This window comes from Bdellovibrio sp. (genome assembly GCF_036384735.1).
GTDB lineage: Bacteria > Bdellovibrionota > Bdellovibrionia > Bdellovibrionales > Bdellovibrionaceae > Bdellovibrio.
Genome location: NZ_DASVLT010000035.1, coordinates 229,425 through 287,095, shown reverse-complemented (window position 1 = coordinate 287,095; position 57,671 = coordinate 229,425). Strand labels below are relative to the sequence as shown.

The window sequence follows — 57,671 nt, the reverse complement described above, 5'->3', positions numbered from 1 at the left end:
TACAAATCAAATTGCGCCTTCTGTTCCTCAGGAATAAGTTCACGAACTTTGGCGACTAAAGCGAGACGTTTATTTTCTACTGCCTGTGATCTTAGTTTTTTTATGAAGTCTTCTGTCGAGAGACCTTCGATCTGCACATACATTTTTATCACACGTGCCGCTCGAGAATCATCAGTTACTTTACGTACGATGTAGTCGATACCGTTATCACAGTAGTTCTTCTGTCCCTTAATAGCAGTCGTGATTTGCTGTAATGACATCGCGGCCTGCTCTTCATTGCCATCCGCAAATAATTTTATCACAGGGTCTAAAATATAAGGAGTTGCCAGGTCGCATTCAGAAGTAAGAACCTCTCCCGACGAGCGATTATGGTTCAGGAAAAATAATGTCATTTCTCTATTCGTTGCCTCAGGAAGACCCAGAGCATACATTGTACTAAAAACTGATGTTTGTTCAGCACTCGTCAAGTTCCAAGAAACCTTGGCACTATCCAGTGCCTTTATTAGCTCCATCGCCTTGCTCGGATTTTCTTTGATATATTGAGAATACAAATAAGAGTTCAGAACTTTAACTGATACATTGGTCTTATCTAAAAGTCCGACGCTTCCGATAGTCTCCAATTTAAATTTTATCCATTCGAATCTAGAGGCAAGTCTTCCACTTTCAATGACTTCTCCAAAGGACTTATTATCAACCGCCTCAAGCGCAACCTCTTCTAGTTGTGATTGTAAGGAATCATGACCTACTTCAGGATTTTTCTTCAGATCTGTCATCAAAGCCTGAATGACTTGTTTAAAAAGCACTTTGTCTAAAGTTTTTCCCGCTACAACGAGAAGACTCTGATTTTTTAAGATGCTAACTGGATGTGTATTCTCTATCGATTGAATTAATGAAACATTTTGCGGTTTCGAAAGCTCTTGGACTGGCACATTCTCCAAAAGTTCCGCAAGAGTTTTGTCTTTTTCTTTTATGACATAATCGAGACCCAAATCATTATAGAAAGCATAGTTAAGAAGACCATTTACATCTTGCTTTTCAAGCTTCGCGCTTAGTACTGATTGAAGCTCATCTTCATTTGCAAATTTCTTAGCTTCGACCTGAGGGCTTTGCAGATTTGCATCATGGGATTTTTTAAAACTACAACCGCAAACCAAAACAATGGTTCCAGTAACTAGCACGAGGATTTTGTAGATTTGCACTTTCATAGGATCTCCCATTTAGCATTTAAATCTGCAGCCTCTATGCCGCTTTCCAACAGCTGCCTAAATCTAAAAAGTAAGTAATTTTAATGAATTAGACGCCGATTCAATATGAAACACCGCTCATCCCCTTCGCAATCGAACAAATCTCGGCATCATTCTCATTTTATTACGACAGGACTCTGTTGAACGCAGAGTTAGGTCGGCTTTTCCGGTCGAAATCGATTATTAATCCCTCTCTAACTCTTCGACAGGCCTCAGTGACGCGACATGGTTACAAAAAAGAAGCAGGCACCCTTTTGCGGTGAGTTATTGAATGTAATGAGAGGGGCGATGGGGTACATCCCTGAGTGGCCGGGTCCCATACAATAGCACCCTTGACGAAACCCGCTAGATCCGGAAGGAAGCAACGGTACTCGAGAGTCTATGTGATATGGGGTGCTCGGCCACTTTTTTTATTCTGAGGTGATCTTTGTCCTATCAGGTGATTGCACGCAAATGGCGTCCCCAATCTTTTACTGACGTCGTCGGACAGAATCATATTACCCAAACACTTTCCAATGCTCTTAAGAACGGCCGCCTTCCTCACGCACTTCTTTTCACAGGTCCCCGCGGAACAGGTAAAACATCTTCTGCACGTATCTTGGCGAAAGCTTTGCGCTGTCCAAATGCGGTAAACTTTGTTCCGTGCAACCAATGTGACTCGTGCCGTGAAATTGCAACTGGTTCGAGCGTTGACGTTATCGAAATCGATGGAGCATCAAACAACGGTGTCGACTCGATTCGTGAGCTTCGCGAAACAGTGGCCTTCATGCCGACGAGTGGAAAATACAAAATCTACATCATCGACGAAGTGCACATGCTTTCCACAAGTGCCTTCAATGCTTTGCTAAAAACTTTGGAAGAACCACCAGAACACGTGATCTTCATCATGGCGACGACAGAGGTTCACAAAATCCCACAAACGATTTTGTCTCGCTGCCAACGTTTTGATTTCAGAAGAATCTCGACTCGTCAGATTACTGAACGCTTGAAATTGATCTGCGATCAAGATGGCGTGACTGCTGACGAAGATGCTTTGTGGGTGATCGCTCGCCAAGGCGACGGATCTATGCGTGACTCGCAAAGTTTGCTAGATCAAGTGATCACTTTTGCGAACGGAGCTTTGACTCGTGCGAATGTTGTGGAGATCTTAGGTCTTACGGATCGCGCTTTGCTCTTTGATACTTTGTCTGCCCTGGTAGATCGTGACTCGCAAGCGATCTTGAAAGTGATCGAGAAAATTTCTCAAGCAGGTTTTGAGCCGCACTTATTCTCGCAAGATTTGTTGGAGATGATCCGCAATCTTTTGCTGGTGAAAGTTTCTGGCAACCAAGCGACTCAAATCTTAGAAATGCCTGATTCGGAACTGGCTGCGTTGAACGAAATGGCGCAACGTCTTTCTGAAGAAGACATCCACATGCTCTTCGACATGGCGCTAAAAGGTGGCTCTGATATTCCTCGCGCTCAGGATCCGCGCATTGTGCTGGAAGTTGTTTTACTTCGCATGGCCTCAGCTCCGAAATTGACTGACTTGAAAAGCTTCATGCAAGGTGGAAATACTAATCCAGTCAGCGCAGGTGGTGCCAGGCCCTACGTTCCGCCGGTAGCTCCCCCTGTAAAGGGACACCAGCGTCTTAAAGAATCTCAAAACGTTCCCGAAGTTCCGCAAGGCCTCGAGGCCATGAAGTCCGCGATGGAAAACAAACCCAAAGCGAGCGCATCAACTCAGGCGGCCAAACCTGCTCCAGCGGTTCCAGGAGCGGCTCCCGTAGAACCGGCAACTCCGAAACTGGCGACAGGCAACACTCCCACTGAAAAATGGATGAATTTTGTCGAATTGCTTCGTCAAGATGACGCCTTATTTGCAGCCAAGATCGAAAATCTTCTTTTTGCGAAGGAAGAGGGCAAATTAATCAGCCTTGGTGTCCCTCCAAAACTAGCCTTCCTCAAAGAACAGATGGCCGACACTCAGGTGCGTAAAAAGCTGCAAGGATTTATTGATTCATACTGGGGTGCTGGGTATTCTTTTGAAGTATTAATGAACCGCGATCAGGTCGGCGAGTCTGCCCAAGCATTGCAACAAAAGAAAGTGCAATTAGCTGAAGATGAAATTCGCACCCGCATCGCCGAAAATCCTATGGTGAAGACGGCCCAAGAAGTTTTCAAAGGTCAGATCAAATCCATAGTTGAATTGAAAAATCAGAAGCCATAGATCGGCTAGGAGTTCACATGAAAGGTCTTCCAGGGGGCATGGCCCAATTGATGAAGCAAGCAAACCAAATGCAAATGCGCATGAAAAAAGCGCAAGAAGAGCTTGCAACTAAAGAATACGAAGCAACATCTGGCGGCGGCGCTGTAAAAGTAAAAGTGAACGGCGACCACTTGATGCTTTCTTTGACTATCGACCCTGAAGTTCTAAAAGCTGGCGACGTAGAAATGCTTCAAGACATGATCTTGTCTGCAACTAACGAAGCAGTAAAAACAGCTCGTGATACATCTGCAAAAGAGATGGAAAAAATCACTGGCGGCATGAACATCCCAGGCCTTTTCTAAGCCGGAGTTTACTTGTTACACATCAGCGCGCTTGAAAAATTAGTCCACGAGTTGAGTCGTCTTCCCGGTATCGGGCCAAAGACTGCTCAACGCCTGGCCTATTTCATTCTCAAATCAGAAACAGAGTTTCCCGAGAAATTGAGTGAAGCTTTGCTACGCGTGCGCGCTGAGGTTCACGATTGTCCTCGTTGCTTTAATTTCACTGATTCCGATATTTGCCGTTACTGCGAAGATCCTCACCGCGCCGATGAATCTATCTGCGTTGTTGAAGAACCCGCAGATATCATGCGCATTGAATCTTCAGGTGCATTCCGTGGCCGTTACCATGTTTTGCACGGTGCGATTTCTCCATTGGAGGGCATTGGTCCTCAAGATTTGAAAATCAAAGAACTTCTTGAGCGCGTAGAAGATGGTCTTGAGGGCAATGGTCCTGTGATTAAAGAGATTATTCTCGCATTAGACGCTGATCTTGAAGGTGACACGACGATTTTGTACCTGGCAAAGCAACTTCAGGGCAAAGGATTGAAATTATCTCGCATTGCTCATGGAGTTCCTATTGGCAGCGACATCGATTTCATAGATGATAGAACCATGGGTCGCGCCCTTCAAAATCGCGTGGAGCTGTAATGTCCTTTATTAACTACAATGCCAAAGAGATTCACTGCAAAGTCGTGTATTACGGCCCATCATTGGGTGGTAAGACCACGAACATTCAGTGGGTTTATCAAAAAACCGAGGAGGATCAAAAATCCAAACTCGTGGCATTGAATACGGACATCGAGCGTACTTTATTCTTCGACTTCTTGCCTTTGAATGTGGGTGATATTCGTGGATTCAAAACTCGCTTCCACCTTTACACAGTTCCTGGCCAAGTTGTTTACGATGCCTCTAGAAAATTGATCCTTAAAGGCCTTGATGGCGTGATCTTCGTAGCAGACTCTCAAATTGAGCGTATGGATGAAAACTTGGAATCCCTTCGCAATTTAGAGAGAAACTTGGAACAGCAAGGCTACGACATCCGCGAAATCCCTCTTATTATGCAATACAATAAGCGCGATCTTCCAAATGTAGCTTCTCTTGCGGAGCTTAGAAGCGCTTTAAACCCTTATAACGCTCCTGAAATTGAAGGTTGTGCTTCTGAAGGCCGAGGCGTTTTTGAATCCTTGAAGACTGTTTCTAAGTCTATCATTAACGTCTTAAAAGGCGGGACGACCCTTTAACGAAGACCGGCAGAGAGGGAATTAACATTCCTTGCTCTTTCGGACAGTCCTCGCTCTTGTTTATTCTTCATATTTAAATAATTCTCGGTTCGCTGTGGAACTCAGATCAAGGAATGTTAATTCCCTCTCTGCCTCATTGCTATGGTGTTTGCTTTTGAGTGTTTAGGAAGTATTGGAAAAGTCTTGGATTCGGGTGTGTTATTTGGGGGTTTTTTCGTTACGACCTATGTGTGGCTGTGCTATAGGTGATCGCGAAATTTGGGTTTATACTTAGACTTTGATATCTGCCTAATTGGCTGAGGGTCTTATGAGTTATGATATTGCTGCTGATATTCAGCGTTTGAAAAAAGAAAAAAATGCCGTGGTGCTTGCGCACTATTATGAAGATGGCGATATCCAAGATGTGGCTGACTATGTTGGCGACAGTTTCTATTTGGCTAAAATGGGACAACAAGTGAAAGAGCAAGTCATCGTTCTTGCCGGCGTTGTGTTCATGGCTGAAAGTGTGAAGATCTTGAATCCTTCCAAAACAGTTTTGGTTCCAGACATGGAAGCAAGTTGTTCGCTTGTGAAGGGCGCGCCTTACGAAAAATACCTTGCCTGGAGACGCCAACATCCAGACGGCGTTGCTGTGACTTACATCAACTCTAGCACGGAAGTGAAATCGATCTCTGACGTGATCATCACTTCTTCCAATGCCCAACAGATTATTGAGTCGATTCCGAAAGATCGCAAAGTTCTTTTCGGTCCCGATCAGCACTTGGGCCGCTGGTTGTCTAAAAAATTAAATCGTCCTTTTGAGTTGTGGCAAGGTGCCTGCGAAGTGCATGTGCTGTTCAATGCAAAAAGATTGTATGAATTGATTCAAGAACATCCAGATGCGGTGGTGATTGCACATCCAGAGTGTGATGATTCTGTTTTGCAATACGCTTCTGTTATTGGTTCAACTTCTCGCTTACTTGAAGAGGTTGAAAAAAATCCTGCTAAGAAATTCATCGTGGCAACTGAGACTGGCATCTTCCATCAAATGCAGAAAAAACGTCCTGACGTAACGTTGATTCAAGCTCCGGTGATGGATGCGGGCTGCTCTTGCAATGATTGCCCTTACATGAAGATGAATTCTATGCAGAAGATCAAACATGCACTTGAGACTTTCAAACCAGAGATCACTTTGAACGAAGAGCTTCGTATCAAAGCCCAAACATCTTTGGATCGTATGATGTCGATCACAAGCGGCAAGCCTGTTGAATGGCCGAAAGCATTTACGCTGTAATTTTCTAAGAAAGGATTCTGACATGGCGATAACCAATGACGTGTTAGAATCCCTACGCCAGCTTCTAAAATCCCCAGATCTGCTAGTCTTTGCCGATCCCAATTGGGGGAGCCAAAATCCCCATCACCGCGAACTGATTCACGCAGCTCTTGCGAAAATTAAAACCGACGAATTGCAATCTTCGATTTCCCACGCCCCAGAAATGGGCTTGTTTGTAGTTTCGCAACATCATCTAGGTGTGGATGTAGAGCTAACAGAACGTGTGAAGCCCGAGGTTGTAGCACGCATTTGTTCGCCCGAAGAGTTCAACGCCGCCCCGAGCGTTTCTTCTTTATGGTGCGCCAAAGAGGCCGCTTATAAAGCGCTTAAATACTTTGATCAGCCGTCGGTGATTTCGAAGATTTCTGTAGGGGGATGGCAAAAAATTGATTCTCACACTGAGACATTCACTCTTACAAAGCCATCACTTCTCAATAATTCAACTGAAGGCCGTGGAGTTGTGATTCGCTTCGCCCATCATACTCTCGCGTTTTTTATTTTTTGCTCTTAACTTTGGTCCAGTCCTGCCGAAAAGTTTATTAAGCACGATGCATCCTCGAGGGAAATCCCCCAAAGAGTGAAAGCAGAGTCAAAAATTGTAGCGTGTTTCTGAAGGCAGGTGAAAAATGGGAAGTACAACAAAGAACAGCAAGCGAGTGGCTCCTAGGAAAGAAGTCTCTCCCATTCATGTATCTTATCTAACTTCATTGGATGATTTCGCGAAGATCGCAAAAAACTGCGAAATCGTAGAAGCTTCTTCATCAGGCCTTCTATTATTGATCAAGCGTGATGATTTAATCCCAATGGCGCTTCGTAAAAATTTAAATTTAGATTGTCTTGTGGGTGATCGCGTCTTCATGCACCTAGAGGATATGAACCTCGAGGTGTCAGGCGTGATCACCCGAACTCAACTTCTTGGCAAGAAGGGCTTCTATGTGGCTGTCGATTATAGCGACGAAGCCCCTGAGTATTGGAGAGAATGCTTGATGGATCTGCTACCGACTCCGGGTGAGTTGGAATAATTAGAGATCTGTAAATTCAGGCAAACCTTTTTCCGACACCAATACGATTGAATAGTGCGGAGGAAGGAACCAACTGATTGCTTCGGCAATCCCCTGATGCTCTTTCTGAGGGGGGTTGCCCAACGACTCTAGGGAAAACGCTAAGTCATAATGTTTTCTATCTGTGCTCATCACCAAAATGCGTGGACGAAGCACGCCTTGATCACGGAAAAACTCTTTCACAATATTACGGACATATTGAGGCAAGTATTGCGGCGTCGGAGGACCGGCGTGCAATCCTTGTCCCTCGTTAATTTGCAAAGCACCCACAGGAGCTGCATCAGCTACTTGATAGAAGCGCCCCGTTTCGCGGAAATTCCAAATCATGCCGAAAGTGAAAACATAATCTGGATATTCTTTTTGAGGATTTACAACAAGGCCTACACCTTTAGTGGCAAGCCATGACATGATCTTTTGCGCAGGCTCTGTCGCGTCCGCAGAAGTTTGGGTCAATAAATACGGCCAACCATCCGGTCCTTGTTGAGGAGCATCCACCATGAGTTTCAAATTCCCGCTAGTGATCGCCATAAAGAAATCAACTTCCCACTGATGATCACGTTTTTCGTCAGGGATATTTACGAGTTCATTTAAAGTCATTGTGGCTCCCGAGGTCTGCATACCAGCTCGGAGCAGACAAATAAAAAAGGCCGAGCATTTTGCTCAGCCTTTTTCCTATGCCCCTTTTATCAAAGGGTCAAGACGCCATACTTCAAGAATCTTGAAGTTTCGTCGCTTCTTAGTATTCCTCTACGATAACGATTGATTTCCAACCGTTTCTGAATTGAGGACGACCTTGGTCATCCACTTTTTGAAGACCCGTTTTAGAGTCGATAGAAGGAACTTGCCCTTGGTCAGCGGCCAAAACTGCTTGTCTGATCTGGATGATACCCGCCTCAGAAACGCGAACACAACCAGAAGAAGCTCTGTGACCTAAAGCTGCGATACCAGCTGCTTCTCCACCGCCTAAGTCAGGCGGAACTTGGTGCAATGCCAAGCCATGAGAGTCATTGAAGAATACCGCATATGGCATATGGAAGTTGTTTTCACCAGATTTGTAGTCAAAGTCATAAACGCGAGTCACACCATAGTAACCACGAAGAGTGTGTCTCCAATGAGATTGAGTTGTACCTTTTGTATTAAAGATCTTACGGAAAAGACTTTTAACCGGATTTACGATCTCAACGTCTTCACGACCCGTAGATACTTTAGTCGTAAGCATCAACTGACGGTTTGTATAGAGACGAACTGTTTGCGCCTCAGGGCCTTTCGCCGCCTTATTCACAACGATAACGTTCGTGTATTGATTCACTGGCAATTCGCCACGGAAGTAAGCCTCTTCATCAAAGATCTTACCGATTGGAGCTTCATAAGGCTCTTCAACCATCAGTTTCGCTGCTTGATCTGCAACGCTGTTGCTGCTGTATGATTCTACAACCTGAGCATTCGCAGAGAATGTTGCAGCCAATACAAAGACTGCCAAAAGTGATTTCATTTTGTCTCCTCTAATAAACAAATTCGCATATTAAAATAGCCAGAGGGTCATATCAAAAATGCGGGGAGAATGCCTCTGAAAGAGAGGTAATTGTAAGGATTATGGAGCTGTGGTCTTTTTGATTGATAAGGACAAGGTTATTTTATCTTGCGAATCAACCATCGAACGCGATGCCGACCATGCAAATCCTTCAAAAACGGCGCCGTCACACTCACTTACCAAGCTGAAGGGCGTTCTGACAAAGGCAGACAACTCATGTTAAACTTGCCTGTCCTAAGTAATCTAATACACAATTAACTATGTTTTCTATTCGAGATCTTCGAATTCTTATATGTGATGACCACCCGATTTTTGTCGAAGGCATCGAGTCGATCCTAGATCGCTCGAGCCTTGCCAAGAAATGGATCATACATTTGACCAAAACATACTCGGGGCAAATGGCCCTTCAACAAATTAGAAGCCGGCAATTTGATCTTGCCATTGTCGACCTTGGTATACCTGATATCGATGGCACAGAGCTCATCGAGCACATTCAAGCGCAATCGCCCAATACTAAAATCTTCGTTCTGACGGGATCGCAAAACTCGGTAATACTGGCCCGGATTCACCAGATGCAGGTGACGGGTTTGATGCTTAAACTGAATGCGTTCGAAGAGTTGGCCACCGCCATTGAACAGTGTCTTCAAAATGGCAAAAGTTATCTCGATCCTCAGGCCGATGCCTTATTGGAAGTCAGCACTGGTCAGCCCTTGTCAGAGCAGGAATATAAAGTTTTAAAATTTATTGCTGAAGGAAAAAATCCACCTGAGATCGCAGAAATCATGAATTGTCATCGATCCACAGTGCGAACCTATATGAATCGTATCTCAGCTAAAACTGGCGCCAGAGGAATTGCTGACATGGTTGGCTTTTATCTCCAAGGGAATGTCAAAGGAGACCGTCGTTCCCAGCCCTAGCTCGGAATCGATGACCAGTTGTCCCTCATGCAGTTCCACGAAACGACGAGCAATAGCTAACCCAATTCCATAGCCATCCGAGTCCATCACGTCCGAGGTAAAGAACTCTTGTGAAGCTTGGATGACTTTATGAAGCCTGTCCGCCGTCATCCCTACCCCGAAGTCTTTCACGCTAACATAAACTCGATTGTCACTAGAGCTTAGCTCTACGAGAATATCCTTGCCCCCATGACTTGCTCTGATCGCATTCGATAAAAGATTACGTAAGACAGATTCAATCATGACCGAATCTCCTAAAATTAGACGACTGGCGTGGCTGGATTGGAACTGTATTCTAATTCCTCGCGAGCGCGCTTGGACTTGATACGCCTTAATAACATCTCTGACTAAAAAATTAATTTCATACGGAATTATAGATGGCTCGAACCCTGATCTTTCCGCCTTCAACCATGTCAGCAATCCAGAAAAAAGTTTCTGACTATCAAAAACGGCAGCATTCAAATCAACAAGCAGTGGCTTAAACGACTGATCTAGTTTTTGCTCCAAATCAGAAGCTATCCTCATCTGTCCCGCTAAATTGCCAGACATATCGTGTGCTATCATGGCAATCAAACGAGCTTTAAACTCCAGATCATTCGAGAGTTTTTCCTGAGTGTTTTTAAGCGAAGTGATTTCCCTCATAAAGATCAATGTCCCCACCAAAAAGCCTGATTCATCCTTCAGTGGGTCAAAATTCATATCGAAATGACGCCGCAATCCCTTTTTATCAGTAATCGCAACAAATCCATTTTCCTGTGGCGCCTCTGGGAAAATTTCCGCAAGACCGCAACCAATACAACTCTTATTCCAGCCAAAAAGTTCGAACGAAGAATCGCTTGCTTCGCGAAGACAATTTTTATCATCTAGAATCAAAACAGGATCGGGAAATTTTCGAAAAACTTTTTTCATAGCAACGGGTGCTATATCGAACAGCTGATGCCTGAAGACGGCATAAAATACCGCCCCTTCCGTGACAATATAAGTCGAGCTGGTCAGCATCAACCAACGAAGAGGAGTGCCACTATAAACGACGAGGAAATCAACCAGCGCCCCAAGGGTGCCACCCATCATCAAAATTGCAATTTGTCGACGCTGAACCCCACGTGTAGAAAATAAAATTACAGTCCCCAGGGTCGTTGCAAGAATAACGAAAAGGTAGGACCAAAGATAATGAACCGGAAACCAAGACCCCTCTTTAAAGCGCAAAGCAGATAAGCCTAAATATTGAAAGGACTCGAATTGGGTCGTTACCAGGTCTCTTCCCTTGGGCATAAGGGACAATATAATGGTAACGATCGGCGGAGTAAAAATAACTGCAAGAACACTTTTCTTTTGCGACCAATTCCACCGTCGAAAAGCAGCGCTGATAAACAGGAACCAACTAGGGGCGAGACCGGCATATCCCACAAATCGAAAGTGCGAGAAAAAGACTTTAGTCGCAAAGTCCGTTGATGAATAAATCATGATCGCGCAGAACGAGACTACGCAATATGAAAAAATCAGCAGACTCATCCAACGGATTCCCGCGACCCTTAAATAAGGCCACGCCCTAACTAGCAGCATTCCCCCCGTGAGGAGAATGCCAAGATTGAGCGTAATTAAAAAGGTCGTCCAAATCATATTTATCTTTTATCTAAAACGAGTTGAGTCGTCATTATTCAAAAAGAAAAATCTGATGCAACTTGCACATGTAGGGCGTTTACGTTTTCCTAGCATCCTCCGCCGGCCCCATTGAAGTAGATATAAAAATCCGCAGTACCACCGCCATTGGTAGCCGTACAATGGACGGTAAATCCATAGCTGTCGCTTGAGTAGTTATTGGCCGTATTATTAGGACCGCCTGTTCCAAATACGACATTACTTTTATTACCCGCTACTGAGATATAATAACTGCTGTTATAAAAACCCGGATCGGGACAAGAAACACTTGTTGGAGAATTGGAGATATTTAATTGAACTCTCACTTCGGCACATCCGTTCGCATCCGATACACTCAGGGGATCAGCCTGTGTCCCCGAGCCAGTAACACCTGACACATTAGATGTTCCATTTCCCGATTCGTATGTGAAGACAGGTATGGTTTCGCCTCCTCCATTCGAAGCGTTAGATGCTGCGGCAGAGTTTGGATTCACTCCGGAACCACAACTCATGATAAGACACGACAAAAAAGAAAGGCACACGATCGTTTTTAAGCAGTTCATAATCATCCTTAATCTATGAATTGAAGTTGAAGTTAAAATTTGAATCCTATGCCAGCACCAAATTCCGAGGCGCTTGGATCAACATTTACGGAGCGATACACGATGAAAGCAGAATCAAGCCAAGTAGGAATTTTTCCATCGTGCCCGAAATGATAGTGAGCCTCGGGTCCAAATGTAAAACCAGAGCCGTGGCTACCACCCCAGAATTGAGCTCCAACAAATAAACGCACATCAAATGATGAGTTGAAATGATATGCTCCGAAAAGCGAAAGCTCCCCTAGGCCATTCACTGAAGAGTTCACTTTTTCTTTTACCGCCGAAGCCATCACCGACAATCCAGTAGAAAATTTATCATTGAAATTTAGCTCTGGAAGATAGCGCACAAAAGGGCTGACGCTCGAGCCGCCACCTTGATTGATATCAAAACCACCAACTTGAAACTGTCTCAATGACTGTTCATATTGAGCAGCCGTCGCCACACTACTTAAAGAAAGAGCTGCAAGACCGAGCAACAAAGACTTAAACACGAATTTAATCACCAAGCGATTCACCAAGGACATCCTTTCACGATTTCTAATATTTTTTAATCGTTACAGGATTGCGGGTAGCTGTCTGTCGTCCCAGGTACGACATAGTTAATTTTTGGCACCCAAGATGCTATGTCTAGGTCAAGTAAATCACAGAAACTCGGCGCTTATGAGCGGATCATTACGAAGTTTGCGAATGAAATTAGAAAGAGGACTTCAAAGAAGCCCTCAAGAGCATTAATTTTTAATGCAGTAGTTTACGTAAACGATTTCACCTGCTGTTGCATTCAAGACATTATCTTTTCCTACCACTTAAAAACTCTTTATCGACAACGAATAAGTAACGGGCATGGCAGTTGAGTCTTCAAATGCCAGATTTCATTTGAACAAGTGGGACACACGGGGGGAATGGGTTCCCCGAAGCAATACCCGTGTGTCCCTGGGAACTAATGTTTCAATGCACACCTCCCTAATTGAAACATGAGCAACCGCTTCGCTCTGTCATCCGAAAGGATGATAAATAAAAAAATAGCGATTCCCGGGGGCAAATCTGGTCCTATGGCACACAAGATATGACTTTCTAAAAAAGGGCCCATTTCCAGAGCACTAATTCATTAAAACAGACCCATCTTATTTAAAACAAACCCTCATCTTTCCGAATAGCTAGAGAGGCGATTCAGCACCCATATCCACTCTTGAAATGTCTGAAAGGAGATGCGGGTGAACACTCAAAGGCTCACACTTTCATCTTTTTTGGTCTTTGTGATCGGATTTCTTGGGTTATTCGCTCGGGCTGCTACGCCACTGGCGTCAACAAACTCTCTGACTTTTCAGGGGCGAATTCTGAAAGCGGATGGAACTCCCCTACAATATAATAACGTTAGTTTTCTTGTGAAGATCATGGACCCTTCTGGCTCGTGCGTGATTTATCAGGAACAAAACAATGGCATTGATATGAGCAACTCGAACGGCGTATTCGACCTTGCCATTGGCAACGGCTCGGTTCAATACATCACGGGTGCTGGAGCCTCGACGATCACCGATGTTTTCAACAACAGCATTTCTTATACCTGCGGTTCTTGCACAAGCTCTGGCAACAGTTATACGTGCTCAGCGAATGGTTCACCTTATGCGCCTCTTGCGACTGATGGTCGTCTTTTACGTGTAAGCTTTTACGATGGCAGTGGTTGGAATACGATCACGCCTGATAATGAAATTCGTAGCGTTCCCTTCGCAAGTTATGCGACCTCGTCACAAAAATTGGGTTCACATGTCTCGACTGATTTTGTTTTGAAAACAGATGTTAATAGCTCAGCAGCCTGTAGCGCTGGTCAGTTTTTAACTTGGAATGGATCGCAAATGACCTGTGGAAGTGTCTCTGGTGCAAGCGGCGGTACCGTAACAAGCATCACCGCCGGCACCGGTTTGAGTGGCGGCACAATCACAACTTCGGGAACAATTGCGCTGAGCAATTCAGGAGTCACAGCGGGAGCCTACGGTTCCGCAACTCAAGTTCCTGTGCTTTCTATTGATAATTATGGTCGCGTGACATCCGCTGCAACAACAACGATTTCTGGAGTTGCGCCCGCGGGCGCCGCGAGTGGCGATCTTGGTGGAAGTTATCCATCTCCGACAGTCGCGGGCTTAGACGGCAAAGCTTTGTCTTTGACTTCTCTAACAAGTGGCAATTTTTTGAAATACAACGGAACAAGCTGGGTGAACTCGAATATCGCACAAAGTGATGTTACGGGATTATCCACGACCCTTTCTAATTATTTACCACAGAGCACTTTTAACTCTTACGTCGCTGGCGCCTCTTGTTCTTCGTCACAAACAATGTACTGGAATTCCGTATCTGGAAGTTTTGCCTGTCAGAATATTTTAGTAAGTGGCTTCACTGGAAGCCTGGCCGGAGATGTGACTGGCACTCAAGGTGCTACAGTTGTCGGTGCTCTACAAGGGAAAGCCATCGCCTCTACCAGCCCGACAACAAATCAGGTTTTACAATTTAACGGTACACAGTGGACTCCAGCGACTCTTCCAGCAAGCTCGAACGGCACAGTGACAACGATTTCTGTGACATCCGCCAATGGTTTTGCAGGATCTGTTGCAAATCCGACTACGACTCCGGCGCTGACTCTTTCAACGACTGTTTCTGGATTGATAAAAGGCAATGGCACGGCCATCTCTGCTGCAGGCTCTTCAGATATCACAAGTACTCTGGGTTATACTCCTGTGAATAAAGCTGGGGACTCTATGGGTGGAGATTTAACTTTCGTTGCAGGAAAAGGTGATATCTTTACCGCCGGCTCTGGATCAAATACTGTGTCTTTGGCAGGCCCTTCGGGCTCTATCGGTACCAGTTATGTTTTAAGACTTCCGACGTCAGTTGCATCTTCTTCGGGACAGGCCTTGGTTTCTGATACTTCAGGAAATCTTTCTTGGACTTCTTTAAGTTCCGTTGCCACTTCAGGAACCGTAAACAACTCTAATTGGTCGGGATCTCCGTTGAGTGTTGCGAATGGCGGTACAGGCACAACTTCATTCACTAACTATAGTGCTATCGCATCTGACGGCTCTGGAAATTTAAAGGCAGTTGCGGGTTCTGTTTCTGGTTCAATATTGAATTGGACTGTGACAGGCCCCGCTTGGACAACGACAACCTATCCCAATAGCACGACGGCGAATCAATTACTTTATTCTTCCGCCAACAATGTCGTTAGTGGATTAGCGACGGCAAACAATGCCGTTCTTATCACGAATAGTTCTGGCGCTCCGTCTTTCACGGCGACCTCCGGTGATTTATTCTCGCAATATGCATTGAATTCAGGACGCTCTGGGGGACAGACACTTAATGGTGGAACTGGTGTAAGTGAAAATCTGACTCTTAAAGGCACTAGCAACGCAACTGCTGGAAATATTATTTTGAATCCCAGCGGCGGTAACATCGGCATTGGTACCACAAATCCCACTGCACAATTTGATATGCAGGGAACTGTCGCTACTTTTTCTCAAACACGAGCTATTGCAAGTGCATCAGGCCCGGATGTTTATTTGAATAAGGATCGCGGTTCTGTCGGCGCCCCTGCTGTTATTCAAAATGGTGATGCTTTAGGTAATATTAGTTTCCGTGGATATGACGGCACCAGCTATGTTCGTGGAGCACTCATTCAAGGTGTCGCAACGGCTGCTCCTGGCTCGGGGCAAATGACGGCTGACCTAAGACTCTTAACAAACAATGGGGGCAGTGATGTGACAGAAACAATGCGCCTCACTGCCGCTGGCAACGTCGGCATCGGCACTACAACTCCTGCAACCAAATTAGATGTGAATGGCGGTATACGTCCCGGCTCTGTGACGACAGGTGCTTCATGTGCGGGAAATGGCGAAGGAACTTTCGCCTACGATCCAACAACCCATGCACCAGTCTATTGCTCGAACGCAGGTATCTGGGCGCCGATTGGCAGCAGCGGCGTTGCAAGCTGTCCGTCGGGATTTACTCTTGTAGGACCCGTAGGTGGAGCGAACAGCTATTGCATTTCGACGGCGACTGAAACCGCGACAACCTACTGGAGTGCATGGACAACATGTTCAGGAAAAAACACCGGAGGACGTGGTTACGCAAGACTATGTTCAATAGGCGATTGGATGGTTGCATGTAACAACGGTGGAATTTCGGGCTTCGCGACAGCTCAACAATGGGTGCAAGACTCTTCAGCCTCTGATATGGCCTCTTATAACAAGGCTCTTCTCATGGGAGGCGGCTCATGCACAGGTCTTGGCGTCGATACGATATCAAACAATAATAGCTTCCGCTGCTGCTTCCACTAATCAAAATCAAAGAATGAACGGAGTTTTCTGCTGGCGGCAGAAAAAGACAAAACCGAAATTTACCTAGATAGCGGGAAGCTTCAGAAAATACTTCGACGAAGTCGAAGTGCGATAGGCTGAAATTAAAAAAGCCGCCATGGAGCGGCTTTTTTAATTTGGTAGGGAGTACAGGATTCGAACCTGCGACATCCACCTTGTAAGGGTGGCGCTCTACCAACTGAGCTAACTCCCTATCGTTGGAAGGACCCATGTTTAACAAAGGTCCGACCTTCTTTGCAATCTCTTTTTTTAAAAAAACTAATTTTTTACGTCCGCAAGACAGGCTTTTTGATCCAAATGATCTGAAACCTTCACAATTTGCATGTGGACCATATCATCAAGATTTACTTGGCTCAGTTCACCCATAGATAGAACCATCACAGACTCAGTGTAAACGCTGCCTTCAAGAGGCGGTTGTGGAGAGTCTGAACGTCTAAACGCCGTCAAATTCAAACGGTAAATCTTACCAGCTTTGCTTGTCATTTGAGCATAAACTAGAGTGCCTTTTTCAACGCCTACGCCTGTCGCGATTGTACGGCATTGCTCACCATCGATTTGTTTTACTTGAACTTGTTTTACGCCGTTCTTTTGTTGAACAACTTTGAAGACGAAATATGAAACATAGTCTTCTTGTTCAACTTTCCATGTTCCTTGGATATCAGACCATGGGAATGGCTGAGCTAAACGCCAAGGCCAATGAGTCCAACGATCATCGCTGGCAGGCATAACATGCTCTTCATCAGCGGTTTGTTGTGCACAAGCTTGCGCCGTATAGGTCGTCACGCTCGAGAAAATAAGTAAAGTAGCTAGCAAGATGTAACGAAACATGAATCCCCCCTAGTGCTCGAAGTGTACTCGAGCCGCTTTATTCATGTAGTACCCATTTTTGGCTCTGAAAATATATTTTGGTTTTTCGTAATCAGGCTCGATCAATTTACGAAGACGTTTGATCGTCACGTAAATCTTATTGTCGTGGATTGCAGGATCATATGGCTGCTTCCAAACATTTTCGACCAAGAATTCCTTCGAATAAATTGTGCCTTGATTCGTAACGAACAGACGCAAAAGATCCAAAAGAATGAACTGATTTTTGAAATCGATACGACCGATCTTCTTTTCGATAACAGCGTGGTTTGCTTCATCGAAAATAAGATCGAAGTTTGATTGAGATTCGCCGCCGATTTTTTCTGCCAAGGATTTCGCCATACGAGCAGTTCTGCGGTGATTTTCTTGGTCGATAGAGCGCATCGCAAGAGTGATGTACGTTCTTGCCATGTCTTTATCGCCGATTTCGAAATACGTATCAGCCAAGGCACCCATCAAAACGTTGCTCATCACAACGTTACGAGTTTCACGGATGATGTCGTAAGCACGCCACAAGATCTCAATCGTCTCGTCGTACTTTTTCATTTGTTTCAAGATGTCAGCATTCAAAAGCAATGAAGATGCCTGCAGCTCTGGCATTTGGTACACTTGGAAGAAGACCTGAAGATTGTAGATTTCTTTCAAGGCGTCAGTTTGACGGCCAATTTTTGGATGAGCGTAAACCATCGCAAGACCGAAGATCGCATGACAGATGTCTTCCTTGTTGTCGGAAGCAAGAGCGATCGCCAAAGCTTTTTGAAGATAATCAAGAGCCGTATCTAGTTGACCCTTGTATGAAGCGCACACTGCGAGTGTGTAGTAAGTTTTAGAATTAAGCTCGAAGCCTTCTTTCAAAACCAAGTCTTGGAGTTTTTCTTTGGTTTGATTGATGTCTTCGAATTGTTCGCGCTCGGCAAAAATGCGCAACAACAAGTTCATGCACTTGAGATATTGAGAGAAATTTTTCTCGGCGAAATAGCCGTCCGATGCCTCGCGGAGATGATCTATGGCAGGGCCAAAATCTCCACGATCGCAGTACAGCTTGCCGAGCTCGAAAGCGCGATCGAATTGATTCATAAATTATTAAAACTCCAAAACAAAATCTAAATTACTCGCAGGGGTTCGATTTCTGTCAGATTGTCAGGATTTCGTCAATGCAAGACGCGGCCAGTTGCTCATAAAGTAGGCAGTATGAGAATTGATTTCAGCAATTTAATGAAATCCCTCAGAGATTACCGCCTTGCGTGGCGCGTCTAAGGAAGGCTAAGCAGCAATGCACCGACACCAACTGTGAGCGCACCAAGGATTTGCGGGCGGGTTAAAGACTCGCGAAGGAAGTACGATAGCACGATGGCAAAAAATATCGACGAGTTACGAAGTGATATTGCAAACCCCGGGCCCGACGCCTTCAAACCATAAAGAAAAATCACGAACGATAAAAATGCGGCGATACCTGTGATGACAACTCGCCAAGAATGTTTGCGCAAAACTTCTTTCATTCGCGGAAGATAATTTCCACCAATCGCAAGAATCAAGAACGGCCACGAGATCATCATAGCGAGTGCAAATAAACTTTTCGGATCTGCCTGTCCCTGCAAAGCGCGATGATAGCACAAGTGATATCCACCAATGCAAACAGCGCAGATCCACGACCAATAACTTTTTCCGCCAGTGTTTCCTTGAGGTCTCCCGAATGAAAATCCATTCAAAAACAAAATGCCAATGAAGACCAAAATCGCACCCAAGCCTTGAATGAGTGTGGCACTTTCTTGGAAAAAGAAAATTGAAATGAGCCACACAATCAGCATCGCCCCACCACGCATGATGGAATATGATTTTCCTAAATCACTTTGGCGCAGAGCTTTTCCCAACGTCACAAAGTAAGCTCCCTCAAACAACCCCGAGAGAATTGCAAAGCTTACGTTGTCACCAATGTGAAAGGCACCTTGATGAAGAACGGCGATGCAAGCAACGATGTTACTGACTGTCATCGCCAGAAACAAAAATGTTTCTTTGTCTTTGCTGCTTTTCGCGATGGCATTCCAACTCGCGTGAAGAAAGGCCGATGTTAAAAGAAGAAGTACGCTTGAATTCATGAGGCTTGATTATAAAGAAAGGGCTGATTGTTAAACCAGCCCTTTCTTTAAAGCGCCTCAAATTCTTCAGTGCGGAGGAGAATCAGAAGCGGACCCTTCATGATTTCACAGTAGTCCCCAGATGAAATGTCAGCAAACTGTCATTTTAAACAAACCGCCAAAAAGAGTGAAAAAGCGCGAGTTTTGTGTCGAAAAAAACAAAAAGGCCGGTTGTTTTTCAACCGGCCTTTGTTAATAGACTGTTTTTGGAATCTTTTTCTACAGAAACAGAACCCAATTATCTAAGAAGTCATCACAACTTGCTACTCTAGCGAAGCTAGAGTGTAAGCTAGTGATGTGCCACGTTTTGTTGGCCCGTGTACTGAGCTTTCACTCCGAACTCGCGCTCTTTTTGAACCTTGAAGATCTCTTTTGGATTTTTGACGTCCAAAGCGTTGATCAAAACTTGGTCCACGTGATCGACTAGAATAACTTTCAAGTCTTTCATCACTTCCTTAGGGATATCCTTAAGATCTTTTTCGTTCTCTTTAGGACAGATGATCATCTTGATACCGCCACGGTGAGCTGCAAGAACTTTTTCTTTCAAACCACCGATAGCCATCACTCTACCACGAAGAGAAACTTCACCCGTCATCGCAACTGTGCGTTTCACAGGGATTTTCGTAATCGCTGATACGATCGATGTCGTCAATGCGATACCCGCTGAAGGACCGTCTTTAGGAACAGCGCCTTCTGGCAAATGGATGTGCACGTCGATGTTCGAGAAGTACTCTTTATCCAAGCCGAACAAAGGACCTCTTGAACGTACGTAGCTCATCGCTGCCGCACAAGATTCTTTCATCACATCACCCAATTGGCCTGTGACTGTGAATTTACCTTTACCAGGAACCACACTCACCTCGACAGCTAGAAGGTCACCACCCACTTCTGTCCAAGCCATACCGTTCGTCAAACCGATTTCATTTTCAGATTCGATCATACCGAACTTGAATTTGTGAGGACCCAACAACTCTACCAATTTCTGAGGAGTCACAACGTAACCTTCAGTCTTCTTTGTCGCTGTTGCTGTTTTCGCAGTTTTACCTTTTTTAGCAGCAGCTGTTTTCTTACCTGAAGAATTTGCCTCTGCTTTGAAGTTTTCAACTGTCTCGCCCATCACGATATCTTTAGCGACCTTACGGCAAACGTTTGCCACTTGTCTTTCCAAGTTACGCACGCCCGCTTCACGGGTGTAGTAACGGATGATATCGCGAATCGTTTCGTCCTTCACAGACACTTTGTAGTCTTTCAAGCCATGGTTTTCCAATTGTTTTGGAACCAAGTAGTTCTTAGCGATATGGAATTTCTCCTGCTCGATATAACCCTCAAGCTGGATGATTTCCATACGATCCAACAATGGACGTGGAATCGTATGCAAACTGTTCGCAGTCGCAATAAACATCACTTTAGAAAGATCGTATTCAACTTCCAAGTAGTGATCTTGGAATGTCGAGTTTTGTTCTGGATCCAAAACTTCAAGCATTGCCGCCGATGGGTCACCGCGGAAGTCATTTGCCATTTTGTCGATTTCATCCAGCAACACAAGCGGATTACCTTTATCCACTTTGCGAAGAGCTTGGATGATCTTACCCGGCATCGCTCCAACGTAAGTTTTTCTGTGACCGCGGATCTCTGCTTCGTCACGCACGCCACCCAAAGAGATACGTGCGAACGGACGATTCAGAGATTCAGCGATAGACTTCGCCAATGAAGTTTTACCAACCCCTGGAGGACCCGCAAGGCACAAGATAGGGCCTTTCATGTCTTTCGAAATCGAAAGAACCGCAAGGTACTCAAGGATACGATCCTTCACTTTTTCAAGACCCCAGTGCTCGTCATCCAAGATGCGCTGAGCATTTTTAAGGTCATGCTTTTCTTCAGAATAATCCTGCCATGGTAATGACAAGATCCAGTCGATGTAGTTACGAACCACAGTCGCTTCCGCAGACATAGGTGACATCATTTTGAGTTTTTTAATCTCTTTCATCACTTTGTCTTTAGCTTCTTGAGACATTTTCTTGTTTTTACATTTAATCTCAAGATCTTGAAGCTCAGCTTGGTAATCGTCTTTCTCACCAAGTTCTTTCTGGATCGCCTGCATTTGTTCGTTCAAATAGTACTCTTTTTGAGAGCGCTCCATTTGTTTCTTCACGCGAGTGCGGATTTTCTTTTCTACTTCTAGAATTTCAATCTCGCCCGTCATCAAGTTCAACAAGTGCTCAAGACGTTTACTTGGATCAATGATCTCAAGAACCGTTTGCTTGTCTTCAAGTTTCAAATTCAATTGAGCTACGATGATATCTGCAAGCTCACCTGGATTCTCGATGGTAGAAACACGCATCAGAATTTCTGGTGGGATACGCTTATTCAATTTCACGTAAGTTTCGAAAGTCGTTTTTACGGAACGAACAAGAGCTTGCGCTTCAACGACGTTCACTGGGTCTTCATCCAAGGCTTCCACGGCCACGACGAAGAAGTTGTCGTTGTTTACGAAATTCTTAATCTTTACACGACGTTTACCTTCAACCAAAACTTTCACTGTTCCATCAGGAAGGCGAAGAAGCTGGATGATCGTACCGACTGTACCGATCGCGAAAATATCTTTTGCTTCAGGATTGTTCGTCTTAGCGTCCTTTTGAGCCGCTAGAACGATATCTGTTTGCTTGCTCATAGCTTCTTCAAGAGCGTTGATGCTCTTTTCACGACCTACGAACAGAGGCATCATCATATGTGGAAAAATGATGAGGTCTCTCAGGGGCAAAAGTGGTAGTTGCTGTACTTTTCCCTCGCTCATATCCTCTCCCTCCCTTGGGTTAACGAGCTTCTTGCGTATTAGGACACAAGAGGATCTCCATTCAGGTTAATATCCTTATCAACCTTCGCGAAGCCTACATTAAGTTTAACTATGTGAACGATTGCTGGGAAGTAAATATATTCAGGAAAAAAATAGTTCTGGTCCTGGCATACCGAGAATGTGCTCATATTTTGGGCACTATAAAGGAAGCTAATGTTAACCGAAAACTTTTCTGATTTGTGGTAACTTTTTGAAGCTTTCGTATTTGTAATACCGCAAAAGAAGATTTTCGTCCCTTTTTTACGCGTTATGATCGATAAGTGCACTGTGACACGTAACGAATCGCCTTGGGTGCGCACCAATTCTTTATCTCTAAAGCTGCTTATAGCGACTTGGGCCATTAGCTCTTTTGCGACGCTGATCTTAACAGCCGCTCAACTAATTTTAGACTACCAAAAAGATTTTGATAAACTTCAGAACAACTTTTCCATTATCAAGAATTCTTATCTGGACTCCATGGCCGAGCACTTATGGTCTTATGACACTCGTTTGTTGGAAATCCAATTAGATGGCTTAAGTCGTTTGCAAGGCGTGAGTTACCTCAAGCTCACGGCAGACAACAAAGTTATTTACGAATCGGGCAAGACCGACCCTACTGAAGAAAGTCATAAAAGCTTCGAGATCCGTCATAAAAATACCAACGAAGTCTTAGGAACATTGGATGTTGAGCTTGATACAAGAAATTTGCGTGATCGCTATTTCCATGAAGCGATTTGGATTTTTATCCGCCAAGCTGCGAAGACCCTGGTGGTCGTCTTCTGCCTGTACTTCATTTTCAATCAAATCATTGTCGTTCATATTCAACACATTGCTGGATATCTGAAGACTGGGATTAGGGAAAATAAAAATCTCGTTTTGAACCGGCCCCCTCATACTGAAAAAGACGAGCTGGATATCCTTGCTGATTCGATCAATCAATTCCGCGTCGAACTGTTAGAAGCCAATCGCCAGCTTGAACAATTGAACCAAGCCTTGGAACAAAAGGTGACGGATCGTACACGCGAGCTTACAAACAAAAATCAAAGCTTGGAAAAAGCCATGTTCCAAATCAAACGCATGCAGGCGACCCTTGTGGCACAGGAGCGTTTGGCTTCTTTGGGTAGTTTGACGGCCAGTGTGGCCCACGAAATTCGCAATCCACTGAACTTCGTTTTGAACTTTAGCGAACTTTTAACAGAATCCGAGGACGCCGAGGAAATCAAAGAAGTGAGCCGTGTGGTTCTTAAACACAGCCAACGTATCGATCAGATTGTGCGCTCGATGCAGATTCTTTCAGGTTACGATAGTGACGTGCTGGAAGAGGTCGATGTGAACGAGATTGTTAAAAAAGCTTATCAACAGACAATTGCAAATCGCGCGTTAGGTTCGAGCTATGTTCCCCCGAAAGTTACCTATCGCCTTGGGGACAATGTTACCGCGCAAGTTTACTCCATTTCTTTACAACGTGCGCTTTCAAATATCATCGACAATGCGATTCACGCTCTTGAACGCAAGGCCTTAGCGCAAAAAAGTTTTGAACCTGAATTGAGTATTTCAACCGCTGTACGTGGCGAAAATATCGAAATTGCGATTCGTGACAATGGTATCGGGATCCCTGCCATTCTTGGGGAAAAAATCTTTGATCCATTCTTGACTACAAAAGCTCCTGGCGAAGGGGCTGGTCTTGGTTTAACTGTCGCATTTAACATTGCACAGAAACACGGTGGTACTTTAAAGTACACCAGTGAGTTCGGTCATTGGACCGAATTTGTGATGTCTATACCGCTCGATCACGAAAGATTGCATACATGATTCACATTGTGATTGTAGATGATGAGGCCGATACTCATCTGCTCTACAAGTTGAAATTCAAAAAATTTTTCGCGTCATTAGGAGATCTCAAACTGGTTTCCTTTTTGACTGCGAAAGATTGCCTTGATTACCTCAAGCGCTCTGACACTCCTCATGTGGATCTGATTATGTCTGATATCAACATGCCTGAGATGGATGGCTTTGAACTTCTACAAGAAGTCCGCAAGATCGACAAAGCAATGCCGTTCTACGTAGTCAGTGCCTATGAATCCACAGAGTTTCGCACAAAAGCAGAAAGCCTTGGCGCTCAACGCTTTTTAAGTAAGCCAGTCGACTTCAATGCTTTGAATGAAGCTTTGCGAACTGACCTAAACCTTTCTATTTAATTTAGCAGTCATCTGTATTAACCCAGAATTCCCGGTTTTATTTTGTCCGTCGATGCACTTCTCCGTTATAAAAATTCATCTATCAAACGGAGGATAAAGATATGATCAAGTACGTACTAACATCAGCACTTTTGTTTTTTTCAAGTGTCCAAGTTTTTGCAGCAACGGATCTGACTCCCGGCAATTTGGTGGGACGTTATAACGTGCAAGCGAAGGCAGGCTTTCAAACGGTGTATATAAAATTCCGCGTGCTCGACACACGCGAGTTTGAATTACAGCGTACATACCCTGACGGACATAGCGATGAGGTTTGCAACGGCAGTTATAATCTCAATAACAGCCTTTATCTGGATGAAGAGGCTCTCTTGGCAAAGAGCCACACTTTCAACGGCATCTTCACATGTCCAAGTGATCGTAGCAAAAAAATTGATTTCAATATCGACTTTGGCAGAACGACAGTAGAGGACCTTGCAAAAGGAACGACCGTATCAGTCACGAGCTCGATGGCTCCCGGAATGCGTCTGAGTGCTTACGTAAAAAAACAGTAACTTAAAAGGTAAATTCCGCTGAGAGGAAGACTCAGCGGAATTTCTTTACTCCATTTTCGATAATTCGACTCAATAGAATAAAAATCTAGAAGACGTAATAGGGACCTGTTCCGAATGTTGACGCTTTTCCGTCGATACCAAAACCAATCGTCTTGCCAAAGAAGAATGGCAAGCCCCAGTCAAATCCAGTGCTATAATCACCGCCCAAGTCCGGATAGACAGAGTTTGATCCAGCATAAATCGTATTGGCGCTCAAGACATAGAAACTTGTAGAACTACTAACAGTTTGAACGGCGTTATAAATCGTCGCGCTTAAAGTGGTTAAACTTGCCGGGCAAAAGAAGGAAGACAAGCTGCCCGAGCATGTCGTCAACACGGCACTACCGGGAAAATACAATCCATTGGAGCCGCTATCGATAAATGCCGACTTTCGCGAACCATTAAATGCAGTGACTATATCGCCTGACGAATCTGTTGCATACATCACGGCACCTGACATGGTGTTATTGGTCGAAGTCCCGATACCCATAATCAATACACCGGTTGCAGAAGCCGCGCCGCCAGTAGGCACATCAGGCAACTGCAAGATCACGCCATTGTTGTAACCATTCGGCAACATCGACACTGGATTTGTGACTTGCAAAGAAATCGGCATAGCGGCTTCAGAACAACTGCTTGATGAACAAAGGTAATAGTATTTTGTCGCCGCACTAGAACAAGCTGTTCCGCAATCTTCAGCGAAAAGGCCTACACCTAAAATTCCGTTAAAGCCCGCTGCACTTGGTGAATTTTCGACCTGGCTAGCGGTTCCGCAATTTGAGTTGGGACCACCCGCAAAGCTTCCGTCGATCACTTGGATGGGAACGCTAGAAGCTGTGAGGCTTCCCATCGTGATATCCGCTTTTTGCACTGAACCCCATTGAATACTTCCGTCCATATACGAAACGCATGTTCCATAAGTATTCGAACCATTGGTTTCAGGTGATAAACTGATACTTAAAACAGACTTGAAAACACGAAGCCCATAACTTCCAGTATCCACTAACAAGTTATCAATCGTCTGACATGTCGTGGTCCCAGGGGTACAAATCGTCACAGAGGCACAGATCTCGTTAATGTATCCGGAACAAGCTCCGCCTACGGTCACTTCCATAACGTTAGACCCTGCGGGAACAGATACTGAGTAATTGCCCCCCGCTGACGTGCTCGATGTCGAGAATGAATTCTGACTACATCCTGTCCACATAAGTATAGCAATTAGGAAGAAAGCCTCTTTTAAATTTCTCTTCGTTAATTTAATCATAAAGATAAATCCTCAACTGAAACGCCTTCAGGTACGAGACTAGAAACGTAAGCAAGGCCATGCCATGAACGCATGTGACCGAACTTGCGTACTTTCATTCTTGTGGTTTCAATATTCAGATTTCTTTTGGTCGCCGCTGACTTCTCTGTTGTTCGAAGGGCTTGCGAATATTCTGTATAGTAATCGCCAAGAAGACTGGAAAGATCTGGTTCAATTACGCCTTGCCAGGCCACGGCAAAAACGACTCCATCAGAGTTTAAATATTCACGAATTTTTGTGCCATTCAACTCCACATCTTGTGCAGTGTAGGCTGACGACGAAGTTGAAGCGGCTTTGATTTTCGCTTTCATTGACGTTGCCATTTTGACAACTGAATCAGAGCGTTGGCCAAGGACTGCAAACGCGCTCGAAGAACTCAGCAAACACAGTGCTAGTGCTATTTGAATTCCACGTACAGGACCAGGACCCTTATGTTCCTTCATAGAGATCTCCCTCCCTTATAGGATAAGCTTCCTTTGTGGAGGGTCCATGGAGTGATTGCACAATCGCCTTTTTATTCTTAAATCTAGACGTTTGAAGGAATTTTTGACTCAAAATAAGATGAAAAGTCGGGCCTAAAATATAAGTTTTTCCTGGTCTAAAAATAAAAAACCCAGGGTTTTTGGTCCTGGGTTTTTTGAGCTTATAATATTTGAGCCGCGGTCTACGCAGAGCTCTTCTTTTTAGCTTCTTCTTCAGCTTGAATTTCTTCTTCAGTCTTATAAACAAGCATCGGAGCGCCGCCATCGTTGATCACGTTTTCGTCGATGATCACTTCCTTCACGTTATTCTTAGATGGAATGTCGTACATGATATCGAGCATTGCCGTCTCTAGAACGCCGCGAAGACCACGGGCACCCGTTTTACGTTTCAAAGCCATTTGTGCCACAGCACGAAGAGCTTTGTCAGTGAATTTCAATTCAACGCCCTCATAAGAGAAGAGTTTTTGATATTGTTTTGTGATCGCATTTTTTGGTCTCACAAGAATATCCATCAACGCTTCTTCATCCAATTGGCCAAGGACCGCGATTGCCGGCAAACGACCAATAAATTCAGGAATCAAACCGAACTTCGACAAATCGTCTGGTTCAACCTTCGCAAGCAAGTTCGACGACTTCTCAACTTCTTGAGCTGTGCGAATATCTGCTGCGATACCCATTGTTTTATTTGATGTTCTGTTTTCGATGATTTTATCCAAACCAACGAATGCACCACCCACGATGAACAAGATGTTTGTTGTATCCACTTGGATAAACTCTTGTTGTGGATGTTTACGACCACCTTTCGGAGGAAGATTTGCCACAGTACCCTCTAAGATTTTTAGAAGAGCTTGTTGCACGCCCTCACCCGATACGTCACGCGTGATAGATGGGTTTTCAGATTTACGAGAGATCTTGTCGATCTCATCCACGTAGATCACACCTTTTTGGGCTTTTTCTACGTCGTAGTCTGACGCTTGAAGAAGGTTTAGAACGACGTTCTCTACGTCTTCACCGACGTAACCTGCTTCAGTTAAAGTCGTTGCATCCGCCATAGCGAATGGAACATTCAAAATTTTTGCAATTGTTTGTGCAAGCAAAGTCTTACCAGATCCTGTTGGACCAATAAGCAAGATGTTTGATTTTTGCATTTCAACGTCAGCAGATTTTTTACCGCCAGACATTGCGTTCACACGTTTGTAGTGATTGTGAACTGCAACCGCCAAAGTTTTCTTCGCTTGAGTCTGACCGATGACGTAATCATCGAGGTAAGTTTTGATGTCCGATGGTTTTGGTACTTTAAAGGTACCTTTGACCGCCGTCTCTCTTTCTTTTTCCTCGTCGATGATGTCGTTACAAAGATCAATACACTCGTCGCAGATGTAAACGCCCGGGCCAGCAATTAGTTTTTTAACCTCTTTTTGGCCTTTACCACAGAAGCTACATCTTAGTGTGCCGTTCGTGTCTTTAGTGCTCATCTGCTACTATCCTTTATTTGCCTTACGAGATTCTACCACGTGATCAAGCAAGCCGAATTCTTTAGCTTGGTACGGATCCATAAAGTTATCGCGTTCCATTTGCTCTCTCAAGAAATCGTAGCTCTTGCCTGTGTGCGTTTCGTAGATGCGAGTGAGCTTCTCTTTTGTACGAAGAAGTTCTTTCGCGTGGATTTCGATATCGGTCACTTGTCCTGACAAACCGCCTCCAGAAAGGAGTGGTTGGTGGATCATGATGCGTGTGTTCGGAAGGCTATAGCGTTTGCCTTTTGTACCCGCTGTCAACAACAACGAGCCCATGCTTGCAGCCATACCCATACAGTAAGTCGCCACGTCGCATTTTACGAATTGCATGATGTCGTAAATCGCCAAACCAGCGGAAACGCTACCACCCGGAGAGTTGATATAAAGATGGATATCCTTTTCCGGATTATCCACTTCAAGGAATAGAAATTGCGCGATAATGGCATTAGCAACTTCGTCCGTCACTTGCGATCCAAGGATCACGATACGGTCTTTAAGAAGGCGTGAATAGATGTCGTAGGATCTTTCACCCTTTGAAGTTTGCTCGATGACGTATGGAATTAGTGCCACTGCTGTCTCCTGTGGTTGTCTGTACTTCGCTTGTGCAAAGTTATAAGTCTTATGCTTTGCTACCTATCGGAATACTCCAGCAGGACTTTATAAAAAAGCCTTTGACCCCCAACACTGCTATGTTACATCTAACAATGCTTCATAAACCTGAATCATTTTAAGGGGTTCACATGGCAATCAACTTACTGGTTAAAGACATCGATTCTCTCACAAGCCCGGCTTTGGTCGTGTTTTCTAAATCTTCTGCGCAAAAAGAAAAGCTCGCAAAAGTGACTCATTCTGAGCTCGGCAAAAAATTCGCCGAAGCTATCGCAGAAAAAACAATCACTGGCAAACATCAAGAAGCTATCACTTTCCGTGAAATGAACCACGGTGGTTTCCGCCACGTGATCGTTGTAGGTCTTGGTAAAGAAAACGAAATCACTCACGAAACTGTTCGTCAATCTGCGGCGACAGCTTTCGAGGCTATCAGAGCTTTGAAAGTGAAAGAGGCTGTTGTTCATTTCGACGGTATCTCTGCTGGTAAAAAAGACGCTGCAAACTTCCTTCAAGCCGCTGCTGAAGGTATGGTTTTGACTTCTTACGTTTTCGACGAATTGAAAACTGCAAAAAAAGATGCTGAAGAGTTGAATGTTCACCTGGTCACTAAAACTGCTGACAAAGCGGCTAAAGATGCTTTCAACGAAGGTGTTATCTTGGGTTCAGTTGTTAACTTCTCTCGTCGCTTGGGCGATTTGCCAGGCAACTTGATGACTCCGACAATCCTTGCCAACTCTGCAGTTGAAGCTGCTAAAGGCATCGCAAACTTGAAAGTGACTGTTTGGGATAAAGCTCGCGTCAAAAAAGAACGCATGGGCGGTCTTCTTGGTGTTGCCGCTGGTTCTGATCAAGAGCCTCGCTTCATCATCATGGAATATAAAGGTGCAGCGGCTTCTAAAAAGCCAGTGTGCTTCGTAGGTAAAGGTCTTACTTTTGACTGCGGTGGTATCTCTATTAAGCCAGGCGCAGGCATGGAGGAAATGAAATACGACATGTGCGGCGGTGCAAACGTTATCGGTACTTTGCTTGCAATCGCTAAATTGAAATTGAAAGTAAATGCTGTAGGTCTTGTTGCTTCGACTGAAAACTTGATCAATGGTTCTGCGACTAAGCCAGGTGACGTTCACACAGCTCGTAACGGCAAAACGTTCGAAGTGAACAATACAGACGCTGAAGGTCGTTTGATTTTGGCTGATGCGTTGTCATACGCAACTGAACTTGAGCCACAAGTTATTTGTGATGCTGCTACTTTGACTGGCGCTATGGTTATCGCTTTGGGCAATACACACACAGGTTACTTCACTCGCAATGCTGCATTGAAAAACAAAATCGAAAGAGCTGCAGGCGAGTCTGGCGAGTGGGTATGGAACATGCCTCTTGTAGATTTCCACGTAGCTGACATGAAAGGCGTTTACGCTGATCTTTCTAACATCTCTTCCGGCAAAGGTGCTGGCTCTGCAACGGCAGCGGCATTCCTTGAGCAATTCGTTGGCGAAGGCATCCCTTGGGCTCACTTCGACATCGCGGGCACTGGTTGGGCTGTTGGAAACCGTCTTCCATACTGCACTAAAAAAGGCGCCTCTGGCGTAATGATCCGCACTTTCGTAGAAATCGCAAGACAACACGCTTAAAGGTACGCCGTACCTTTTTGCGATGCTTCGTTTCAAAAAAGAAAAACCCTTCGTGATGAGCGAAGGGTTTTTTTATTGTTCAAATTGCTAGAGGAGTTTTAGAAGGTCAGAACAAGTGGATGTCCGAGATAGCGAGCCACTTCATCACTTTGAACAACGATACCCTCGTTAGAATTATCGTTTGAAAGTCTTACTGATTTTAACAACCAAGATTTCGGCCACTCTTCAGGCAGATTTGTGAAACGCACGGTGATCGCGTGACCTTCATTGAATTGGAATTCCCCATCACCCGGCTTTTCATTCAAGATTTTTGCAACGGGTAAATATAATGGATTGATCTTTGTCATGTCCGGAGAAAACTCGCAGCGCCCCTCTAGTTCCATTGAAGGTTTATCCCCCGCAACGGACATACCCTCAGCTTCGAAAGTCAGGGTGACCTTGCCGAACTCTTGGCAAGCTAGCTTCTTGTCTCCGTGGGCATCCATAAAGACAAAATGACCCAGGCCGATGCCTGTTCCCTCTGTATTTTTTCGGATCTCAAAGCCCGTAACAAGTCGTTGCTTGGCGGCCTCTTGAAGTTTTTCACCTGTCAGATGGGAGAAGTCGAAGTTGGTGCGCACAGCTGCCGGGTCACGGTTGATCTGAGATGGGTCTGTTGTGTAGCGTAGGAATGAATATCCCATCGCAAAGCAGATTATGAACAGCCCAAAAATGCCCGCAAATTTTTGCATATAGTCCCTCTTATCTGTAGGATAGCATGCTTTCCCTAACCTCCCTCGAATTTCAATTTATGGCCAGCCATAGGTCCTAATAGGCAAGGTTTTCAAAAAATAGCGTAAGTTTCCTTAACAACGGCGAATTGTTTGCCTTCCAACCCAGGCCTGGTACACCTTGCTCCATTCGTTCTAGGGGGTTCGATGAAACTAATCAGTATTTTCGGAATCTGTTTCGCTATGTTGTTAGGTCAAACGATATTCGCCGCAGATTCAATGTGTACTGCTTCGGAAGACTTTGTAAAATCGATTGATTGCCCCTCTTCAAGCCTTCCAGTGAAGGGCAGCTATCTGACTCGTACAGTGAAATTTGCCCTTCCCAAAGGAACAGCTCCAGAAAACGGTTGGCCGACAGTTGTGATCTATCAAGGCAGCTTTTTCGCTGTTGGGTTTTCAGGCATAGAAGGCATGCCGTTCGGTGGCTTCAATCAAATTCGTTTAATTCAGGATTTGCTTGATCATGGTTTTGCTGTGATTGCTCCACCCGCGATGTCAGGTCTGGCTTGGGAAACAAATCTTGTTGGCGTGACTTACAAAGACTCTGAAGACGATATTTTCTTAAACAACCTTCTTGCTGAAATGAAGAGCGGTAAATTCGGCCCTATTGATATGAATAATTTGTTTGCCACAGGAATTTCCAGTGGCGGCTATGAAACAAGTCGCATGGCTATTTCTATGCCGGGAGTCTTCAAGGCTTTGGCTATCGAGTCCGCCTCCTACGCAACTTGTGGCGGAGCTTTATGCTTCGTTCCCGACGACTTGCCCGTGGATCATCCACCGACAATGTTTCTACACGGCGAAGCTGATATGATCGTTCCAATCAGCACGATGTGGTCTTATTACAAGCGCTTGAAAGCCCATAAAGTTCCTGTCTCGGCTGTAGTTGATAAAACAGCTTCACACCAATGGATTGATCAAGCTCCAGAGGCGATCACGTCTTGGTTCTTGAATTATAAAAATTAATTTCGCTTTTCGATTTATTGAGGCTTTTGATAAACGATGGCTCGCATGAAAAGCGGGCCATCTTGCTTCTAAGATTTGGGCCCACCACAAGGGTTTTGGATATAGCCCTTATAACGTGCACCTAGTTCTTGAGCTTCGTGCGCAATTGCCAGCAATCCCAATTTCGCCGTCCAACCATATACGTTTTCTTGAGGGCATCCGGGAGTATTGATGGCAAGATCAGAGACACACAGACGCTTATAAACTGCGCCTGGACTATTCAAACTATCTGTTGAACTTTTCTCTGAATGCGTGCGGAGGAATCCACCGGCAAGCTCGCAACCGATCATGTAAATACATGGCTCTGCGCTTGCGCCATCTGCTTGAACGATGGAAGGGATTCCTTCTTGGATAATCACTTCTTCAACATCACGACCGCCTTTGGCAGCTTTCATTTTTTTGCGGGATTTATAAGACCATTCCTTCACTTCGGCACCTGATCCCACACGAATCACCGCCAAACCGTAGGTCCCCGCGTTGTTTTTAACAAAAACGAATGGTTCTTGATTGATACCGCGCTTTTGGTATTCACCACGCAATTTTTCTATCATCGCGTCTACACGATTTGCCAAAGCTTCGCGGCTTTTTTCATCACCGATGTCGAAGTGCTCGAAAAGCTCAGTCTCTACTGTCAACAAGAACGGGTCAATCTTTGCGATGGCAGAGAATTCTTCCACAAGTTGATTGTAGTACTTGAAGTAAGTACTTTTCTTTCTTTGATACCAGCCCAACTCATGCGGCGGGTTCATTGGATAATCAAGAACTGTCTTAGACCACTCTTCGTACTGCTCAGAGAAGTCATTATTGCTGATGATAAGATCCGGTTTGAATATTTTCATCAAAGGACCCTCGATCAGGGCTGAGTTCACTTCAATTTCATGACCCGTGGCACTTGTGACTTTTAGTGGTTCTGGCAATTCGCGAGGAATTGCCACCTTCACCGTAATACCCGCGGATTCAATCAGCGATTTAATCGTATAGACATTTTCCCAATAGAACGCATTGTTCGTGTGCTCTTCAGTTACAAGCATGATGTTCTTCACATTGCCATAGTGACCTAGAATATATTTCGCCATCAATCCTGCTGACGTCTCTTTGTCTGTCGGACAAATATTGTTGAAGCCTGCTGGGAAAATATTAGCGTCAACGTTTGAAATCTTATAACCCGCATCGCGGATGTCATAGCTTGAATAAATTGGATACGACAAGTTCGCAGTCTTTGATGAGAACCAAGAACAGATTTGATCCATGTTGGCGAGTGTTTGTTTGTGAAGTGTGAGCTTCGCCATGTTTTCTCCTTACAGGTTCGGGTCTTCCGTGGGAACAATTTTCGGAGGCGTTTTTATCGGCAGAGTTTGTTCTTCCGGCAAAAGCTTTTCAGCTTTCACGCGACCCGCTCTTTTAAGACCGTTGAGTTTTTGCGACTCTTCAGTCAAAGACATCGTTGCTTTGGATTGATATAAAAGATTTTCGGTTTTTGTTTTTACACTTTTCGCGAAGGCAAAGAAGTCCTTCTCTTTCTCGCTGACTTTCTGACCTGAAAGTGGTTTGAAAAGTTCCGCCTGATCTATAAGGTCAATCAAACTTCCGCCCATATCAGCTTGAGTCTGACGATCACTTTGAGATTCAACTAGGGTATAAAGATTTTGATATGTCTTCTTGGCTTGATCCACGGCACGAAGCGACCACGTCGCATCGTTTACTTGAATTGCTTTAATCAAATAAACCTGCACCATCTTTTGACTTTCGATCACGCTGTCAAAGGTGTCTGCAGAAAGCTGATTTGTCGAAACAGTTCCCATTTGCAAATAGGTTTTTGCAAGCCAGACCGTATCGACTTCGTGCTTTTCTGTGCGAACTTGATCGATACCTTTTTCAGCTTCGTTCAAGTACTTTGTCGCCTCTTGATCCCGCCCCATACGGCCATAATAAGCCGCTAGGCGCGCTGGAATCTCGGCCTTTGAAATTTCTGGTGGGAGATATTTTCCATTTGAATTCGCATCAAGTAAGCACGCCAGAGCTTTCATATCGTCACCAGTAGCTTCGTAGGCAAAGGACATTCTATAAGAAGCCAGAGCTGCGATTTCTGGTTGAAGTTTGTTTGTCTTTAAATAGACATCACGGTCAATTTTGATCGCCATATCCCAGTTCTCAAGATATTCGAAAGCTTGCGCCTCTCCTAAACGAGAAGACTGGAAGTATCTTGATTGGGGAAAATTGTTTTGGAAATTGATGAAGGCGGAACGAGCCTCTTCAAAACGACCCAACGCCAAAAGTCTTTCAGCGTTGTTGATCTGATTTTCCTCTTCGTGAGCTTGCATATTCTGCGTCACACCGACTTCACGCTGAGTAGAAATGTGAGCGCAAGACGCTGCTAGAAAAGAAAAGGGAAGCAGGCCCAAAGTGAAAGACTTCAACTTCATTTTTTCAATTCCCTTTCCTTAATAAGCTGACTGAGTTCTTCAAGTCCCGAAAGGTCAGAGATATCTTTGACCAAATCAGGGATTCTTAGAATGCGCGCCTCTTTCTGCATTCTCGACTCGAAATGTTGATACAACGCATCCCTCTGATTGTAGAAGGACTTCATTTGCTTATACAAGTCGACGAGTTGCTGATCCGGTCCGTTCTTTTCGGAACCTGTGCGCAAGTCTAGCCAGTAAGGAAAGATGCGATTCAAAATCACAGTGTCAAGGTGGTAACCACCTTTTTTTATCTCGCGAGAAAAATACTCGGCTTCTTTTAATTTGGCCTGATCGAAGCTCGTGACCAAAACAAACTTCGTAGTCGGTGCCACCATCATGCGCTGAACCTCAACGGTTCTTTGCAAAAGTTTTCCCTGCCACTGCTCGATATTCACAAAGAAATCGCCCAGTTCGCGAATAAATTGTGAGCCCGTCAAAGTCTCTAAAACTTTCAGAACCTGACGGGTCCCCGTTTGCAACAAGTGCCCAAAGAAACCTGATTTTTTTCCTTCAGGATCGCGGAACCATTTTGCTACACCCTCGGAAAATAATGCTGCCAACTTCTGCGGGGCACTTAGGAAATCGATGGCATGCTTCGTTGGTGGAGTATCAAGAATGATTAAATCGAAATCACCCGATTCATAGCACGCGTACAGCTTTTCTAAAGCGGTAAACTCTTGCGAACCACTTAGATTTGTCGAAAGCTGTTTGTACAAGCTATTTTGGAAAATCTTTTTTGCAGCTTCTGATTTCTGGGCGGCCCTGGAGACGAAATCATCGAAAGTTTTTTTATGATCGATGACCGAAGCATAAAGTTCGCCCTTGAAATTCTGCCCTGGAACTTTTGTGATGTCTTTCGTGCCTTCGATTCCCAAAGTTTGCGCCAGACGTTTCGCAGGATCAATGGTGAGAACTAAAACGCGCTTGCCTTCTTCGGCCGCCATGACCGCTAGTGAGGCAGCTACCGTGGTTTTGCCCACTCCACCACTGCCGACACAGACAAGGACTTTGGCATTTTCAAAAAGAGGATTGCTCACGCAAGCCTCCCTGCAATGGAGGAAACAATTTTCCAAGGGTCTGTTTCAAAAAATAATGGCACCGTTTGAAGACGATCGGTTTCTTTTTTTGCTATCGACAACATTTCTTTCTGACGAGTGCTGTGATGTTGTAAATACAATGCAAAGTCGCGAAGATTTGGATCGCTTTCCGCTTGTACGATTTTTTCATCACTGACTGGAATCTCGAGCATTTTATTGAGAATCAATTCCGCATCGATTGAAAATTCTGATTTCAAATCATTGCGAAGCTCGATGGCTTCTTTCAATGGCAACTCTTCAGGCAAAGTGACGATATGATATTTGCAAAGTTCACTGTCGCGAATACAACGATCAATGCTGCGGCTTTGTTCTCCCATCGGGCCAAATTGAACGGCCTGGGCCATTCCCTTTGGCGCTTCAAGCAAGGCTTTGAAGTGACCTGTGGCAAAGGCATCTACGACAACGCAATCAAATGGAAGAGGCGGACCATGCTTGCGCGGACCACTCGTGATTTTTCCCATGATCGCTAATTCAGGTAATCCGGGAGCGACATTGATGAAGGCTCTCATCACTGCATTATCAAAGAATAGCTTCGACAGGCTTTCGACTTTGATTAAATATGTCGCATATTCGCGCAGACAGGTATCACCTGACCACAAAGCCAGAGATAAATTGGGTCTCATTTGCATCGGCTGAAAGCTGACATTGGGAAGATCGAAGAAATCACGAAAGAAGCTCTGGTCACCCAGTTCGACTAGGAGGACTCTTTGGCCAGTTTGGCTGAGCTTTAAGGCCAGGGCTGCGGCAACGGCCGACTTTCCCACGCCTCCTTTTCCCGTCACGAAGTGAATCTCTTGCTTCATAGATCTTTAAGTGTCGCTGACCTTGGAAATATAGGCATTGCGCTAGGCGTTATCGGGTGCTATTGGAGCGTGCATCTTCTAAGATCCATCGGTTTTAACGCATTCCGGTTGATCCGGAATTAGCTACCTGAAGTGTTAGGAGTAATAACATGAAATCAAATGTAGAAAAGGTTTCCAACCTTTCAAGAAAATTGAACATCGAAGTTCCAGCAGCAGTTGTTCAGTCTTCATTCCAAAAAGTGTTCACTGGCATTCAAAAAGATGTAGAAATCAAAGGCTTCCGTAAAGGTAAAGCTCCTTTGAACACTATCAAAAGTATCTATGGCGATCGCGTAAAACAAGACGTTGTTCAAGACTTGGTTCAACAACACTATGCCAAAGCTTTGGAAGAGCACAAAATCGATCCTATCAGCTATCCAGAATTCGAATTCGCAGATCCGTCAGAAGACAAAGACTTCTCTTTCACAGCAACTTTTGACATCCGCCCAGAGATCAACTTGAAAAAGTATGAAGGTCTTGAAGTTGAAAAAGAAAAGTTGGAATTCGATCCCGCTAAAGTTGAACAAGTTCTAGAAAACATCCGCGCCTCTCGTGCGACTTTTGAAGATTCAAAGGAAGACCGCGCTGCTAAAGTTGGCGATACAGCAGTTATCGACTTCGTTGGTTACGTGGGCGGTAAAGAACTTGAGAACGGTGCAGGCACTAACCATCACCTTGAGCTTGGCGCAAAACAATTCATCGAAGGTTTCGAAGATGGCGTTGTTGGCATGAAAAAAGGCGAAACAAAGACAATCTCTTTGAAATTCCCAGATCCGTACCATTCTGCAGACCTTGCTGGTAAACCGGTAGAGTTCAAAGTGACTTTGAAAGAAATCAAAGTGAAAGTGTTGCCTGAACTAAACGAAGAGTTCATCAAATCTTTGGGCGGCCCCGACACTTTGCACGACTTGAAAAAAACAATCCAAGAAGATCTTGAGCAAGGTGAAAAGAAACGTATCGAAGACGCTTTCAAAAACCGTCTTTTGAAAACTCTTGTAAAAGAAAATCCGGTTGAAGTTCCTCCTTCATTGTTGAAAGAGCAAAAAGCTTCATTGGTTGAAGATTTCAAACGTCGTATGTCTGAACAAGGCATGGGCGAAGCTGATTTCGCTTCTTACGTTGAAAAATGGGATGGCGACTTCGCAAAAACAGCTACTGAAATGATTCAATCATCATTCCTAGTAGATGCTATTGCTAAGAAACACGATCTTTTTGCGAAGAAAGAAGATCTTGATGCTAAATTTGCTGAGTATGCTCAACAAACTGGTATCGAAGAATCTCGCATTAAAGAATTCTACGGTCGTCCAGATCAAGCGAGCCGTCTGACTTACCAAATCACAGAAGAGAAAGTGATCAACTTCTTGAACCAATCTGTAAAAGTTAAAGAAGTTCCAGCTAGCGCGTTGAAAGACGAAGCAGCCAACTAATTTAGATTTCCTAATCAGACTTCCAAAGGCGTCAGGTTTCCTGACGCCTTTTTTGTTTTCTGAATCTGATGTTTCACAAAAAACTGTTTTGTTCCCATTTATTTGTGCGAAGCAAATATTACGTCTACTCCAAATGTTCCATTTTCATTGCCTTCATCTTCGAGAACAGTTTAGCGTTCACTTATGAAAACTTTTAAAGCCTTTACACTAATATTGGTTGTTTCATTATTAACATCCATCGCTGATGCCTGGAGCTTTCCTTTACCTGGGATGCCAGACGCCGCAGATCCTGGCTCGAAAGCGACTCCGTTGAAGTCCTATTCAATTGATCCTTCTGGCATTACGATCTCGGGTGTATCTTCTGGCGCTTATATGGCCGTACAAATGCAGGTCGCATATTCGCAGACGTTTGCAGGTGCTGCGAGTATCGCCGGAGGAATCTACTGGTGTGCTCAAGGCGATTCACAACGCGCGCAAAGCGAATGTATGGGAAGTCCACAAAGTATAAAATCGGAAACGCAAGTCGCCAAGGCGCGCGAGCTTGAAAAGTCAGGCGCTATCGATTCCTTGGCGAATTTGAAAACACAGAAGATCTATATCTATGCAAGTCCGAAGGATTCCATCATCAACCCAGTGAATAGCGATAAGCTTCGTGAATTTTACGGAGCATTGGCGAACACTGCGAACGTCGAATTCGTAAATAGCGTAAGCTCTGCTCACGGATGGCCGACATTAGATAAAGGAGGCCCTTGCAGTTTCCCGATGTTGCCATGGATTTTGAACTGCAACTATGACGGTGCCGGGGAAATCCTAAAACAAATGTACGGCAATCTTGCACCTCGCGGTCAAATGGTCGCTTCGCACTTGTTAAAGTTTTCGCAGTCTGATTTTGGTGACTCCTCAACACCTTTATATAATGAGGGTTGGGTGTATGTTCCCGCATCTTGTGCTCAAGGCGAGCCATGCAAATTGCACGTCGCTTTGCATGGCTGCCAAATGAATCCTGATTATATTCAAGATAAGTTTGCAAATATGTCGGGTTTAAATGAATGGGCTGAAACAAATCACATCATTGTCTTGTATCCACAATCAGCGAAGATCATGGGTAGCAATCCTTATGCTTGTTGGGATTGGTTTGGATTCACCGGAGATAATTACGTGACCAAATCGGGCACACAGATGAGTGCTTTGTATAAAATGATTCTGCGTCTTGAAGGAAAATAATCTTCACGTGCTCATGATATTCTGAAATAAAAAAACCCTGCTTCGTCAGGGTTTTTTTATTATTATCCTTTTCAGTCTTTACGCGGACGAGACTTATAACTGTTTCTCGAAGGATTTCCAGAATACATCTGGGGCTTCTATGAAAGGCACATGACCAAGATCTTTTAAGGTGATCAGTTTACATTTCGGGATCATTTTTGAAACGGTCTTGCCCATTATGGGATAGTTTCCCATTTTACTTTTCATTTTCTCTGGAGCCCACGCTTTACCAAGCGCCGTCTTATCATGAGTTCCCACCCACAACACCGTCGGTACTTTCAAATTCTTAAATTCATAATAAACTGGTTGGGTAAAGATCATGTCGTAAGTCAAAGCCGAGTTCCATGCAATCAAGGAATAATCAGAGCCTTCCAACCAACCTAGTGGAATGCGAATGTATTTGTCGTACTCAGGTTTCCATTTTCCATCGTAATAACTTTCAAGTTGATAGTCTTTCACACGCTGAGGAGAACTTGAAAGCTCCGCCTGATAGAACTGATCGATAGTGCGATAGGGAGTCATAGTCTTCCAGTCTTCGAGACCGATGGGGTCGACCAGGAATAATTTGCTCACACGCTCTGGAAACATCAAAGCAAATCTTGTGGCGACCATGCCGCCCATCGAGTGGCCCAGCAGTTGGAATTTTCGAACTCCGATGCTGTCTAACAAAGCCGCCGTGTATGTCGCCAAAGCTTGGAATGTATATTGGAAATTTTTTGGCTTTGTAGACTTACCAAAACCAATTTGATCGATCATGATCACTCGATAGCCGTTGTCCATCAAACGATGAGCAAGGTCTTCGAAATACTCTCCGGAAAAATTTTTGCCGTGAAGAAGAACCATGATCTTATCGCTGTTCTCGAGTCGAGAAGCGTCCATATAGGCCATGCGCAGATCTTGTTCTTGCGCACGGAAATTAAAGTACTTCACAGTAAATGGATATTCGTAATTAGTAAGATTGGCGTCCAAACCCTTTTCCGCAGGTTGCGGGTTTTCCACGGGCTTTGTAGTACAAGCAGCAAAAGCAAGAACCATTAGAAGGCAAAGATGAAACTTCATAGTCTGACTCCCCTTTTATCAGGAAATCATAGACCTCATTTCATCTTATCGGCAATTGTTGTATTGCTCGAAATACCTTTGGCAGATTGAATACTGTGAATTGCAGTCTGTCACATCTGTCGAGTGATACTGAGTTGTTGGACATACGCGAGTAGCTGCGCGATTCACCATGACATCGAAATCTCCAGAAGCGAACTCCTGAAAACTTGGAGAGTTTGTGTAGATCGAATAATGAACGTGATTCACACCTGCCATCAACAATGGCTTTTGAAACAACGATGAGATCCACAAATTAAATGTCGAACTTTTTCCAGAACGACCGTCATAGTTATTAATTTTTACGCGACTTGAGTTGTCTTCACGAACCGCTTTCAACTCAACCTGTGTTGCCCGGTTATCGAGAGGACCCACAAAAATATCAGAATTTTGCGGCTCCAGAACAACATCACGGCATGTGTAGTTGGCCTGGCTTGTGCCATTGAAACCATCACAAGTCATTAGGACGTTGCCTTCAATTGGAGTTGCTTGGAATGTAGAACCTGAAGCAAAGCCGGCATAATCGGCAGTTGCAACGGACGAAAGCAATAAGATGAACGAGACCGCTTTTAACATAAAAGGCCTCCCCTCTTGCCCCCTAAGTAGGCGGCTAGAGTAGGAGACCTAAATACCGGAAGCAATAACTAGCGCGTCAAACCTCTCATGGTTGTCCATGCTTTAAGATAGTTAAATGCTTGATATGCTTGATAATCTGACTTCAACAATTTGTCGCGAGGCGAAAGATGTTCTTCTTTTTTATTCCCCAAATCTTTCCACCAAGCCAAAGCGCCCTCTTCTGCACCTTTTTTAAGATCCAGTTTTTCAGCGGCTCTTTCTTTATCACCTTTTAAGTGACCTGCAATATCACCCTCACGAGTTGTTTGACCCTTCATAATCGTTTTGGCGAATGCATCAGCATCGACATCTTCAATTTCAACATCTGGATGGATACCTTCCGCTTGGATCGACACACCACTTGGAGTGTAATAACGAGCCACAGTTAATTTCAGACCACTACCGTCACCCAATTTAATAACTGACTGAACGGAGCCTTTACCGAACGTGCGTTGACCTACGATCAATGCGCGTTTGTTATCTTGAAGAGCTCCGGAAACGATCTCACTGGCAGAAGCTGTGTATTCATTCACAAGGATCACAAGTGGTACATTCGTGTACTTACCTTTTTTAGAAGCCACAGCGACTTCCTTTTCGGCTTTATTTCGGCCGATGGTGCTAACGATGGTTCCTTCTTTCAAGAACATATCGCTGACTTTCACTGCTTGATCAAGCAAACCACCTGGGTTTCTGCGAAGATCGATCAAGATACCTGCAATGTGGCCTTTTGTATTTTTCTCGTGAAGCTCGATGGCTTTCTCAAGATCCTTCGCAGTATTTTCAATGAAGCTTGTGATCTTAATATAGGCATAACCGTCACCCATATCTGTATATTTCACGGATTTGATTTTCACACTGCCGCGAACAACGGTGATATCACGTGGTTTATCTTCGCCATCACGCACGACACGCAATACGACTTTGCTGCCTTTTTTTCCACGCATCAATTGAGACGCTTCGACAAGGCTCATACCCTTCGTGCTGGTCCCATTGACCGCCACTACTTTATCACCCGCTTTGATACCCGCTTCCCAAGCCGGAGCATCTTCGATCGGAGAAATAATAGTCAAAATACCATTTTGCACAGAGATCTCGATGCCCAAACCGCCAAACTCGCCGCTTGTTTCAGTTTCAAAATCCTTGAAAATATCCGGAGGCATAAAGTTTGTGTGCGGATCAAGCTCGCGCAACATTCCTTTGATGGCTCCGTAGATCAACTTTTTAGTATCTACTTCTTCCACATAGTATTGCTGCACGAGATTCAAAACCTTGCTGAAATTTTGAAGATCTGCGTATCTTTCTTGCGCGAATGCTCGGACTTGAAAACCTGCTTCGGCCATAATGAAGATTGCCATGATCAGAACGAAGCCGATCACATAGGTTTTCCAGTAGCGTTTCAGAGATTGCATGGTGTTAGAGTCCTTTCATCCACTGCTGCGGGTCGTAGGGTTCAGAAAAATGTCTAATTTCAAAATAAATTCCTGCAGGATTGTCGGCAGAAGAATTTCCTGCGGCGGCAATAACTTGGGAGGTGCTAATTTCATCGCCCACGTTCACTTTCACACCTTCCGCGTGCCCGTAAACCGTGTAGTAATGATCTCCGTGGTCGACGATTAATGTCTTTCCAAAACCAGGGATGTCACCAACGAAGGAAACTTTTCCTTCAAACACTGACTTGATCGGACTTCCTGCTGCGGCAGAAATAAAAATGCCTTTATTCGATACAGTGTACGGGTGATCCTGGCCTTTCATAAGTCCAAATTTGCGAGTCACGACCCCAGCAAGTGGCGACGTTAGCTCTCCCTTTTGATCCCCGAAAGATGGTTTGAATAGCAAATCGAAAATGCCGGCATCATCAATATTGTTCTGCATGGATTTCGCGCGAAGTCCGTCGATTTGCTTCAAAGCGAACAGTTTGCTTTTGCGGATGCCATCAAGAAGCTTGTTCTTCACATTTTGTTCCGCAATAAGTTTCTTTTCTTGAGTAGTGATTTTTGCTTCGACCGACTTAAGATTTTCAAGTCGCAAAGCTAGACTACGCTTTTTGCTTTGCAAGTCTTGAAGGTCTGTTCTGTAGTTTTTAATCAAGGCGAGGTCGCGCTCAGCTACAATTCCAAGAATTTTCAGATTTCTTTCCAACGAGGCCGAATTATTCGAAGAGAAAATATAGCGAGCTACAGAGGGACCACCCAGCTTGTAGATCGCACGCAAACGCTCAGCCAACAGAGTTCTTTGCGCCTTGGATTTTGCCTCAAGATCATCAACCTTTTGCGCCAAATTTTTGATGTTCACTTCAAGCCATGCGCGCTCTTGAGATAAAGAACCACGCTCAGTGACCGTTTTTTTAATTTTTTTATTAATCTCGAAAAGTCCTGAAAGAACTTGGCGCTGCTTCGTCTCTGCCGCTTCGATTTTCTTTTTATTAGCCTCGAAATCCTTCGCAATAGAATCCGCATTCACAGAGGTTGCACCCTGCGCGGTTGAAGCTAGAAAGAAGAAAGCCATCATGGCTTTTTTAAGATTCAAAACAATCACCCCTGACTAGCTGCCCAGCCGTCATTGATTTTTCTAACGCACAGATAAGATCCGAAAGCTCCCACCGCAGTTCCACCAATGATCAACAACGCAATGGATGTCGGAGTGATAAATGCAAGATGCTGCCCTAGCTGTAAGAAACTCAATTTGCTTACCAATAAATTTCTAAAACCTGTGTAACTGACGAAGCAAAGAATCACTGCCAATGTCGATGAGATAAAGCCAAGCAGCGCGCCCTCTTTAAGGAAAGGAGTACGGATCATCGAGCTCGTCGCGCCGATCATTTCCAGGACAACAATTTCATCTTTTCTATTCTGAACAGAGGCACGAATCGCATTGGACATCACAAATAAAGAAGCCGCCAAAATCACAACGCCTAAGAGCTCCATCGTGATTTCCATCGCGGAAACCAAGGCACCATATTTTTCGACCCAGTCTTGACCAAAGCTGACCTCATCAACGCCCTCTTTGCCTTTTAGATCTGCTGCCAACGACTGTAGCACCTGCATTTGATCTTTGGTTTGAACATTACTTGCTAATGTCACTTGCAGACTTGATGGAATTAATTTTAGAAGTTCATCGTCCCGACTGATATCTGGGGCATAGCTGGCCAGTTGAGTACGGAAGTCGCCTAATGCTCGCTCTTGATTGATATATGTAACCGTATTTACTTTGCCAGTATTTTTTAAGAAGTCTTCAAGACTTTTGCGACCTTGTTCAGAAATATCTTGGGATAGATAAACGGTCATCTGGACGTCTTCACCCCACATCGTCAGAATGTTTTTAAAGTTCTGCGAAATCAGAAGTGATGTGCCCATAACGATGAAACATGCGGTTACAACAACCAACGTGGACAACTTCAATGCGAGATTTTTTTGTGGAGGCTTCATTTTGTGTCCCCCACGATCATTCCTTCGCGCAACTCTAAAGTTCTTTTTTTCCGGCGTTTAACCATCTCGTGATCATGGGTTGCTACAAAGACAGTTGTTCCTTGAGCGCAAACTCTTTCAAGAAGATCCATGATCTCTTCGCTTAAACGCGGATCTAGATTTCCTGTCGGCTCGTCGGCAATCAACACTCCGGGCTGGTGAATGATAGCCCTGGCAATCGCTGTTCTTTGTTGTTCACCACCAGAGATGAACTCCGGATACTGATCATGTTTATGAGCAAGGCCTACTTGCTCTAAAACTTCGTAAACTCGGCGCTGAATTGCGTGCTCTTTGTCGCCGCGAATTCTGAGTGGCAATGCTACATTTTCGAAAATCGTGCGATCTTTAAGCAATTTAAAATCTTGGAAGACCACACCGATTTTTCTTCTGAAGAAGGGGATCTGCCCGTCCTTAATTTCAGCAAGATTATAGCCTGCGACTTTCAATCCACCCGAAGTGGCAACATCATAAGCAGAAATCATTTTAAAGAGAGTCGTCTTCCCCGCCCCGCTTGGGCCCGTTAAAAATACAAATTCACCTTTGTCGATGGTCAAATCGATATTCTTAAGAGCATGAATTGCTCCAGGATATGTCTTATATACGTGAGAAAATTCGATCATTCTTTTATCTTATGAAAGATGGTGATGATTGAATACTCGCCTTCAGTCGAGGTTTTGATTATTTCTACAGCTTTATGTTCTTATGGCATCCCGCCAGCCATCAATGTGTCGATGATCGTGGAGTGTTGACGGTGAAGAGCCTGCTTAATGGCTTCCTCACGCTGTGAAGATCCGCTTCTCAAAACTTGCTCATGAGGAATTTTAATTGTCTTCATCACAGCGCCATTGCAAAAAATACGGCTTACTAAAAACGGGTTTTGAGCTCCCCAATCTTCTGTCTGCACATGGAATTTTTGACCGCGAACCGTGATATCAGAATTAAAACCTTTTTGCATTACCAATAACCTCAGCTTTGAAATCTAACAAAAAATCAGTCAGATCTCATCATTTTTATTTCTCATATTGTGTTGGTGCGTTTGACTCGGCCATAAATTCTAGACCACACTTACAAGATTAAAGGAGGTCTCATGCACAAGCTCTTATTGTTGGTATCTGCGTTTTCTCTTCTTACTTCCTTTGCCCACGGTCAACAACCACCGTCTGCATTGCCACCATCTCCACCGCCATTTCGTGGTGAAGCTGAAGCCGGTGCTATTCTTGTCAGCGGTGCTTCAAGTTCGGAAAGTTATGCGGGCAAATTGAGCATGGCTTATACACAAGATAAAAATATTTACTCTGGCGCTGGCGCCTACATTCGCTCTGAAGCAAATGGTATAGAGAGCGCTCGTAATTGGAATTTGGGTGTGCGCTATGATCGCGAGCTGTCGGATTACTTCAGTGTTTTCGTCGGACAGAAAGTTGAAAGTGACGTGTACTCTGGCTACACACAAAGGGATTCGACTGATTTGGGCGTGAAATATTATTTGATCAAATCGGACAGCTTGAATTGGACTGTCGAGGTCGGCGATCGTTATTCTAAAACCCAACCATTGCCAGGCACACCTCAATACGCCAATTACGGACGTCTTTATTCCGAGGTCAATAAATCCTGGGATAAAAATCTATCTGTTAAATATTGGGCGGAATATTTGCCGAACTTTACTGATGGCCACGCGTACTTATTCAATACCGAAGCGTCATTGAATATTATGTTGAATTCCATTTTTTCTCTTAAACTTGCTTACTTGTTACAATATCAAAATGCGCCTGCAGGAAATGCTGACTATTCTACAAATACGACTACAATGAATTTAGTCGCTAAATTTTAGTTGAAAGGAATCACCATGTGGAAAGAGTTTAAAACCTTCATCATGAGGGGAAACGTTTTAGATCTGGCCGTCGGTATCATTATCGGTGCGGCCTTCACCAAAATCGTTTCTTCATTTGTTGCTGACGTCTTGATGCCGGTCCTTAGCTTGGCCATGGGCAAAGTGGATTTCTCGAATCTATTTATCGCTTTAAACGGCGATATTTATCCGACTTTGGATGCAGCAAAAAAAGCCGGGGCTGCCACGGTCAATTATGGTCTTTTCTTAAACGCCATCATCGACTTTTTGATTGTCGCCTTTGCGATCTTCATGTTGATCAAAGCAGTGAATCGCCTTGAAGGAAAGAAAGAGGAAGCAAAAGCTCCTGATACGAAAGAGTGTCCAGAATGTCTTTCTCAAATTCCTTTGCGTGCTCGAAAATGTAAATACTGTGGCAGTCTTCAGACGTCGACTATGTACAGCGATAAAGCTTCAAATCCGTCGCTGAATCTTTAGTTTGTAGTCTAGCTAAATTCAATTTTTCACCGCGAGGGACAATGTATTCGTGCATTGTCCCTCGTCTCATTTTGAGCCGTAAATATTTTCCGCACACCTGCCGATAATTGGTACTGCAATTGCACCACCTATTTGCATCGGGGGGAATTCAAAATGAACAACCTTACACGCTTTAAGAATACGACAACTGTTAAAATAGTAAGCAAAATCATTTTTGTGGTTTCTTGTTTGGTTGCGGACCATTCTTTTGCAGCTGACACGCAAAACGCGAGCGCCGCTGCGGGCATCAATCCTTACGCCTTATCCGCAGTATCTCCATACGACGACGTGTGTAACTCGCAAAGCTCTTATTACAATCAAATGGCCTGTGAGCGAAAAAAGCGCGGCATTGTATGTTCGTCAGTACAAAGTCAATTCAACTCCGCAAATAATGCTATTAATAAGGCCTGTGGCAACGCCGGTATCAGCACTAAAACTACTAAGTTAACAAGTAAAGACGATGCTTATTATGATCAATCTACTAGCAATGACGGAATTCAGAAGCAATCCTGCCAAGATCAAGTAGCACAATGTAATTCTAATATGAGCACTGGCGCTTCGGGATCCATTCTTTCTAATACTGCTGCGGCTTATTTGAATGCCACCGGCTCAGCTTATGCCGGTATTGCAGGTGCTTTGGCTAACGGCAGCAGTTCCTCTAGCTGTCCGCAAATGTCAGGTAAAACTTATTTCAACCGTAAAGACAGCCTCGAAAAAGATATTGATAGCACTCAAAAAGAACTTGCTGACTTGAATGATGATAAAGCAAAGGCTCAAGACGATTACAATAAGCAGATCTCAGATATGCAAGATGACGTCAACAAGGCCCAGGAACAACTTGATCAGACTAAGCTTGATATTAAAGATAAAAAACGCAAGCAATTGACTGATTTTCAAACTCAACAATCTCAAATGAAGGATCAGCTTCGCCAAAAAAGTGCAGATGTTTTAAGCTTACGTGGTCAACTGATTCAATCTCAACAGGACCAGGCCTTAAAATTGATTGCCATGACGGATGCTTCCGGCAAGCGTGCTTGTATGAAGGCCGTTAATGACGCCAACAAAGCTTATGGCGCCATTTCTGGATCCACTTCAATTGCTGAACAAAAAACCAAGAAAGCCGACCTAATTGCGACTTACAATGACTGTATGGACGCCTTCAATCAGCAACGTGTCGCTTTGAATAAATCCAAAAAACAAGAGCAAGACCAAATCAATCAACAGATCACAAACACCCAACAGTCTATTGATGATTTGAATAGCAGTTTGAATACAGCTTCCGAGCAACTGACAGAAATGCAAAATGATGCCCAGACGGAAGAGGACAATGCGACTCAAAAAGTCGTCAAGCTAATGCAAACGACTCAAACAAAGATGGCGGCCGCTCAGCAAAAATTGCAGTCAAATTTGCAAACCATTGAAGCTAAAAATACGTCTTTGTCTCAGAAATTAAATCGTTTGAACTCTGAACTATCTGCTTTAGGTCCAGTTCCTCCAGAAGACTCTTCAGAGTCAGCCAGCTCTATCGGTAGTGAAATTACTTCGAATCAGGAAATTATCAACGACATCTTAAGTGACTCGGCTCAGGCCGACTGCTTATCTAAAGGAACACGGGATAGAGCCAAAGCGAACGGCGCTATTGCCAACTAATTTTTCTATCTCGTCTTCGGACCAGTGTCCCTAGACCCATTCAATTAGCACTGATAGAATGGGGGCCTCGTTAAAGGAGCCCCCAAAGTGCTTAAGAAAATCATCCTCCTGCTCGTCGGCCTTGGCCTCGTCGGAATCTTTGCTTTATTCTTGGTTTATCAATCAGTTAAATCGAGTCTTCCACAACTCATCACAGTTAAAGACTATGAGCCATTGCTTGTCAGTCAGGTGTATGATCGCAACGGAAAAAAGATCGGCGAATTCTTTCGTGAACGTCGCACTTTAGTTCCTTACGATAAAATTCCAAAAGATCTCGTTCACGCATTCTTAGCGGCAGAGGATGATCAGTTCTTCCAACATAAAGGGATCAATCCTCAAGCTATCTTCCGTGCAGCACTTGCCAATCTTAGAGCCGGTCGGTCAGTTCAAGGGGGATCGACGATCACTCAGCAGGTTGCCAAAACTTTGCTTTTAACTTCCGAAAAAACTTTGACTCGTAAGTTGCGTGACATCTTGCTTGCACTTGAGATGGAAAAAAATCTTAAGAAAGAAGATATTCTTTATCTTTACCTGAACCAAATTTATTTCGGCCAAGGTGCTTACGGTGTTGAACAAGCAGCTCAAACTTATTATCGCAAACCGGTTTCCAAATTAACTCTGCCAGAGATGGCGATCCTAGCGGGTCTTCCACAAGCCCCAAGCGGATACAGTCCGGTCCGCAATCCATTACGCGCAAAGGAACGTCAAATGTACGTTCTTCACCGAATGGCTGAAGTTGGTTTCATCAGCAAAGCACAAGCTGACGAAGCTATTAAAACTCCGGTAAAAGTGTATGTTCGTGAAAACTTCGAAGAGTATGCTCCGTTCTATCTAGAAACTGTTCGTCAGCTTTTAGTAGCTCAATTAGGCGAAGATATGGTTTTAGATAAGGGTTTGAAAATCTACACAAGCCTTGATTTGCCGAAACAATTGGCCGCACAAGATTCCGTGATGGCGGGTCTTAAAAGTTTGGATAAGCGCCAAGGGTATCGTGGTCCTCTGAAGAATTTGTCTAATGAAAAGGAAGTCGAAACATTCTTGAAAGAAGATCGCGCGAAGCTTGTTAGCGATTCGACTCCAGAACGTATTATCAAACCTGATGGCAAGTTTGCAGATATCGTTCCAGCGACGGATAAATCGAAAGCTCATTCGCTTCTTCCATCCTACATTAAATTGCAAGACTCTGTTCAAGGTGTCGTTGAAGGTATCGACGATGCGGCGGGCCTTGTTTACGTAAGACTTCCCGATGCTCAGGGCTTAATTGACTTCGATACAATGACTTGGGCGCGCAAGCCTGACTCTGATAAGCGCTATGATCTTTCGACTATCAAGAGACCCTCTGAGGCTTTAAAAAAGGGAGATGTGATCTTGGTGAAGGTCGTGGGCGATAAGTTCTCTCCTTCACGTGTGATTTCATCTAGCAAAAAGAAAAATGTGGCCGCGCTGAAGCTTCCTGATTTTTCTAAATATGTCGATCTTGAGTTAGATCAAGAGCCGATGGTTGAAGGGGCCCTGCTTTCTATCGATCAACAATCTCAGGATGTTCTGGCGCTAGTTGGTGGTACGAATTTCGCGAAGAGCGAATTCAATCGCGTTCTGCAAGCTCCTCGTCAGACAGGTTCTTCGTTTAAATCAATCGTTTATACTTCAGCTTTGGATAAAGGATATACTCCTGCAACTCCGATCATGGATGCTCCTCTTGTCTACGAAGAAGGTGGGAATAACAACGGCGATGATGAAGGACAGGGAGATCCAAAAGTTTGGAAGCCTGCGAATCACTCGAAAAGTTTCGGTGGCGATATCATCGTAAGAAATGCTTTAGCTCAATCACTTAACGTGCCTGCCGTGAAGGTTATCGAAGATGTCGGCGTTCCTTGGGCTACCGAGTATGCCCATCGTTTGGGAATTTACAGTCCACTGAACCCTGACTTCACATTGGTGCTGGGTTCTTCGAGTGTAACTTTGTATGAGATGACAAAAGTTTTCTCGGAACTAGGTCGCTTGGGTAAACGCACTCGCCCGATGCTGATTCATAAAGTGGAAGATAAAAACGGCAAAGAGCTCATGGAAAATATCTCTTTGGATACTCGTTTTGAAAAAGAGATCAAAACTTTGGATGACGATTTCGAGGCGCGCAGAAAAGATTATCTTGCGATCGCGAAAGAGCCCGCAAAGTTAGAAGAATTCAAAAAGAAAGAGCCAAAAAAATCGGCTCTAGCGGCGAACTTCTTCTTTGATGATCCAGAGCAATTAATCAAGCCAACAACGGCTTATGTTATGACTTCGCTTTTGAAGGGCGTCATCGAGGATAAAAAAGGTACAGGTGCTCGCGCTCGTGCATTGGGTCGTGAAATCGCAGGGAAAACTGGAACTACGAACAACTATTTTGACGCTTGGTTTATTGGTTACAGCCCGCAAATCGCAACAGGTGTATGGGTGGGCTTTGACAAAGAGAAGAGTCTAGGTCGTGGCGAGGTTGGTGGTCGCTCTGCGTTGCCGATCTGGATAGATTACATGAAAGCTGCTCACGAAGGGCTTCCTCAGATGACTTTCCCGGTTCCTGAAGGTATCGTGTTTGCGAACATTGACAGTGACACTGGCAAACTTGCCAATGCCTCGACGAAGAATATTCTTCGTCAGGCTTTCGTTGAAGGAACGGAGCCCACGGCTTCATCCGGTAAGTCGGAAGAAGCGACGGACTTCTACAAACAGGATCTCTCTGAATGAAAGATATTCACCTCTGGGGGGTGAAACAGAACAATCTCAAAAATATCGAGGTTAAGATTCCCGTTGGCTCGATGACGGTGATCTGTGGCCCGAGTGGATCAGGGAAATCTTCTCTGGCATTTGAGACTCTTTTTGCCGAAGGACAGCGTCGATTTATCGAAAGCATGTCCAACTATGCTCGCCAATTTTTGAATAAGGCCCCAAAGCCTGACATCGAAGGCATCAGCAACATCCCGCCGGCAATTTCGATCGAGCAAAAAAACACTGTAAAGAGTTCGCGATCTACTGTCGGCACAACGACCGAGATTATCGATTACCTTCGCTTGCTTTATGAAAAAATTGGCAAGTCTTATTGTCCTACCCATCACTGCCCGACGGAAAAAGAAAGCGTGACCGAAGCGACAGATAAAACGATTAAAAGTTTTACTGGCAAACGCGGTTATATCTTGGTTGAGATCAGTGCGGAAGGACGCGTGGCTGAAGGTAAAAAACTTCACTCGCTGCTTCTTCAAGACGGCTACCTAAGAATTTATATTCCTAAAGTCAGTGAACCGGTTAAGAACACGACGAAGGCCACTAAAAAAGTCAGCGCCAAGAAGACTTCCAAGAAGGAAGTTGCTCCAGAAATTCCAACTCCTGTTGTTGGATCTAACTTGGGAGTTCCCGCGGGTGGCGTGACTTCAGAAGAAATGGGCACCGTTGTTGAAATCGGCGATCAAGCTGCAATCAAAAAAGGTTTGCCTAAAGAAAATTTCTATCTTGTGATCGACCGCATGAGCTTCAACGAAGAAGAGCGTGGTCGTATTGCTGACTCTTTGACTCAAGCTTATGAAGCAAGCATCAAGTACAACACAAACTTGACGACTCGTAAGGCAACAATCTTGACGACAGAAGGTCAACGCTTGCAAGTCAGCGAAGAGGCTTCTTGTCCTGTGTGTGGCTATACTCCGCCGCCGCTGACATCTCGTCTTTTCAGTTTTAATTCTCCGATTGGAGCTTGTCCTACTTGTAAGGGCTTCGGAAATATTCTTGATATTGATGAAGGCAAAGTGATTCCCAATCCAGCGATGAGTTTGGCACAAGGTGCTTTGAGCCCGTTCTGGATGCCAAGCGCCGCTCACGAGAAAAAGCAGCTTCTGACTTATTGTAAGAAAGCGAAGATCGATGTTCACACTCCTTGGAAAGAACTTCCTAAGGATCAGCGTGATGTGATTTGGAATGGCAATAAAGAATTCTTCGGTGTACGCGGTTTGTTCGAGTACCTTGATCAAATCAAATATAAAATGCACGTGCGTGTTTTCATCGCACGCTTTAGAAGTCCATTCCTTTGCCCGACGTGCAAAGGTGCTCGCCTTCGCGAAGAAGCTAATCACGTTTTGATTTCCAATGCGAATATCAATCAGTTGTCTCATATGACGATTGAAGATTTGAACCACTTCTTCCAGAAATTGGAATTAGCTCCGCATCAATTGGAAGTGGCTCATGAAGTTCTCAAGCAGATTCGCTCTCGCTTAGAGTTTTTAATGAGGGTCGGAGTGCACTATCTTTCACTCAGCCGTGAAACAAGGACCCTGTCTGGCGGTGAATACCAACGTCTGATTCTTGCGAATCAGCTAGGCATGGGGCTGTCGCAAGCCCTTTACGTTCTTGATGAGCCAACAGTGGGTTTGCATCCGCGCGATAATGATCGATTGATTTCGATCTTGAAGGACTTAAAGGAACTTGGAAACACTTTGGTGATCGTTGAGCATGACCATGACGTGATCAAAGCCAGCGAAAACATCATCGAAATGGGACCAGGATCTGGATATCTTGGTGGAGAAGTCGTTTACTCTGGCGCCACTGAAGACTTCTACAATTTCGATAAATCAAACACCGTTCCTTATTTGAAGCCGAGCAAGAATAAAGCTCCATTAAGAGTTGTTCGTCCTGTGGATGTCGACACTTACAAAGTGAAATTGCTTTTGAAAGGCGCTAAAGGCCACAACCTTAAGAATCTTGATGTTGTGTTCCCTTTAAATCGTCTGGTGACTGTCACTGGTGTGAGTGGTTCTGGGAAATCGACTTTGATTTCGAAGACTCTTTACCCGGCGCTGGCTCGTGCACTTGATATTGAATACATTCCGTCGCAAGAATATTCGGCTCTTGAGGGTGTTGAACATATTAAGAACGTGCTTTTGATCGACCAATCACCGATTGGCAAATCTGCGCGCAGTTCACCGATCACTTATCTAAAGGCTTTCGATGCTATTCGTACCATTATGGCAGCGACCCAGGAATCGCAATCTCGTGGTTATACTCCGGGAACATTCAGCTTGAACGTGGATGGCGGTCGTTGTCCTGCTTGCAAAGGGACTGGCTACGAGGAAATCGACATGATGTTCATGGATAACGTTGTTATCCCGTGTGACGTTTGTGATGGTAAAAAATACCGTCCCGAGATCCTCGAAATTAAGTATAAAGACAAAAATATTTCTGAGATTTTGAGTATGACTGTGAATGAAGCCATGAACTTCTTCGTAGCGCATCCCAATATCAGAAAACCCCTCAGCGTCCTTAAAGAAGTGGGTTTGGATTACCTACAATTGGGTCAACCGGCCAACTCTTTGAGCGGCGGGGAATCTCAACGCCTTAAAATCGCTAAAGAGCTTTCACAGGTGCAGCAAAAGTCGACTTTGTACATCCTGGATGAGCCTACAACGGGCCTTCATTTCCGTGAGGTGGATCTTCTTATGAAAGTCCTCAATAAACTCATCGAAACGGGAGGAAGCGTCGTAGTTGTGGAGCATAATTTGGACGTGATTCGCGGATCTGATTATGTGATTGACCTGGGTCCCGAAGCAGGTAAAAAAGGCGGAAACATTGTGGCCCAAGGAACCCCTGACGACATCATGAAGGCTAAAAAAAGCCTTACGGGCCAATATTTGAAACGCTACGTGGAAGAACACACGGGCAAATAAAACGGAAATCACAGAATGTTAGTTGAAGTTAAAAAGATTCTTGCTGAAGCAAAACCACACAAGAAAATCCTCGTGATTGTTGCCATCGGCGGTATCGTCAATGCGGCGGCCTCTGCAAGAATGGCTCTTTTGATTAAGCCCCTGTTCGACAACTTAGCGAAAGCAGAATTCCATCAAGTTATTTCATTAGCGCCGTGGGCATTAGGTCTATCCATCATTGCGGGTATCGCACGTTACTTCCATATCTATCTGATGAACTATGTGGCGGAGTGTATTACTCAAAGCCTTCGTCAAAAGTTGCAACAGAAATTCATGAAATTGAATCTATCCTTCCACAACAGCTACCAAACAGGATCTGGTGGTTTGATCAGTTTGATCTTAAATGATATCGGCGCGATTCAAGATGGTCTGCGCATGGTAGCGGATACGTTCTTGCATCCATTGTTGTTCATTTTCCTTTTGGGTAATTTACTTATCATCGACTGGAAGTTGACTCTTGCCACTTTGGTTTTGGTGCCTATCATTGGAACTTTCCTGAAATCCACTTCACGCAGCCTTCGCAAGTACACTCCAATCGGTCAGGCCTATCTGCAAAAGATGACTTCGACGATCAAGGAAAGCATCGACGGCGTACGTATTATCCAATCGTTCAATCTTGAAAAAGTCATGGCTGATCGTTTGGTGGATGAGTCAAAAGACTATTTGGCAACTCGCAAAATAGTACATGCTCGTACTGAAATCATGGGACCCGTGACAGAGACTTTGGCCACTGCCATCGTGATGTTGGTTCTTCTGTATGAAACTTACGAGGTATCTCAAGGTCGCTCCACTCCGGGCACGTTCGTGGGCTTCATCGCTTCGTTGTTGATGTTGAATGCTCCGATCAAAAAATTTCAAGAATCTTACGTGCGCATTCAATCCGTAGCTGCAGTAGCAAGACGTGTTTTCGACGTCCTTGAAGATCCAAATGAAGTTCCTCTTAGCACTGTGAATGCTCCATTCCCCAAGGACTGGAAAAAGATCACTTATAAAAATGTCTCTTTCTCTTACGGTCGCGAGATGATTTTGAAAAACGTCAATCTTGAGATCAAACGCGGCGAAATGCTGGCCCTTGTGGGCGCCAGTGGCAGCGGCAAATCAACAATCGTAAACTTGTTGGAACGCTTCTTTGATGCCACTTCAGGCGATATCTTCTTTGATGACGTGAATATTCGCGACATCGAATTGACAGATCTTCGTCGCAATATCGCTCTAGTTACTCAAGATGTGTTCTTATTCAGCGATACTATCGAAAACAATATTGCTGCTGGAAATCGCGATCGTGATAAAAAAGATGTGGTTCGCATGGCGACCTTGGCCAACGCCAATGATTTCATCATGAAAATGCCCGAAGGCTATCAAAGCCGTGTCGGCGATCGCGGCAATCTTTTGTCTGGTGGTGAAAAACAACGCGTGAGTATTGCTCGCGCCATGTTCAAAGATGCACCTTTGTTGATTCTTGATGAAGCAACAAGTGCTCTTGATACTGCGAGTGAGATTGAAGTTCAAAAAGGTCTGGATCACTTAATGGAAGGTCGTACAGCGCTTGTTATCGCTCACCGTCTTTCAACTATCCAAAAGGCAGACAAAATCGTTGTTCTTAAATCCGGCGAGATCGTTGAGATCGGTAGTCACCACGAGCTTCTGGCTGAAGAAGGTGAATACCACCGATTCCACAGCCTTCAACACACTTAATTCTGTAGCTTATATTTTCGGACAATGAAAAGCGCCATCGCTGCATAGATGATGGCGCAAAATAATCCAGACTCTCCACCTAAATACGGAACCAACGGACCTGCTTTATAGAAGACAGGAATTACGGCCTGCATCCACACATTGTGACCAGCATGAGCCAGTCCCGCTGGAAACACTGAATTCGATATTGAACGCAAATATCCTAAGAAAAAACTAAAGCTTGTCACGGCAACGGTAAAACAAATGACATTCACCCATGGCTTCTCGGAACTTGCGTAATTCGCGAAAAGAATCAGCGGCCAATGCCACACGCTCCAAATCAGCCCTATAATCAGATTGCGCTTATTAAAGCTTAACTCTTTTAATTTTGAAGTTAGAAATCCTCGCCAGCCGATTTCTTCACCTATGGCACTTAGAAATGAAACAGCAACACCCATTGTTGGCAAAATTAACAAGGCCTGAGCTAGAACCAAATGCACACTGCCTTTCTTTAAAATTAGATCTTCGCCAATTTCAAATTCTGCGACTCGTGAAGCGATTAAGAGCAAAACGATTAGCATCGCAGCGACGGCCGGGACACAATATGCAGCTATAGTCGACTTCCAGTCGGGATTCTTAAACCCAAGACTTTGCAAATTGCGATCGAAGATGAGAGCTAATGCGAATCCGATCAGACCCGGCGTCCACATAATAGCCACGATCCGCAGAAGATCGTTCATGCCGCTATCTCGAATAATGAAGTACTCTTCGATTGCAGAGATGATGAAGGTTGCGAAAATGAATACAATAGCTTGAAATTTTGGCTTCACGTCGATCATTTCTTGATCATAGTGTAAGTATCCTTGGCAGACCAAGATCTAGTTTGTCTCAATTTGCATCGCTCAGCTGCAGATAAAATGTTTTAACTCGCAGAAGTCGAGGTTTGCATGATTTTTAGACATCTTCGCTAAAGTTCGTCTAGTTTCTTGACGATAAAAGAATCGACACTTTTTTACGGTCAACGACTGGAAGGGACATATCATGATTAATTGGGATGAGTTTGAACATATACATGTGATCAAAAAACTCAAACATATCCTTAGCGCTTGGTGGAATATCGACGTTGTCTTCACTGACGAGCGCGGAATGCTTAAAGGCTATGATTCAGATAAAGCGGGGTTCAATAACCCAGCAATCGCTGCTCTTGTGAATAAAGAAGCAGGCCAAGCAAGCATCGCAGACCTGGTATCTAAATCTTTGGATGATCTTCGCACTTCACAAAATCGTTACAGCCTGCGCAAGTGGGACATGGTTGGTTTTGACGTTGGTGTCTTCCCGATTATGATCGAAAATGATTGCGTAGGTACTGTGGTAGCGATGGGCTTCTTCCGTGAGGCAAACTTCTCTTCTCGCTTGCACGAGATTCGTGATCGTTTGGCTGCTTTTGGCATGTCAGGCGAAGTGATCGAAAAATGCTTGGGTAAATTGAAGTTCCTTGATGATCACGAGCGCACTCACTTTTCTGAGCTTTGCGAACTTGTGGCTCAAG

General features: G+C 44.4%; 49 protein-coding genes, 1 tRNA gene, 1 other RNA gene and 1 pseudogene (2 of these 52 cut by a window edge). 24 read left to right on the top strand and 28 right to left on the bottom strand.

The window, feature by feature from the left end:
• Nucleotides 1-1,205, bottom strand: partial view of a hypothetical protein gene (locus VF412_RS10835; RefSeq protein WP_331339259.1) — the 5' portion only. 25 nt of this gene lie to the left of the window's left edge; only the first 1,205 of its 1,230 coding nucleotides appear in the window; its start codon is at nt 1,203-1,205; the stop codon falls past the left edge of the window.
• A gap of 346 nt (nt 1,206-1,551) precedes the next feature.
• Here VF412_RS10835 and ffs point away from each other — a divergent pair.
• The 8 genes from ffs to VF412_RS10795 all read left to right on the top strand — a co-directional run bounded on the left by ffs (nt 1,552) and on the right by VF412_RS10795 (nt 7,348).
• Nucleotides 1,552-1,650, top strand: an RNA gene (ffs, locus tag VF412_RS10830) — signal recognition particle sRNA small type.
• Nucleotides 1,651-1,671: 21 nt separating this feature from the next.
• Nucleotides 1,672-3,453, top strand: a complete 1,782-nt coding sequence (dnaX, locus tag VF412_RS10825) for a DNA polymerase III subunit gamma/tau (RefSeq protein WP_331339258.1) — start codon at nt 1,672-1,674, stop codon at nt 3,451-3,453.
• Nucleotides 3,454-3,470: 17 nt separating this feature from the next.
• On the top strand, nt 3,471-3,794 hold the full coding sequence (locus VF412_RS10820) for a YbaB/EbfC family nucleoid-associated protein (protein WP_331339257.1): 324 nt from the start codon (nt 3,471-3,473) through the stop codon (nt 3,792-3,794).
• A gap of 12 nt (nt 3,795-3,806) precedes the next feature.
• Entirely contained in the window at nt 3,807-4,421 is a 615-nt protein-coding gene (gene recR / locus VF412_RS10815; RefSeq protein WP_331339256.1) for a recombination mediator RecR, read from the top strand.
• Nucleotides 4,421-5,014 (top strand): GTP-binding protein, encoded by a 594-nt coding sequence (locus tag VF412_RS10810; RefSeq protein ID WP_331339255.1) that lies wholly within the window; start codon nt 4,421-4,423, stop codon nt 5,012-5,014. The genes recR and VF412_RS10810 overlap by 1 nt, the downstream gene beginning before the upstream one ends.
• A 307-nt stretch (nt 5,015-5,321) precedes the next feature.
• Nucleotides 5,322-6,287 carry a quinolinate synthase NadA gene (gene nadA / locus VF412_RS10805; protein ID WP_331339254.1) on the top strand — a complete coding sequence of 322 codons (966 nt, stop codon included), beginning with the start codon at nt 5,322-5,324 and terminating at the stop codon, nt 6,285-6,287.
• A gap of 22 nt (nt 6,288-6,309) precedes the next feature.
• The gene (locus VF412_RS10800) at nt 6,310-6,837 is read left to right on the top strand and encodes a 4'-phosphopantetheinyl transferase superfamily protein (RefSeq protein ID WP_331339253.1); all 528 of its coding nucleotides are present in this window, start codon (nt 6,310-6,312) and stop codon (nt 6,835-6,837) included.
• Nucleotides 6,838-6,952: 115 nt separating this feature from the next.
• Complete coding sequence (locus tag VF412_RS10795; RefSeq protein WP_331339252.1) at nt 6,953-7,348, top strand: hypothetical protein; 396 nt, start codon at nt 6,953-6,955, stop codon at nt 7,346-7,348.
• On the opposite strand, the gene VF412_RS10790 is transcribed toward VF412_RS10795, so the two are convergent.
• Entirely contained in the window at nt 7,349-7,984 is a 636-nt protein-coding gene (locus tag VF412_RS10790) for a hypothetical protein (RefSeq protein ID WP_331339251.1), read from the bottom strand. It lies immediately after the preceding gene.
• Between the two features lie 139 nt (nt 7,985-8,123).
• Nucleotides 8,124-8,879, bottom strand: a complete 756-nt coding sequence (locus VF412_RS10785) for a L,D-transpeptidase (RefSeq protein ID WP_331339250.1) — start codon at nt 8,877-8,879, stop codon at nt 8,124-8,126.
• A gap of 299 nt (nt 8,880-9,178) precedes the next feature.
• Between VF412_RS10785 and VF412_RS10780 the strand changes: the two genes are divergently transcribed.
• Nucleotides 9,179-9,835 (top strand): response regulator transcription factor, encoded by a 657-nt coding sequence (locus VF412_RS10780; protein WP_331339249.1) that lies wholly within the window; start codon nt 9,179-9,181, stop codon nt 9,833-9,835.
• Here VF412_RS10780 and VF412_RS10775 read toward each other — a convergent pair.
• From VF412_RS10775 to VF412_RS10765, 3 genes are all read right to left on the bottom strand, one after another.
• Nucleotides 9,746-11,494, bottom strand: a complete 1,749-nt coding sequence (locus VF412_RS10775; RefSeq protein WP_331339248.1) for a histidine kinase N-terminal 7TM domain-containing protein — start codon at nt 11,492-11,494, stop codon at nt 9,746-9,748. The two genes, VF412_RS10780 and VF412_RS10775, sit on opposite strands and share 90 nt — an antisense overlap.
• Before the next feature lie 89 nt (nt 11,495-11,583).
• On the bottom strand, nt 11,584-12,024 hold the full coding sequence (locus VF412_RS10770) for a hypothetical protein (RefSeq protein WP_331339247.1): 441 nt from the start codon (nt 12,022-12,024) through the stop codon (nt 11,584-11,586).
• A gap of 83 nt (nt 12,025-12,107) precedes the next feature.
• Nucleotides 12,108-12,626: a hypothetical protein gene (locus VF412_RS10765; protein ID WP_331339246.1), complete on the bottom strand. Its 519-nt coding sequence runs from the start codon at nt 12,624-12,626 to the stop codon at nt 12,108-12,110.
• Between the two features lie 696 nt (nt 12,627-13,322).
• On the opposite strand from VF412_RS10765, the gene VF412_RS10760 reads away from it, so the two are divergent.
• A complete protein-coding gene (locus VF412_RS10760) occupies nt 13,323-16,433 on the top strand; it encodes a hypothetical protein (RefSeq protein ID WP_331339245.1) in 3,111 nt (1,036 codons plus the stop codon).
• A 156-nt stretch (nt 16,434-16,589) separates the two neighbouring features.
• On the opposite strand, the gene VF412_RS10755 is transcribed toward VF412_RS10760, so the two are convergent.
• From VF412_RS10755 to lon, 5 genes are all read right to left on the bottom strand, one after another.
• Nucleotides 16,590-16,665: transfer RNA gene (locus VF412_RS10755), tRNA-Val, on the bottom strand.
• Nucleotides 16,666-16,730: 65 nt separating this feature from the next.
• Entirely contained in the window at nt 16,731-17,300 is a 570-nt protein-coding gene (locus tag VF412_RS10750) for a hypothetical protein (protein WP_331339244.1), read from the bottom strand.
• Between the two features lie 9 nt (nt 17,301-17,309).
• A complete protein-coding gene (locus VF412_RS10745; protein WP_331339243.1) occupies nt 17,310-18,413 on the bottom strand; it encodes a winged helix-turn-helix domain-containing protein in 1,104 nt (367 codons plus the stop codon).
• A 176-nt stretch (nt 18,414-18,589) separates the two neighbouring features.
• The gene (locus tag VF412_RS10740) at nt 18,590-19,432 is read right to left on the bottom strand and encodes a DMT family transporter (RefSeq protein WP_331339242.1); all 843 of its coding nucleotides are present in this window, start codon (nt 19,430-19,432) and stop codon (nt 18,590-18,592) included.
• Nucleotides 19,433-19,760: 328 nt separating this feature from the next.
• The gene (lon, locus tag VF412_RS10735; protein ID WP_331339241.1) at nt 19,761-22,265 is read right to left on the bottom strand and encodes an endopeptidase La; all 2,505 of its coding nucleotides are present in this window, start codon (nt 22,263-22,265) and stop codon (nt 19,761-19,763) included.
• A gap of 327 nt (nt 22,266-22,592) precedes the next feature.
• Here lon and VF412_RS10730 point away from each other — a divergent pair, with 327 nt between their 5' ends.
• The 3 genes from VF412_RS10730 to VF412_RS10720 all read left to right on the top strand — a co-directional run bounded on the left by VF412_RS10730 (nt 22,593) and on the right by VF412_RS10720 (nt 25,050).
• On the top strand, nt 22,593-24,116 hold the full coding sequence (locus VF412_RS10730; RefSeq protein ID WP_331339240.1) for a sensor histidine kinase: 1,524 nt from the start codon (nt 22,593-22,595) through the stop codon (nt 24,114-24,116).
• Nucleotides 24,113-24,502 (top strand): response regulator, encoded by a 390-nt coding sequence (locus VF412_RS10725; protein ID WP_331339239.1) that lies wholly within the window; start codon nt 24,113-24,115, stop codon nt 24,500-24,502. Before VF412_RS10730 ends, VF412_RS10725 begins: the two co-directional genes overlap by 4 nt.
• A 101-nt stretch (nt 24,503-24,603) precedes the next feature.
• On the top strand, nt 24,604-25,050 hold the full coding sequence (locus VF412_RS10720; RefSeq protein ID WP_331339238.1) for a hypothetical protein: 447 nt from the start codon (nt 24,604-24,606) through the stop codon (nt 25,048-25,050).
• Between the two features lie 85 nt (nt 25,051-25,135).
• Here VF412_RS10720 and VF412_RS10715 read toward each other — a convergent pair whose 3' ends face one another.
• The 4 genes and pseudogenes from VF412_RS10715 to VF412_RS10700 all read right to left on the bottom strand — a co-directional run.
• Nucleotides 25,136-26,353, bottom strand: a complete 1,218-nt coding sequence (locus VF412_RS10715; RefSeq protein WP_331339237.1) for a DUF3443 family protein — start codon at nt 26,351-26,353, stop codon at nt 25,136-25,138.
• On the bottom strand, nt 26,350-26,835 hold the full coding sequence (locus VF412_RS10710; protein WP_331339236.1) for a DUF2844 domain-containing protein: 486 nt from the start codon (nt 26,833-26,835) through the stop codon (nt 26,350-26,352). The genes VF412_RS10715 and VF412_RS10710 overlap by 4 nt, the downstream gene beginning before the upstream one ends.
• 221 nt (nt 26,836-27,056) lie before the next feature.
• The gene (gene clpX, locus VF412_RS10705) at nt 27,057-28,349 is read right to left on the bottom strand and encodes an ATP-dependent Clp protease ATP-binding subunit ClpX (protein ID WP_331339235.1); all 1,293 of its coding nucleotides are present in this window, start codon (nt 28,347-28,349) and stop codon (nt 27,057-27,059) included.
• A 6-nt stretch (nt 28,350-28,355) separates the two neighbouring features.
• A pseudogene (locus VF412_RS10700) lies at nt 28,356-28,979 on the bottom strand (ATP-dependent Clp protease proteolytic subunit); the annotation flags it as partial.
• A 152-nt stretch (nt 28,980-29,131) separates the two neighbouring features.
• On the opposite strand from VF412_RS10700, the gene VF412_RS10695 reads away from it, so the two are divergent.
• Nucleotides 29,132-30,631: a leucyl aminopeptidase gene (locus VF412_RS10695; protein WP_331339234.1), complete on the top strand. Its 1,500-nt coding sequence runs from the start codon at nt 29,132-29,134 to the stop codon at nt 30,629-30,631.
• A 98-nt stretch (nt 30,632-30,729) separates the two neighbouring features.
• Here the strand turns inward: VF412_RS10695 and VF412_RS10690 are convergent, their stop codons facing one another.
• Complete coding sequence (locus tag VF412_RS10690) at nt 30,730-31,362, bottom strand: hypothetical protein (protein ID WP_331339233.1); 633 nt, start codon at nt 31,360-31,362, stop codon at nt 30,730-30,732.
• Nucleotides 31,363-31,548: 186 nt separating this feature from the next.
• Between VF412_RS10690 and VF412_RS10685 the strand changes: the two genes are divergently transcribed.
• The gene (locus VF412_RS10685) at nt 31,549-32,367 is read left to right on the top strand and encodes a dipeptidyl aminopeptidase (protein ID WP_331339232.1); all 819 of its coding nucleotides are present in this window, start codon (nt 31,549-31,551) and stop codon (nt 32,365-32,367) included.
• Between the two features lie 68 nt (nt 32,368-32,435).
• Here VF412_RS10685 and gshA read toward each other — a convergent pair whose 3' ends face one another.
• Genes gshA through VF412_RS10665 form a run of 4 tightly spaced genes read right to left on the bottom strand, consistent with a single transcriptional unit; the run spans nt 32,436 to nt 36,768 of the window.
• Nucleotides 32,436-33,695: a glutamate--cysteine ligase gene (gshA, locus tag VF412_RS10680; protein WP_331339231.1), complete on the bottom strand. Its 1,260-nt coding sequence runs from the start codon at nt 33,693-33,695 to the stop codon at nt 32,436-32,438.
• A gap of 9 nt (nt 33,696-33,704) precedes the next feature.
• On the bottom strand, nt 33,705-34,829 hold the full coding sequence (locus VF412_RS10675) for a hypothetical protein (RefSeq protein WP_331339230.1): 1,125 nt from the start codon (nt 34,827-34,829) through the stop codon (nt 33,705-33,707).
• Entirely contained in the window at nt 34,826-35,905 is a 1,080-nt protein-coding gene (locus VF412_RS10670; protein WP_331339229.1) for an ArsA family ATPase, read from the bottom strand. Before VF412_RS10670 ends, VF412_RS10675 begins: the two co-directional genes overlap by 4 nt.
• Nucleotides 35,902-36,768, bottom strand: coding sequence for an ArsA-related P-loop ATPase (locus VF412_RS10665; RefSeq protein WP_331339228.1), 867 nt, complete (start codon nt 36,766-36,768; stop codon nt 35,902-35,904). Before VF412_RS10665 ends, VF412_RS10670 begins: the two co-directional genes overlap by 4 nt.
• Nucleotides 36,769-36,917: 149 nt before the next feature.
• Between VF412_RS10665 and tig the strand changes: the two genes are divergently transcribed.
• On the top strand, nt 36,918-38,234 hold the full coding sequence (tig, locus tag VF412_RS10660) for a trigger factor (protein ID WP_331339227.1): 1,317 nt from the start codon (nt 36,918-36,920) through the stop codon (nt 38,232-38,234).
• Between the two features lie 183 nt (nt 38,235-38,417).
• On the top strand, nt 38,418-39,458 hold the full coding sequence (locus VF412_RS10655) for a PHB depolymerase family esterase (protein WP_331339226.1): 1,041 nt from the start codon (nt 38,418-38,420) through the stop codon (nt 39,456-39,458).
• Nucleotides 39,459-39,551: 93 nt separating this feature from the next.
• Here VF412_RS10655 and VF412_RS10650 read toward each other — a convergent pair whose 3' ends face one another.
• The 7 genes from VF412_RS10650 to VF412_RS10620 all read right to left on the bottom strand — a co-directional run bounded on the left by VF412_RS10650 (nt 39,552) and on the right by VF412_RS10620 (nt 45,626).
• Nucleotides 39,552-40,556, bottom strand: a complete 1,005-nt coding sequence (locus tag VF412_RS10650; RefSeq protein WP_331339225.1) for an alpha/beta hydrolase — start codon at nt 40,554-40,556, stop codon at nt 39,552-39,554.
• Between the two features lie 45 nt (nt 40,557-40,601).
• Nucleotides 40,602-41,168, bottom strand: a complete 567-nt coding sequence (locus tag VF412_RS10645; protein ID WP_331339224.1) for a hypothetical protein — start codon at nt 41,166-41,168, stop codon at nt 40,602-40,604.
• A 68-nt stretch (nt 41,169-41,236) separates the two neighbouring features.
• Nucleotides 41,237-42,616: a S41 family peptidase gene (locus VF412_RS10640; RefSeq protein ID WP_331339223.1), complete on the bottom strand. Its 1,380-nt coding sequence runs from the start codon at nt 42,614-42,616 to the stop codon at nt 41,237-41,239.
• 4 nt (nt 42,617-42,620) lie between these two features.
• Nucleotides 42,621-43,733 carry a murein hydrolase activator EnvC family protein gene (locus VF412_RS10635; protein WP_414640836.1) on the bottom strand — a complete coding sequence of 371 codons (1,113 nt, stop codon included), beginning with the start codon at nt 43,731-43,733 and terminating at the stop codon, nt 42,621-42,623.
• Between the two features lie 5 nt (nt 43,734-43,738).
• A complete protein-coding gene (locus VF412_RS10630; RefSeq protein WP_331339221.1) occupies nt 43,739-44,632 on the bottom strand; it encodes a cell division protein FtsX in 894 nt (297 codons plus the stop codon).
• The gene (ftsE, locus tag VF412_RS10625; protein ID WP_331339220.1) at nt 44,629-45,291 is read right to left on the bottom strand and encodes a cell division ATP-binding protein FtsE; all 663 of its coding nucleotides are present in this window, start codon (nt 45,289-45,291) and stop codon (nt 44,629-44,631) included. Before ftsE ends, VF412_RS10630 begins: the two co-directional genes overlap by 4 nt.
• A gap of 80 nt (nt 45,292-45,371) precedes the next feature.
• The gene (locus VF412_RS10620) at nt 45,372-45,626 is read right to left on the bottom strand and encodes a hypothetical protein (RefSeq protein ID WP_331339219.1); all 255 of its coding nucleotides are present in this window, start codon (nt 45,624-45,626) and stop codon (nt 45,372-45,374) included.
• A gap of 132 nt (nt 45,627-45,758) precedes the next feature.
• On the opposite strand from VF412_RS10620, the gene VF412_RS10615 reads away from it, so the two are divergent.
• The 6 genes from VF412_RS10615 (at nt 45,759) to VF412_RS10590 (ending at nt 56,143) form a co-directional block, all read left to right on the top strand.
• Nucleotides 45,759-46,499: a DUF481 domain-containing protein gene (locus VF412_RS10615; protein WP_331339218.1), complete on the top strand. Its 741-nt coding sequence runs from the start codon at nt 45,759-45,761 to the stop codon at nt 46,497-46,499.
• A 15-nt stretch (nt 46,500-46,514) separates the two neighbouring features.
• Nucleotides 46,515-46,994 carry a large-conductance mechanosensitive channel protein MscL gene (gene mscL, locus VF412_RS10610; protein ID WP_331339217.1) on the top strand — a complete coding sequence of 160 codons (480 nt, stop codon included), beginning with the start codon at nt 46,515-46,517 and terminating at the stop codon, nt 46,992-46,994.
• Between the two features lie 153 nt (nt 46,995-47,147).
• The gene (locus VF412_RS10605; RefSeq protein WP_331339216.1) at nt 47,148-48,683 is read left to right on the top strand and encodes a hypothetical protein; all 1,536 of its coding nucleotides are present in this window, start codon (nt 47,148-47,150) and stop codon (nt 48,681-48,683) included.
• Between the two features lie 87 nt (nt 48,684-48,770).
• A complete protein-coding gene (locus tag VF412_RS10600) occupies nt 48,771-51,449 on the top strand; it encodes a PBP1A family penicillin-binding protein (protein WP_331339215.1) in 2,679 nt (892 codons plus the stop codon).
• Complete coding sequence (uvrA, locus tag VF412_RS10595) at nt 51,446-54,409, top strand: excinuclease ABC subunit UvrA (protein ID WP_331339214.1); 2,964 nt, start codon at nt 51,446-51,448, stop codon at nt 54,407-54,409. Before VF412_RS10600 ends, uvrA begins: the two co-directional genes overlap by 4 nt.
• Before the next feature lie 15 nt (nt 54,410-54,424).
• Nucleotides 54,425-56,143 (top strand): ABC transporter ATP-binding protein, encoded by a 1,719-nt coding sequence (locus VF412_RS10590; protein WP_331339213.1) that lies wholly within the window; start codon nt 54,425-54,427, stop codon nt 56,141-56,143.
• Here the strand turns inward: VF412_RS10590 and VF412_RS10585 are convergent.
• Complete coding sequence (locus tag VF412_RS10585; RefSeq protein WP_331339212.1) at nt 56,140-56,961, bottom strand: CPBP family intramembrane glutamic endopeptidase; 822 nt, start codon at nt 56,959-56,961, stop codon at nt 56,140-56,142. The two genes, VF412_RS10590 and VF412_RS10585, sit on opposite strands and share 4 nt — an antisense overlap.
• A 202-nt stretch (nt 56,962-57,163) precedes the next feature.
• Between VF412_RS10585 and VF412_RS10580 the strand changes: the two genes are divergently transcribed.
• Nucleotides 57,164-57,671: the 5' end (the start) of a sigma 54-interacting transcriptional regulator gene (locus VF412_RS10580; RefSeq protein ID WP_331339211.1), read on the top strand. It continues 1,049 nt past the right edge of the window; only the first 508 of its 1,557 coding nucleotides appear in the window; the start codon lies at nt 57,164-57,166; its stop codon lies beyond the right edge, outside the window.

Excerpts from the sequence above, each read along its gene's own strand:
- VF412_RS10820 (WP_331339257.1), top strand. The coding sequence starts at position 3,471 with ATGAAAGGTCTTCCAGGGGGCATGGCCCAATTGATGAAGCAAGCAAAC.
- VF412_RS10810 (WP_331339255.1), top strand. The coding sequence starts at position 4,421 with ATGTCCTTTATTAACTACAATGCCAAAGAGATTCACTGCAAAGTCGTG.
- nadA (WP_331339254.1), top strand. The coding sequence starts at position 5,322 with ATGAGTTATGATATTGCTGCTGATATTCAGCGTTTGAAAAAAGAAAAA.
- VF412_RS10800 (WP_331339253.1), top strand. The coding sequence starts at position 6,310 with ATGGCGATAACCAATGACGTGTTAGAATCCCTACGCCAGCTTCTAAAA.
- VF412_RS10795 (WP_331339252.1), top strand. The coding sequence starts at position 6,953 with ATGGGAAGTACAACAAAGAACAGCAAGCGAGTGGCTCCTAGGAAAGAA.
- VF412_RS10790 (WP_331339251.1), bottom strand. The coding sequence starts at position 7,984 with ATGACTTTAAATGAACTCGTAAATATCCCTGACGAAAAACGTGATCAT.
- VF412_RS10785 (WP_331339250.1), bottom strand. The coding sequence starts at position 8,879 with ATGAAATCACTTTTGGCAGTCTTTGTATTGGCTGCAACATTCTCTGCG.
- VF412_RS10780 (WP_331339249.1), top strand. The coding sequence starts at position 9,179 with ATGTTTTCTATTCGAGATCTTCGAATTCTTATATGTGATGACCACCCG.
- VF412_RS10775 (WP_331339248.1), bottom strand. The coding sequence starts at position 11,494 with ATGATTTGGACGACCTTTTTAATTACGCTCAATCTTGGCATTCTCCTC.
- VF412_RS10770 (WP_331339247.1), bottom strand. The coding sequence starts at position 12,024 with ATGAGTTGTGGTTCCGGAGTGAATCCAAACTCTGCCGCAGCATCTAAC.
- VF412_RS10750 (WP_331339244.1), bottom strand. The coding sequence starts at position 17,300 with ATGTTTCGTTACATCTTGCTAGCTACTTTACTTATTTTCTCGAGCGTG.
- VF412_RS10745 (WP_331339243.1), bottom strand. The coding sequence starts at position 18,413 with ATGAATCAATTCGATCGCGCTTTCGAGCTCGGCAAGCTGTACTGCGAT.
- VF412_RS10740 (WP_331339242.1), bottom strand. The coding sequence starts at position 19,432 with ATGAATTCAAGCGTACTTCTTCTTTTAACATCGGCCTTTCTTCACGCG.
- lon (WP_331339241.1), bottom strand. The coding sequence starts at position 22,265 with ATGAGCGAGGGAAAAGTACAGCAACTACCACTTTTGCCCCTGAGAGAC.
- VF412_RS10725 (WP_331339239.1), top strand. The coding sequence starts at position 24,113 with ATGATTCACATTGTGATTGTAGATGATGAGGCCGATACTCATCTGCTC.
- VF412_RS10720 (WP_331339238.1), top strand. The coding sequence starts at position 24,604 with ATGATCAAGTACGTACTAACATCAGCACTTTTGTTTTTTTCAAGTGTC.
- VF412_RS10715 (WP_331339237.1), bottom strand. The coding sequence starts at position 26,353 with ATGATTAAATTAACGAAGAGAAATTTAAAAGAGGCTTTCTTCCTAATT.
- VF412_RS10710 (WP_331339236.1), bottom strand. The coding sequence starts at position 26,835 with ATGAAGGAACATAAGGGTCCTGGTCCTGTACGTGGAATTCAAATAGCA.
- clpX (WP_331339235.1), bottom strand. The coding sequence starts at position 28,349 with ATGAGCACTAAAGACACGAACGGCACACTAAGATGTAGCTTCTGTGGT.
- VF412_RS10695 (WP_331339234.1), top strand. The coding sequence starts at position 29,132 with ATGGCAATCAACTTACTGGTTAAAGACATCGATTCTCTCACAAGCCCG.
- VF412_RS10690 (WP_331339233.1), bottom strand. The coding sequence starts at position 31,362 with ATGCAAAAATTTGCGGGCATTTTTGGGCTGTTCATAATCTGCTTTGCG.
- VF412_RS10685 (WP_331339232.1), top strand. The coding sequence starts at position 31,549 with ATGAAACTAATCAGTATTTTCGGAATCTGTTTCGCTATGTTGTTAGGT.
- gshA (WP_331339231.1), bottom strand. The coding sequence starts at position 33,695 with ATGGCGAAGCTCACACTTCACAAACAAACACTCGCCAACATGGATCAA.
- VF412_RS10675 (WP_331339230.1), bottom strand. The coding sequence starts at position 34,829 with ATGAAGTTGAAGTCTTTCACTTTGGGCCTGCTTCCCTTTTCTTTTCTA.
- VF412_RS10665 (WP_331339228.1), bottom strand. The coding sequence starts at position 36,768 with ATGAAGCAAGAGATTCACTTCGTGACGGGAAAAGGAGGCGTGGGAAAG.
- tig (WP_331339227.1), top strand. The coding sequence starts at position 36,918 with ATGAAATCAAATGTAGAAAAGGTTTCCAACCTTTCAAGAAAATTGAAC.
- VF412_RS10655 (WP_331339226.1), top strand. The coding sequence starts at position 38,418 with ATGAAAACTTTTAAAGCCTTTACACTAATATTGGTTGTTTCATTATTA.
- VF412_RS10650 (WP_331339225.1), bottom strand. The coding sequence starts at position 40,556 with ATGAAGTTTCATCTTTGCCTTCTAATGGTTCTTGCTTTTGCTGCTTGT.
- VF412_RS10645 (WP_331339224.1), bottom strand. The coding sequence starts at position 41,168 with ATGTTAAAAGCGGTCTCGTTCATCTTATTGCTTTCGTCCGTTGCAACT.
- VF412_RS10640 (WP_331339223.1), bottom strand. The coding sequence starts at position 42,616 with ATGCAATCTCTGAAACGCTACTGGAAAACCTATGTGATCGGCTTCGTT.
- VF412_RS10630 (WP_331339221.1), bottom strand. The coding sequence starts at position 44,632 with ATGAAGCCTCCACAAAAAAATCTCGCATTGAAGTTGTCCACGTTGGTT.
- ftsE (WP_331339220.1), bottom strand. The coding sequence starts at position 45,291 with ATGATCGAATTTTCTCACGTATATAAGACATATCCTGGAGCAATTCAT.
- VF412_RS10620 (WP_331339219.1), bottom strand. The coding sequence starts at position 45,626 with ATGCAAAAAGGTTTTAATTCTGATATCACGGTTCGCGGTCAAAAATTC.
- VF412_RS10615 (WP_331339218.1), top strand. The coding sequence starts at position 45,759 with ATGCACAAGCTCTTATTGTTGGTATCTGCGTTTTCTCTTCTTACTTCC.
- mscL (WP_331339217.1), top strand. The coding sequence starts at position 46,515 with ATGTGGAAAGAGTTTAAAACCTTCATCATGAGGGGAAACGTTTTAGAT.
- VF412_RS10605 (WP_331339216.1), top strand. The coding sequence starts at position 47,148 with ATGAACAACCTTACACGCTTTAAGAATACGACAACTGTTAAAATAGTA.
- uvrA (WP_331339214.1), top strand. The coding sequence starts at position 51,446 with ATGAAAGATATTCACCTCTGGGGGGTGAAACAGAACAATCTCAAAAAT.
- VF412_RS10590 (WP_331339213.1), top strand. The coding sequence starts at position 54,425 with ATGTTAGTTGAAGTTAAAAAGATTCTTGCTGAAGCAAAACCACACAAG.
- VF412_RS10585 (WP_331339212.1), bottom strand. The coding sequence starts at position 56,961 with ATGATCGACGTGAAGCCAAAATTTCAAGCTATTGTATTCATTTTCGCA.